We start from the raw sequence: 56217 nt of genomic DNA on the forward strand, positions 1-56217 counted from the left end.
AAGGCATCCACCGCGTCCAGGGTGCCCAGTACTGCCAGTACGCCGACACCGCCGGTGGCTACTGCCTGGCGGAGGGTTACCGCTTCTTCACCGACTCCGGGGAGGTCCTCGTCGGCCCGGACCTCGAGATGGTCGGCTTCGGCTGCCTCGCGTGCCGCCTCCTCGTCGAGCAGGGCCCGACTCAGGTCGGCGAAGTTGCGGCGGTCGCCCGACGCCTCGGCCATCAGTTGCTACAGGGTCACGGCGTCAGGTCTACGGCATCGCCCAGGGCAGCGAGCTCGCCGTCCTCATCGGCGTCGCCGTCGAACTGCACCAGCCGCAGGGTGTCGTTGCCGTTGTATTTGCCCGGTCCGAACGACAAGAACGGGATCTCGGGCAGCGACGCCTGGGTGAGCGATTCCAGCCCAGCCTGGAAGGAATCATTGGTGAGCTCCACGCTGGACGCAGCGGCGATCTGCACGAACAGCGACAGATCGCGACACGCCAACACGGTGTAGCTCCAGTAGTTGGGGTCTTCCTCGCTGTTCTCCACCCCCGGACCGGGCCGCTCGAAGCGGGCGTCGGGCAGCGCGGCGGAGACAATGTCGATGCACTCTTGGGTCTCGGCGTCCACCGGGTCGGTGGCCAGGTCGAGCCGCACGGCGGATGAAATGGTGCCGTCCAGCGCAACCGGGTCGATGCCCGAGGAGATCGCAGTGGTGAAGTTGGTGGAGTCCACCGCGGCCATTTGGATACCTAAGTCGCCGTAGGTGACGAGTCCAGTGGCCGCGGCCCCAAAGATCACCATGCGGTCGATGCCGGCGTCGGTCACCTGCTCCTGCATGATCTCGGTCTGGCTCTCAATGGCGTCATCGTCGAGCACCAGATCGTCGATGTTCATGGTGATGGCGATCTCCACTCCGGCGTCGGCGAAGGCTGCTTCCACCACATCGCCTAATAGTTCGGCAGTGCTGGTTCCGTCGTAATGGATGCCCACTGCGGTAGCGCCGTCGAACCATCCCCTGCGGTCCAGCTCCGCGATGAACGCCTCGTCCCTGGCCGTCCCCTCGATTCTGAAACTGGCCAGCGGAGCCCGGGCCCGCTCCAAGAGCTCTCCTTTGGCGTTCACCTGCGAGCCGATGTGGATGGTCTCGTGCTGCTCGGATACGCAGAAATTGGCGTCGCCCCGCAGTCCGCCGAGAACGGCGAACACCTGGTGATCCTCGGTGAGGGAGATGCAGGCGGCCAGCATCTCGTTGGGCAGGGCCGGGTTGAAGCCGGCGATGTGTGCCTCGAGCATGCGCCCGTGGATCCCGCCGTCAGCATTGACCGCGCCGACAAGGGCTTCCCACACCGGTTGGGGATCGCCGAAGAACCCGAACCCGAACAAGGAGGTGTCCCAGAACCCGATTCCGATTCGGATGGCGTCCTCGGTTACGCCTCGGAAGCTGGCGGTGAGAACGATTGGCGTCGGCTCGGGCGCGGCTTCGGGGGCTTCGGCCTGCTCGGTCTCATCGGGTGCAGGTTCGGCCGGTTCGGGCTCATCTTCGATGGCCGCCGGCTCGGCTGGCGTTTCTGGGGCCGGCTCGGGCTCGTCGCCGGTGCCTGCCGGTTCGGCCGGTTCGGCCGTGGGGGCTTCATCAGCGGCTGGTTCGTCCTCACCGCCCCCCGTAGTGCAGGCCGCCCCAACGACGGCCAATGCGAGTAGCAGACCCAAAAGTCCTCGCAACGAACGCAGACCTCTCATCTCGTTCCCCCTTGTCCCAGCGTCGTTGCGTCCCAAATGTACCACTGGTAGAAAAAGTGTCCAGTGCCCGCTTGGGGAGGGGTTCCATGGTTGATGTAGACACGCTTGTCGCCCAGATGAGGCTGGAGGAGAAGTGCCTGATGGTGTCGGGCGAGGGCGCCTGGGTCATTCCGGGCTGCGAGCGGCTGGGCATCCCCGACTGGTGCGTCAGCGATGGGCCGGTAGGGGTGCGGGGACGCCAGATGGGCCCGGGCCTGGTGGTGCCGGGGCCCTCCGCCCTGGCCGCCACCTGGGACACGGGCCTCATTCAAGATATCGGCCAGGCCTTGGGCACCGAGTGCGCCGACCGGAAGGTGGACATGATCTTGGCCCCGACGGTCAACCTCCACCGTTCTCCAAGGGGAGGTCGCCACTTCGAGAGCTACAGCGAGGACCCCGAGCTCAGCTCCCGAATTGCCGTGGCCTTCATCTCCGGGGTCCAGTCCCAGGGTGTGGGGGCCTGCGCCAAGCACTACGTGGCCAACGACCAGGAGTTCGAGCGCCACACCATCAACGTCGATGTCGACGAGCGGAGCCTGCGAGAGGTCTACCTTCCTCCGTTCGAGGCCGCGGTTACCGAAGCAGGCGTGCGTGCGGTGATGGGGGCCTACAACTTCGTCAACGGCCACCACGCTTGCGCGCAACCCGATCTGCTGGTGGGGGTGCTCAAGGATGAGTGGGGGTTCGACGGTCTGGTGGTGTCCGACTGGGGGGCGATCAAAGAGACCGTCGCTCCTGCTGTCCACGGGCTCGACTTGGAGATGCCCGGGCCAGGGCGATGGTGGGGCAATGGCCGGCTTCAAGATTCGGTCGAAGCGGGATTGGTAGACGAGGCGGTGATCGACGACAAGGTGCGCCGCATAGTCAGCTTCTTGGATTGGGCCGGGCGTCTGGGCACCCCAACTGACCATGACGAGGCCAGCGTCGAGCGTCTAGAGCACCGAACCCTGGCACGGCGGGCCGCAGCCTCGTCGATGGTGCTGGTTCGCAATGCCGATGACCTGCTGCCTCTGGCTGGCGATCAAACGGTGGCTGTGATCGGGCCTGGCGCAGCCGACACAGCAGTGCTGGGCGGCGGATCGGCCAGCCTGGTGCCCCATCGCACCACCACGGTGCTGGAATCGCTGGCCGAGCGCCTGGGCGAGCGGCTGATCGGCCACGCCCCCGGCATCGACATGCGGCGCAAGGCCGAAGCGGTGCCCGAGTCTTGGATCGACGACGGCGTGAGCTTCGAGCTCTATGACGGGTTCGGGTTCGACGGCGAGCCCTTCAAGACCGTCACCGGGCCGCGCCCGTTCAACGTTTGGTTCGGCGAGCTCTGGCCGAAGGGCCTCGACGCCATGTCCGTGCGGCTCGAATTCACCATGACGCCTAACCACACCGGGCGCCATCGGTTCTGCGCCCTGGGCTTCGCCCATGCCCGCCTGTTTGTGGACGGCGAACCGGTGGCCGACAACCAAGTCGAGACGTTCAGCGCCGGCCTGGGTTTGCACGGCGGCGACGGCTATCTCGACCTCGAAGGCGGCAAGCCCTACCGCCTACGGCTCGATCACGTCCCTCGAGAGGGGGGCCAGTGGGTGTGCATAGTCGACGTTGGGGTGGAGCTGGCCGACCTCGACCGTGAACAGGGCTTGGACGAGGCGGCGGCGCTGGCCGCCCGCGCTGACACCGCGGTGGTGGTGGTCGGCTCCAACGCCGAGTGGGAGTCCGAGGGCAGCGATCGGGATTCGATAGAGCTGCCCAACAACCAGGATGAACTGGTGGAGAGAGTGCTCGATGCCAACCCCAACACCGTGGTGGTGCTCAACTGCGGCGCGCCCATGGCACTGCCGTGGCTGGATCGGGCCAAGGCCGTGCTGTTGGCTTGGTACCCCGGCCAGGAGGCGGGCGGTGCCATCGCCGACGTGCTGCTGGGCGACGCCGACCCCGGAGGGCGGATGCCCACCAGTTGGGCATGGCGTGAACAGGAGACCCCCGCCTATTTGAACTACCCCGGCGAGGCCGGTGTGGTGCGCTACGGCGAGGGGGTCTTCGTCGGCTATCGCTGGTACGACGCCCGCGGTATCACCCCCATGATCCCGTTCGGCCACGGCGGCTCATTCACCACATTCGAATGGGGTCCGCCTGAGGTGAGCGGCAATGGCACCGAAGTCACTGTGTCGGTGCCGGTTACCAACACCGGCCACCGACCGGGCCGCGAGGTGGTGCAGATATACGTGTCCCCGCCCGATTGCGCCCCGCTTCGCCCCCCCAAAGAGCTGGCCGGCTTCGCCAAGCTCACCCTCGAACCAGCAGAGACCGCCACCGCGGAGATCGCCCTAAAAGAGCGCTCCTTCGCCCGCTGGGACCCCCAAGACCACCGCTGGACCGTAGACCCCGGCCAGTACCAACTTCTGGTGGCCGCATCAGCCACCGACATCCGCTCGGCGTTGCCCATAGAGGTCTGACCCAACCGGATAGCGGGTGAATCTGCATTAGCCCTGACAGTCCCACGCGTAGAGCCAGTTATTGCCTGGCCATCTCGGTGCGGGCTGCGGTTTGGGTATCGGCGGGTGTTAGTGCTCCGAGCTCGATGACTTCCTCATGGATCTCTCCTGTGGATGGGAATGAGCCCTCGTAGCGCTCCGACACCGGGGAAGCATGATCCAATATCTCGGCGCTGGCGCTCCCCGTGGCCCAGATAACTCCTTCGTCTCCGGCAGCCCTGGTGATTCGGGAGTACTCCATGGCGCTCGGCCTCCTCCCACCAGAGCCCGATGAGCTCTTCCAGTTTGTCGGGCTGGTCTTCGGCCAAGTCGCGGCACTCGGAGAAATCGACGGAAAGGTCGTACAGCTCCCACCGGTCGTCATCGAAGTCGTGGCCGCGGATATGCCGGGTGACGGCCTTGAACCAGCGGCCGTCCTGTTCGGCCACCAGCGCCCGCGAGCCGAACATCTCGTAGTACTGGCGGACGCTCGCTGCGTCAGCCATGGGCGCCATTCTGCCCTCTTTTGCCGTGGTCAAGACTTCATGCCGCCCAGAGCCGAATCAGAGGGATGCGTTGATACACCGAACCGGGCCATCCCAATTCAGCATGTCTTTGTCCAGGGTAAGCAGCGGGCACTCCTGGACGAGCGCGGTGGCCAAGATGAACCGATCGGCGGTATCACCAGTAGCCAGGCCCAAATCTCCTAGGCGGGCGGCTTTTTCGGCTTCGAATGATCCGATGGGCAAGTCTCTGATTCCCGCAGCGGCCAACCGCAACCGCAGAAGGGCTACGTTCAACTCTATGGCCAGCCGACGTTTGGCTTGCAAGAGAGCCAGTTCCCAATAGGTAATGGCGCTGACCACCGCCTCGCCCCTCCTAATGGCATGGTCGACCAACTCGATGCTCTGGGATCCGAGCTTGCCGTCAGCCAGGCCCCAACTGAAGCGGAGCACCACGTTGGTATCAAGTAGAAGCATCAGCCATCAGGCTCAGGCGGGCCAACAATTAGTTCTGGCTCTTGCTGATCCCAGCTGGTCAGAATCTCGTCTACCACCTCTTCGTTGGCAGAAAGCACATCCGCCTCGAGGAAATCGAACCCTTCGGGAAGCGAGATGGTGTCCCGGCAAAAGCCGAACAGCGACCCGGAGTTCTCGGCGAGGGGAGGGCGAGGGGGGCGGACCTCGGCCACCGGCCGCCCGTTCTTGGTTATGACTATCTCCTGACCATCCCGCACCGCCTCCAAGAGCGGACCGCAATTGGCCCGAAACTCGCTAACCGGCATGGTGATGGCCGAAATAGGGTTCTTGGCAAGCGGCATTAGGTTAGGCTAGCGGCCTTGACAATAATGTACAACAATGTACAAAAAGGCTCTACCGCGGAATCTGATGCTTGAAGTCCATGGCCACGGCTGACCATCTCGACCAAATCGACTCTGCGCTGCGCAACGACATCCGACGGCTGGGCAACCAACTCGGCGATGCCCTGGTGCGACAGCACGGCCCGGAATTGCTCGAGCGAGTAGAGCAGGTGCGGGCAATGGCCCGGGGCCTGCGGCGCGACGCGGAGTCGGGAGCGGCTCTGGCCGAGCTGCTCGACGACGTGGACGTGGTGGAGGCCATCCGCCTGGTGCGGGCGTTCACGGTGTATTTCCACCTGGCCAACACTGCTGAGCAGGTCCACCGGGTGGAGGATTTGAAGGCCGGAGGCCTGGTTGGCAGCCGTCGGTTCGCCGAGACGGTGGAGAAGCTTTTGGGGCTGGGCATCGAACGAGAAGAGATCGTGGCCGCCACCACCGCCGCCGACCTCCGACCGGTGTTCACCGCGCATCCTACCGAGGCCTCCCGCCGGTCGATCCTCGACAAGCTCACCGAGGTCGCTGTGCTCATCGAGCGACGAGGGGAGACCACCAGCAGCCCGGCTGATCGGGAACGCATTGACCGCCGGATCGACGAGCTTATCGACGCCATCTGGCAGACCGACGAGCTTCGCCGGGAGAGGCCCGATCCCGTGGACGAGGCCCGTTCCATCCTCTACTTCCTCACCGAGATAGCTGTCGCCGGCGTGCCCGAGCTCTTCGACGATGTCGACGCCGTGCTGCGGGCCATTGGAGGATCGCTCGACGGACCTCAAGTGCCGATTCGGTTCGGGTCGTGGGTGGGCGGAGACCGCGACGGCAATCCCAACGTGACTCCCGACATCACCCTGCAAGTCCTGGCCTTTCAGCGGAGCCGGGCGCTGCGCCTGCTGGTGGCCGAGGTGGAAGAGCTGTCGTCTGAGCTGTCGGTGAGCACCGCAGTTGCCGGCATCAGCCCAGAGCTGGAGAACCAGATCGAAGCCGACCGCGACGACTTTCCCGACGTGGTATCCCGGTTCACCAAGCTGAGCGCCGGTGAGCCATACCGCCAGCGCTGCTCGGTGATCCACCAACGGCTGTTGGAGGCCATGGACCAGCCGCCCGGACTAAGGGCCTATCAGTCGCCGGCTGAGGTGGAAGCCGATCTGGCCGCCATGGCCCGGTCGCTTGAGGCCAACGGGGGTTCGCTGTTGGCCCGAGGCCGCCTGGCCCGCGTCCGGCGAATCCTGGCCATGGCCGGATTCCACCTCGCCACTCTCGACATCCGCGAGAACGCCGCCGTCCACCATGAGGCACTAGGCGACCTCTTCGCCGAGCTGGGAACCGACTACGGCACGCTGTCGCGCTCCGAGCGCACAGCGCTGTTGGCCGCAGAGTTGGAGAGCCGCCGCCCACTGGCCCCTCCCGCGGGGTCCGATGCCCAGGGCACGCTGGCGCTGTTCGCCGCCTTGCGCCAAGCCCTCGACCAGCACGGCGAAGAGGCCATCGAAAGCTACATCGTCTCGATGACCAAGAGCGTCGACGATGTGCTTGCCCCCGCCGTGTTGGCCCGCGAGGTCGGGTTGGTGGACATCCCCGGGGGCGTTGCCCGGATCGGCTTTGTGCCCCTGTTTGAGACCATCGACGATCTCCGAAGAATCGGCACAATGCTCGAAGAGCTCTTCGCCGTTCCCGCCTATCGGCGGCTGGTGCAGCTCAGAGGCGATGGGCAAGAGGTGATGGTGGGATATTCCGACTCCAACAAAGACGGCGGCATCACCACCTCTCAGTGGGAAATCCACAAAGCGCTGCGCAAGATCGCCGAAGTCTCAGCAAAGACCGGCATCAAGGTGGTGGTTTTCCACGGTCGGGGAGGCACAGTGGGCCGAGGCGGCGGGCCCACCAACGCGGCCATCTTGTCTCAGCCGGCCGGAGTGGTGGCCGGGGGCCTCAAGGTCACCGAGCAGGGCGAGGTGATCGCCGACAAATACGGCCTTGCCGGCCTAGCCCAGCGCAACCTCGATCTCGCCTTGTCGGCCGTTGTCGAAGCCACTGTCGCCCACCGGCACCCGCGCCACGGCCACGGCGGCATCGAGGCTTGGAACGAGGTCATGGAGCTCATGTCGGATCGGGCCTACGGGGCGTACCGCGGCCTGCTCGACACCCCCGGGTTCGCGGAGTACTTCAAGACCTCCACCCCGGTAGAGGAGTTGGCGGCCATGAACATCGGATCGCGTCCCGCCCGCCGCTCGGGGTCGGCGGGCGGCATCGACGATCTTCGGGCTATCCCCTGGGTGTTCGGATGGACCCAGTCGCGCCAGATCATCCCCGGTTGGTTCGGGGTGGGCACCGCGTTGGAGGCAGCCCAGCAGGCCGGGTTCGGCGACCAACTCCAAACCATGTATCGGGATTGGCAGTTCTTCGGCACTTTCATATCCAACGTGGAGATGACCCTGGTCAAGACCGATCTGGCCATCGCCCGGCACTACGTCAATCGCCTGGTGGCCCCCGAGCTCCACCATTTCTTCGACACCATCGTCGAAGAGCACGACCGAGCCGCGGCCCACATTGCCGAGCTGACCGGGGGAGACCTGCTCGGCGACCTCCCGGTGCTCAAGCGGACCCTGGCGGTTCGCGATGCCTATCTCGACCCCATAAGCGTTTTACAGGCAGAGCTGCTTTCCCGGTCTCGGAGCCGGCTGGCATCGGCTGCCGACGAAGACAGCCGCCGCATCCAGCGTGCCCTGCTGCTCACGGTGAACGGCGTTGCCGCCGGACTTCGCAATACCGGATGAGGGGTTGTTTTGGAAGCTGAGAGGGGCCGGTCATGCCGCTAGTCGGCCTCGTCGCGCTCGGCGATCAGTGTCACAGCCTGCGATGGCCACTTCCATTTGCTGATGCGGCCGGGAATCTCAAGGGCGGTTTCGAGATCTTTGACTGCTTGGTCGTCGAGGGCGGCTAGGTCTTCGTAGGTGACGATTCCATGATCGGGCAGCGCCCGGGCCAGGGCGGGATCGGTGCCCTTGATGAGGGTGAAGTCGTCTGGTCTCCTGGCGGGGTCTGGCACGGGCTTGTCTTGAGAGGCCCGCGCCGGTGGCGGCTCGGTAGCGGCTTCTGGAGCCGCCGTTTCCTCCGGCTCGGCCTCGGCCACTTCGGCTGGCGGCTCGGGAACGGCTGCAGGCTCGGGAACAGCTGCTGGCTGAGGTTCTGCGGGCGGTGCCGCCTCGGTAACAACCGCAGCCTGTGGCTCGGCCGCTGCGATGGCAACGGGTTCTGGAGCCGCGGTGCGGATGGTGAGCAGTTCAGATTGCCGGGCGGCTTCCTCGTCGGCGTCTCGGTTCTCCAACGCCTCCAACAGGTGCATGGAGATGTCGCCCACGATCACGTCGTCGTCGGCGCCCTCGGCCTTGATGCCGTCGTCGATCATGATGTAGCAGAACGGGCAGGCGGTGGCGATTCGATCGGCTCCAGTCGCAATCAACTCCTGTGACCGCTCCACGTTGACCTGTTTGCCGATGGTCTCCTCCATCCACATGCGGGCTCCGCCGGCGCCGCAGCACATCCCTTTGGTTCCGTTGCGCTCGGCCTCCACCACTTCGACTCCGCCCAGCGAGCCCACCACCCGCCGGGGGGCCAGGTACACATCGTTGTGGCGGCCCAGGTAGCAGGAGTCGTGATACACCACCCGCTCGTCAAGGCGGGCGCCGGACATGTCAAGGCGTCCGTCGTCGATCAGCGCCTCCAGGAACTGGGTGTGGTGGACCACTTCGTAGTGCCCGCCGAGCTGGGGGTACTCGTTGGCCAAAGTGTTGAAGCAGTGGGGGCACTGGGTGACGATCTTCTTGACCCCCATTTCATTGAGTGTCTCGATGTTCTGCATGGCCAGCATTTGGAAGATGTACTCGTTGCCCGAACGCCGGGCCGGGTCGCCGGTGCAGTTCTCGGCCGGTCCCAGGATGGAGAAGCTAACTCCCGCCCTCTGAAGCAGCTTTGCCACCGCCCGAGTGACCTTGCGGTTCTTGTCGTCGAAAGAACCGGCGCAGCCCACCCAGTACAGGTACTCCGACTCCAGGGGGTCGCCCCCGTCGAGCACGGTGATACCCTCGAACTCGGTGGCCCACGCCCCCCGGTCGCCCTGGGACATGCCCCACGGGTTCCCCGAGTTCTCCATTGACCGGTAGGCCTGCCCCAACTCGGTGGGGAAGTCGGACTCCATCAGCGACAGGTAGCGCCGCATGTCGAGGATCTTGTCGAGGATCTCGATGTTCACCGGGCAGATCTCGTCGCACGCCTTACAAGAGGTACATGCCCAGATCTCCTCGCCGGTGATCCGCTCGAACAGCGAGTTGGCTTCAACCTTGATTTCCGGCACCGTGCCCAGAGGCGGAGTGGTGGCCGGTTCGCCGGTGGCGGCCATGACCTCCCCGGTCTTAAGAACGATCTCCCGTGGGTCGAGGGGTTTGCCGGTGGCATGGGCCGGGCACACCGATGTGCACCGGCCGCACATCGTGCAGGCGTCGGTGTCGAGCAGCTGCTTCCAGGTGAAGTCCTCCACCGTGGCCGCGCCGAAAGACTCTAGGTCGGTCTCCATCAGGTTGGGCATGGGCTTCATGGCGCCCTTGGGCCGGTCTTTGTCCCGCAGGTACATGTTCAGCGGGGAAGTGAACATATGGCGCAGCATGGTGATGGGCAACAGCACCAAGAAAGCAATAAAGGCAATCACGTGGCCGGCCCACCAGAACTGGTGCCAGTGGTCGAGGCCTTCGAGGCCCCTCATGTGAGTGGCCACCCAGTAGCCGATCACCGACCACTTCTCGAAGTCGGGCACGCCGTGGTCGGCAATGCGGAAAACTTCGGCGCCGAACCCGGTTATCCCGATGGCGAAAAACGTGCCCAAGATCACCGCGTGCTCGGGTCTTGACTTGATGCGGATGCGGTAGGGCCGCAGCCGGCGGGGGCCGTAGCGGCGCACTATGGCCCAGATCACCCCGGCCATGAAGACGACGCCGGCTATGTCGGCCACTGCCGAGTACACCTGATAAACCCGGCCGTGGAGGAACTTGGCCCCGTCAGGGAGCTGCTCGTCGATCTCCAGGGTGGTGGTGACCCCCAGCAGGATGATGAACCCGACATAGATCATGGTGTGCATGATCCCGGCGCCGGGCTCCCGCAAAAGGGTGCGCATGTACATGCCCCGCCGGAGGTCTTCGAGGCGGGTCTTGAAGTTGGCCGCGGTGGTGCGCCGGTTGTCGGGGCCGCCCCGCTCCCAGTTCTTCACTCGCTTGGCGAATTCCCAGGCCGCCCACACCAAGAAGATGGGAATGATGGTGTAGAAGGCGGCCTTCCACCCATTGGGGATGTTCTCCCACGGGTGGCGGGTGACCTCGGCCGGGTTCTTGAACTCTGTAATGGCCGAGGCGATGCCCGAGGCGACGGTGAAGGCGGCGAAGCCCAGCCCGAGGCCGAGGACGATGTGATAGGGACGCAGGCGCTTTTGGTCCATGGCGACCCCAAACTAGTAGTTGGCATCCCCCCGTTCCGTACTCAAGCGGGCAGCACGAAGCCACCACCGCCTGCTTGAAATTCACAGCGCAGAAACAATCGTGAAACTTGGCCTTCCTACGGTTTCCCTGATTGCGCCAGAGCCGAAGTGGCGAAGGCGCTAAGCGGCGAAGGAGGGCCGAAACCCATGAAAAGGAAATTTGGAGTAGGTGCGCTGATTGCTGGCGCAACAGTACTCATCGGTGTAGTGCCGGCGGCCGCCCAAGACGGCGGTGCCGAGGCGGTGCAGGCGGTGATGGACAACCTTTGGGTGTTCATCGCCGGCATCTTGGTGTTCTTGATGCAGGCCGGGTTCGGCATGGTCGAGGCCGGGATGACCCGGGCCAAGAACGTGGGCAACATCATGGCCAAGAACCTGGCGGACATGTGCATCGGCGCAATGGCCTTTTTCGCTTTCGGCTTTGGCATTGCCTACGGAACCGACGCGGGATCAATTTTCGGTACCGACGGCTTCTTCTTGAGCGGCATGTCGAATGCCATCGACGGCGGTTTGAGCGGCCCCACTGATTTCTTCTTCCAGGTGGTGTTCGCGGCCACTGCGGTAACCATCGCCTCGGGGGCCATGGCTGAGCGCACCAAGTTCTCCGCGTACTTGGTGTTCAGCTTCTTTATGACCGCGCTGATCTATCCGGTCGTAGTCCACTCATTCTGGAGTGGCGACGGACTCATCGCCGACTTGGAGATCGGCGACGCCAAGTTCGGCGACTTCGCCGGCTCCACCATCGTGCACAGCACAGGCGGATGGGCCGCGTTGATGGGTGCTATCTACCTCGGACCCCGCATCGGCAAATACGACGAAAATGGCAACTCCCGGGCCATGCCCGGCCACAACATCGCCTTTGTGGTACTGGGTGTGTTCATCTTGTGGTTCGGCTGGTTCGGGTTCAACCCCGGCTCCGAGCTGGCTGCGGACAATGTGGTAATGCATGCTGCTTTGACCACGCTGCTGGCTGCGGCCGCTGGCGGCTTGACGGCCGGGGCGGTCATCTGGCGCAAAGCCGGATCGCTCGACGTGGCCATGACTGGCAACGGTGTCTTGGCCGGACTCGTGGGCATCACCGCCGGCACCGCCACCATGAATCCGCTGGGTGCCGTTGTGACGGGGGCCATCGCCGGGGCCATCGTGGTGTACTCGGTGCTGTTCTTCGACCGCAAGGGAGTAGACGACCCTGTTGGCGCCATCTCTGTCCACGGTGTTTGCGGTGTCTGGGGCACGCTGGCGGTGGGCCTGTTCGCCCGCTACGCCGATGGGTTCGTAGCCACCGACAAGGCCGGCTTGTTCTACGGCGGCGGCATCGACCAGTTGGTGGTGCAGCTCATCGGTGTGGTGCTTGTGTTCGCATGGGTGACGGTTACTACCGGAATCCTGTTTGCGGTGATGAAGAAGACGATGGGTCTGCGGGTGTCTCGTGAGGAAGAGATTGGTGGTCTCGACCTTCACGAACACGGAGTGCCTGGGTACGGCCCGGACACCTCGGCTTCTGTGGGCTGAACTCCTACAGATCCACAGGCGCTCAGCCCGCTTGCTTGGCCACTGCCGCAGCCGCTTCGGCCGCTGCGGCGGGATCGAGTGAGCGGGCGAGCGTCGTTTTGGCCTCGATTGGCATCATGTCGGGGCCCAGTTCGTACACCAGCGGAATGCCCGTAGGGATGTTGAGGTCGGCGATGGCATCATCGTCGATCTGGTCGAGGTGCTTGGCCAGAGCCCTCAGGCTGTTTCCGTGGGCCGAGATCAGGACCACCCGCTCGGCCCGCAGGTCGGGGACCACGGCGTCGTGCCAGTAGGGCATCAACCGCTCCACCACATCGGCAAGGCACTCGCTTGTGGGCAGCAATTCGGGGGGAATGTGTGCGTAGCGGGGATCGCGATTGGGGTTCCACGGGTTGTCTTCGGCAATGTGCGGGGGCGGCGTGCGGTAGCCCCGGCGCCAGGCGTTGAGTTGCTCGTCGCCATAGCGCTTAAGGGTCTCGGACTTGTCCATCCCCGTGAGGTCGCCGTAGTGACGCTCGTTCAACCGCCAATCCTGCTTCACCGGCACCCCGGTCCGGTCCATCTCGGCTAGGGCTAGGTCCGCGGTGCGGATGGCCCGGGTCTGGAGTGAGGTGTGCACAACGTCGGGCAAAAGTCCAGCCTCGGCCAGCGCTCCTCCTCCGGCTCGAGCTTCAGCCTCTCCCTTCGGCGTCAGGTCGCAGTCGTACCATCCGGTGAATTGGTTGGAGGCGTTCCATTGGCTCTGCCCATGACGGAGCAGGATCAGGATTGTTGGGTTCACTCTTGGGAGCGTAGCGGCACATACCCTTAGTGGACGGCACTCAAGTTTTGGGATATGACAATTTGAAGGGTATCCTTGATGTGGAAAATAATTCTGACAAAACCCAAACAATCAAGGAGTCAATCAATATGGGAAAGGTTGTCGGCATCGATCTGGGCACCACCAACAGTGTGGTCGCATTGCTTGAGGGCGGTGAGCCCACGGTTATCGCCAATGCCGAGGGCTCTCGCACAACCCCGTCGGTAGTGGCCTTCTCCAAGGATGGAGAGGTACTGGTAGGTGAAGTGGCCAAGCGCCAGGCCATTACCAACCCCGATCGCACCATCCGCTCGGTCAAGCGCCACGTGGGCACCGACTGGTCGGTGGGTATCGACGGCAAGGCCTATAACAGCCAGGAGATATCGGCTCGGACCCTGCAAAAGCTCAAGCGGGATGCCGAGACCTATCTGGGCACCGAGGTGACCGAAGCGGTAATCACCGTGCCGGCCTACTTCGACGACGCCCAGCGCACCGCCACCAAAGAGGCCGGAACCGTTGCCGGGCTAGAGGTGTTGCGAATCATCAACGAGCCCACCGCCGCCGCCCTGGCCTATGGGCTCGAAAAGGGCGACACCGACCAGACCATCCTGGTGTTCGACTTGGGTGGGGGCACCTTCGACGTATCTGTGCTGGAGATCGGCGACGGGGTATTCGAGGTGAAGTCCACCAGCGGCGACACCGCCCTGGGCGGCGACGACTGGGACGACCGGGTGATCGGCTGGTTGGTGGACTCGTTCCGCAATGACCACGGCGTAGATCTGAGCAAGGACAACATGGCTATGCAGCGGCTCAAGGAGGGCGCGGAGCAGGCCAAGATCGAGTTGTCGCAAACCCAGAGCACCAATGTGAATCTGCCGTTCATCACCGCCACCGACGCCGGGCCGCTCCACATGGACTACGAACTGAGCCGGGCCAAGTTCCAAGACCTCACCAGCGACCTATTGGACCGCTGTCGCAAGCCCTTTGAGCAGGCCCTGTCCGACGCGGGTCTGTCGGCGGGCGACGTAGACCACGTGATCCTGGTGGGCGGCTCCACCCGGATGCCAGCAGTGGTCGACCTGGTTACCGGAATGACCGGCACCCAGCCTCATCAGGGAGTCAACCCCGACGAGGTAGTGGCCGTGGGCGCCGCGGTGCAGGCCGGCGTGCTCAAGGGCGAGGTCAAAGACGTGTTGCTTTTGGACGTGACCCCGCTTTCGTTGGGCATCGAGACCAAAGGCGGCGTGATGACCCGCCTTATCGAGCGCAACACCACCATCCCCACCCGCCGCACCGAGGTGTTCACCACTGCTGACGACAACCAGCCCACGGTGGAGATCCATGTACTCCAGGGCGAACGGGAGATGGCGTCTTACAACAAGACACTGGGCAAGTTCCAGCTGGTAGACCTTCCGCCCGCGCCCCGTGGGGTACCCCAGATTGAAGTCACTTTCGACATCGACGCCAATGGCATCGTGCACGTGTCGGCCAAAGACCGGGCCACCGGCAAAGAGCAGTCCATCACGATTACCGGACAGAGTTCGCTGGACAAGAGCACCATCGATCAGATGGTCGCCGATGCCGAGGCCCACGCCGCCGAGGATGCCCGTCGCCGGGAGGAGGCCGAGGCGCTCAACAACGCCGACAGCCTCGTGTACCAGGTGGAGAAGCTGTTGGCTGATGCTGGCGACTCGGTGGACCCCGACAGCCGTGCTGAGGTCGAGGCCAAGCTGGCTGACCTGAAAGCGGCTATTGATGAGAAGGATCTGGACCGAATCCGCTCGGCCACCGAGGAGCTCTCGGCCATCAGTCAGCGGATCGGTGCTGCCATGTACGAGCAGGCTGCTGCTGCGGCCGGTGATGCGCCGGGAGACTTTGATGCGGGGGACGGCACGGTTGACGACGATGGCATCGTTGACGCCGAGATCGTCGAGGACGAAGATGGCGAAGACGACAGGGCCTCCCAGTGAGCGAGTCGCCTGGGGCTGACGCTGAAGCTGAGGAATCGGCGAACGAGCAGCTAGCCAACTGTTCGGTTAGCGAAACTGACGAATCGGCGGTCGAAGGGCTCGAAGAGCAGCCGCCCGAGGCAGGTGCCGACGATGGCGCCGACTCGGAAGAGCCGCTGCCAACGATCGATGAACTGTTGGCCCAGCGAGACGGCTATCTCAGCGACCTCCAGCGGGTGACGGCCGAGTTTGCCAACTATCGCCGCAAGGCGGCTGAGCGTCAGCAGGAGACGGTTGCCTTAGCCGCGGTGGGCATCGTCGAGAAGATGCTGCCCGTTCTGGATGCCTGCGATGCCGCGGTGGCCCAGGGGGCCGAAGACGTCGTCCCTATCAGAGACGCTCTGTTCGGAGCTCTGGAGAAGGAGGGCCTGGCCAAACTGGACGATCCCGGCGCGCCGTTCGACCCCAACTGCCACGAAGCAGTGATTCACGAGCCGGGTGAAGGGGAGGCGGTGATCGCCGAGGTATTGCGGGCTGGCTACCAGTTGAACAGCCGGGTGTTGCGGCCCGCCATGGTGAAGGTCCGGGGGTAGGGGGTAGCTCGGAGTCATGGACGTAAAGCGGGAATGGCTGGAGACCGACTACTACAAGGTGCTCGGTGTCTCCCCGTCCGCGTCCGACAAGGAGATCACCAAGTCGTATCGCAAGCTGGCCCGCAAGCTGCACCCCGATGCCAACCCGGGCGACACCAAGGCCGAGGAGCAGTTTAAAGAAGTGTCGGCGGCCTACGACGTGCTGGGCGACGGCGAGCGCCGGGCTCAGTACGACCAAGTGCGCCACATGGGGCCCATGAACTTCCAGGCTGGGCCGGGCGGCTACACCATGGAAGGCGACATGGCCGACTTCGTCTCGGCATTCATGGGTGGCGGCCGCTTCGGCCGCGGCGGCCATCCATTCAGCGGTCAGACCCGCCCGGTGCGGGGGCGCGATCTCAGTGCCCATCTGACCCTGGACTTCGAAGAGGCCGTGCGAGGGGTGACCACCGACGTCCGGCTGAGCGGTGACACCGCCCAAGCAGGCCGCTCCATTTCAGTCCGGATTCCCGCCGGCGTGGCCAACGGCCAGAAAATCAAATTGGCCGGCAAGGGGGAGCCAGGGGCAAATGGCGGCCCCCCCGGTGACTTGTATGTGGTGGTCGATGTCAAGGCCCACCCCGTGTTCGGCCGTCAGGGCAAGAACCTCACCGTCACCGTGACGGTTTCGTTCGCCCAGGCCGCGCTGGGGGCAGAGATCTCCGTGCCCACTTTCGAGGGCGACCCGGTGAAGCTACGCCTGCCTTCCGGGAGCCAGCCCGACCAGGTTCTTCGGGTGCGAGGCCGGGGGGTGAAGACCGGCAAGGGCACCGGCGACCTTCTAGTGAGAGTAGCTCTGGAAGTGCCCACCGAATTGAACGACGAGCAGCGACGTGCTCTCGAAGCGTTCGACAAGTCGATGGAGGCGAGACCATGATCGACCCCCGAGGCCGCGATCGGGCGGTGTATGTCATTTCGGTCGCCGCCGAGCTGGCCGGAATCCACCCCCAGACCCTGCGAATCTACGACCGCCGGGGTCTGGTCCAGCCGGCCCGTACTGGCGGGGGGAGCCGGCGCTACAGCGACGCCGACATCGACAGGCTCCGCCGGGTGCACGAGCTCACCAGCGAGGGCATGAACCTCGACGGGGTGGAACGAGTGCTGGCCCTTGAGGCCGAGGTCGCTCGGCTCAAGGCCCAAGTGGCGAACCTTGCCCGGGAGCTTGAGTCGAAGCGGGCCGACATTGTCTTGTATCGCAGGAGTTAGGTCGAAGAAGTTGATCCGCGACTAGTACAGTCCGATTCTGGCACTTCTGTGCTTGCCGCTTCAGTGACTGTGACACCGACACTCGCCCCCGACCTCTCCGACCTCTTGGTGGCCTACCAAGCCGTAAGGTCCTACACCGACGCGCTTGCCGGCCCTTTGAGCAACGAGGATCAGTGCATCCAATCGATGCCCGATATCAGCCCCACCAAATGGCACCGGGCCCACGTCACCTGGTTCTTTGAGACTTTCCTGCTCAAGCCTCGCCTGGATGGCTATAGCGAGTACCACCCGGCGTTCGGTTATCTGTTCAACTCGTATTACGAGGCGGTCGGGCAGCGACACCCCCGGCCCGAGCGGGGCAATCTCTCCCGACCTTCATGCGAAGAGGTAGCTGCCTACCGGTCCCATGTGGATCGGGCCATGGCCGAATTGCTATCCCGTCCGCAGGATGGACCCACCGCTGATCTGGTCACCCTGGGTCTCCACCATGAACAGCAGCATCAGGAGTTGCTGCTCATGGATATCAAGCATGTGCTGTCGACCAACCAGGCGCTATGGCCCGCTTACCACAAACTCCCCTCTTCGCCCGCCGATGGGTCAGCCAACGGTCAGCAATCGGACGGTTGGGCCAATTTCGGAGGCGGGGAGGTGTGGGTAGGCCACGACGGCGACGATTTCGCTTTCGACAACGAGAGCCCCCGCCACCGGGTCATTTTGCCCTCGTATCAGCTAGCCGATCGGCTGGTGACCTGCGGCCAGTGGCTGGAGTTCATGGTTGACGGGGGCTATGACACCCCCACGCTGTGGCTGTCGGACGGCTGGTACCAGCGGCTGGAGAATCGATGGGAGGCGCCCTCCTACTGGGATCTCCACCCCGACGAAGGCTGGCGGGTGTTTGCTCTTCATGGGCTTCAACCACTGTCTCCCGAGGAGCCGGTGTGCCATCTGTCGTACTACGAGGCCGATGCCTTCGCCCGCTGGGCCGGTGCCCGGCTTCCCACCGAGGCTGAGTGGGAGCACGCCGCTGAGGGGGAGGAGCCGAAAGGCAATTTAGGAGAAGGGGGCCGGCTGCACCCCGCCCCCGCCCCACCGGGCGGCGGCACGCGCCAGCTCTACGGGGACGTGTGGGAGTGGACCTCTAGCCCCTATGGCCCCTATCCCGGTTTCCGCCCCGCGCCCGGCGCGGTGGGGGAGTACAACGGCAAATTCATGGTCAACCAGTTCGTGCTCCGGGGCGGGGCTTGTGTTACACCGCCCGGACATGTCCGGGCCACCTACCGCAACTTCTTCCACCCCCACACGCGCTGGCATTTCTCCGGGTTGCGCCTGGCCCGAGACGCATGATGATCGAACCGGTAGTCGACATCCATTTGGATCGCGCCTGGATCGACCAAGCGCTTCGGGAAGACGTGGCCCAGGGGCTCACAAACCAGCCCAAAGAGCTGCCTCCGAAGTGGTTCTACGACGACCGGGGCAGCGAGTTGTTCGATCAGATCACCCGCCTGCCCGACTACTACCCCACTCGGCGGGAGCGGGAGATCCTCGAGCGCGAGGTGGACGTTATCGCCGAGCGGTCGGGGGCCGACACCGTTGTGGAGTTGGGCTCGGGCACCTCGGAGAAGACCCGGATCGTTCTGGATGCCCTGGCTGCCACGGGATGGCTTCGCCGCTACGTGCCGTTCGACAACAGCGAGGCCACGCTCCGAACTGCGGCCGCCGAGTTGGCTGAGGCATATGAGGGACTGGCTGTCCACGGTGTGGTTGGCGACTTCGAGCACCACTTGAGCCACGTCCCCAAAGGTGGCTGCCGCCTCCTGATGCTGCTGGGCGGCACGATCGGGAACTTCCCCCCTGCAGCCCGTAAGGACTTTCTGGCCGCAGTGGCCGATGCCATGGTGCCAGGTGACACGTTCCTCTTGGGTTTCGACCTGGTGAAGGAGCACGATCGACTGATCGCCGCCTACGACGATCCCGATGGAGTGACTGCCGAGTTCAACCGAAACGTGTTATCGGTGATCAACCGTCGTCTCGACGCCGACTTCGATCTCGACCAGTTCGAGCACGAGGCCCGTTTCGATTCCGATGAGGAGTGGGTCGAGATGTGGCTTCGGTCGTGCCGCCCCCAGCGGGTGACCGTCGGAGGGCTGGGCATGACGGTTGACTTCGACCGGGATGAGCGGATGCGCACCGAGATTAGTGCCAAGTTCCGACCGGAGAATATCGGACCAGAGCTGGCTTCCGTCGGCTTGGCCATGGAGCGCCTGTGGACCGACGCCCGGGAGGACTACGCCCTGACCCTGTCTCGTATGGTGGGATGACGCTGCTACAGCTGAGTTGGATTTAGTGCTGGTCAACCACCAGCGTGTCGCGAGTAGGGTCTGCCTGTAAGCCACGCTGATGGAGTAGGCCTTTGCCAGCAACAGTGGTCGTTGGGACGCAATGGGGTGACGAGGGCAAGGGCAAGTTCACCGACCTCCTCTCCCGCGAAATGGACATGGTGGTGCGCTATCAGGGCGGCCACAACGCGGGCCACACCCTCGTGGTGGACGGCGAGACCTTCAAGCTCCAATTGGTTCCCAGCGGCGTCCTATATCCCCATGTGACCCCGGTAATCGGCAACGGCGTTGTGATCGATCCCAGAGTGCTGATCGAAGAGATGGACCGACTGGCCGAGGCGGGAGTCGATTGCGGGCGACTACAGGTCAGCGGCAACGCCCACCTCATCTTCCCCTACCACCAGGCGCTGGACGTGGTGGCCGAGCGGCACTTGGGGCGCAACAAGCTGGGTACCACCAAACGGGGTATCGGCCCGGCCTACTCCGACAAGGCGGCCCGGGTGGGGCTGCGGGTGCAGGATCTGCTCGATCCCAAGATATTCCGGGAGAAGCTCGGTGTGGTGCTGCACGAGAAGAACCCCCTGCTGGCCAAGGTGTACAACCGTCTGCCCTTCGATCTCGAAAGCCTGGCTGCCCAGTACCTGGAGGAGTGCCGCCCTCGCCTGGAGCCGCACATTGCCGACACGGTGGGATTGCTCCACGACGCCTTGGAGACCGGCAAGAACCTACTGTTCGAAGGGGCTCAGGCCATGTTCCTGGATCTCGACCACGGCACCTATCCTTTTGTCACGTCCTCCAACCCGGTAGCCGGCGGGGTATGCGTCGGGGCCGGCATCGGCCCCCGCCACGTCGACCGAGTCATCGGAGTGACCAAGGCATATATCAGCCGGGTGGGTTCGGGTCCGTTTCCCAGCGAGCTGACCGACGATATTGGCGATCACCTGGTGGATGTTGGTCGCGAGTACGGCACCAACACCAAGCGCCGCCGTCGTTGTGGCTGGCTCGACACGGTGATGCTCCGCCAGGCGGTGCGGGTGAACTCCCTGTCGGACCTGGCCATCACCAAGCTCGACGTGTTGGACGCTCTTGATCCGATCAAGGTGTGCGTGGCCTACGAGGTGGACGGGGAGCGTCGCAGCTCGATGCCCTATCACCAGTCGGAGATTCATCGGGCGGTGCCGATTTACGAGGAGTTGCCCGGTTGGGGCACCGACCTGAGCGGTGTCAGCGAACGTTCAGAACTGCCTCGTGAAGCTGAAGACTATCTGTGCTTCATCGAGGAGCAGGCCGGCGTGCCCGCGACACTGGTAGGCGTGGGTCCGGGACGGGATCAGTTCATCACCTTCAGCGCGGTCCCGTGAGGGTCTGCGTCGTCGGTAGCGGTGGGAGAGAGCATGCGCTCACCCATGTGCTCGCCCGGTCGTGCGATGTGGTGGTCACCCCCGGCAATCCCGGCATCCCCGGTTCGACCCCGGCCCCGGCTACCGAGATCAACGCCGATCTCTATGTGATCGGCCCGGAAGTCCCCCTGGTCGACGGGTTGGCTGACAAACTGCGGGCGGCGGGGCGCCTGGTGTTCGGCCCCGGTGCCGACGGAGCCCGTTTGGAGGGGTCCAAGGCATGGATGAAGGATCTGCTGTTGGCCGCAGAGGTGCCCACCGCGGGCCATGGCTCGTTCACCGACCTGGACGCGGCTCTCCGGTACTTGGCCACCATGAGCGACCTGTTCGTCATCAAGACCGATGGGCTGGCCGCGGGCAAGGGAGTGCTGGTCACCGAGGACCGGGCTGAGGCAGAGGACGCAGTACGGGCCTATCTGTCAGGGGAGGCCTTCGGGGACGCCGGTCGCCGGGTGGTGATAGAGGAGGGCCTCACCGGACCCGAGCTTTCGGTGCTGGCGGTATGCGATGGCCGCCATGCCGTGCCGTTGGCCCCGGCCCAGGATTTCAAGCGCATTGGCGAGGGCGACGTCGGCCCCAACACCGGTGGAATGGGGGCTTTTTCCCCGGTTCCGCTGGCCGGTACCGATGTTGTGGATGAGGTGATGGAGCGGGCAGTGCTGCCCACGCTGACCGCGCTTCAAGGGAGGGGCATCGACTATCGGGGCGTGCTGTATGCCGGGCTGATGCTCACCCCCCAGGGGCTGAAGGTTCTGGAGTACAACGTGCGCTTCGGCGACCCGGAGGCCCAGGTGGTGTTGCCCCGGCTGCGGTCGGATTTGGCCGACTTGCTGGCCGGAGCGGCGGCCGGTGCGCTGGCCGAAGCCCCGGAGTATGGCGACGACGCCGCGGTGACAGTGGTGTGCGCCTCCGAGGGGTATCCCGCGTCCCCCCGGACTGGCGATCTCATCACTGGCATAGAAGCAGCCAACGCGGAAGCGGGAGTCACCGTCTTCTGCGCCGGGGTCTCGTCGGCCCGTCCCGGCAGTGGCGGTGTTGTTTCCCCTGGTCAAAACGGCCAGGGCTTAGTGACCGCAGGAGGCCGGGTGTTGGACATAACTGGGCAGGGACCCGACTTGGCCACTGCCCGAGACCGGGCTTACGCCGGGGTCACCCACATTGTTTGGCCGGGCCGCTACGTTCGCTTTGACATCGCCGCCAAGGCAGTGGACAGCGTATCTACGGGGTAAGAGAGATGAGCCTAAGAGTCGCCGTAATCATGGGATCTTCCAGCGACGAGGACACCATGTCCCCGGCCCGCACCACGCTGGAGCAGTTCGGGGTGGAGTGCCATTGGGAGGTCATGTCGGCCCATCGCACGCCCGAGAAGGTGCGCCAGTTTGTGTCGGGTGCCCGCGATGCCGGGTTTGGGGCCATCATCTGCGGTGCGGGCATGGCTGCCCACTTGGCCGGTGCGGCCGCGGCCCAAACCACCTTGCCGGTGATCGGGGTGCCCCTAGCCGGCGGAGCGCTGAACGGGGTGGACTCTCTTTACTCCACCGTGCAGATGCCCAAGGGGATCCCGGTGGCTACCGTGGCCATCAATGGCGCCATGAATGCGGCGTTGTTGGCCATCCAGATATTGGCCGTGTCCGACCCAGAGTTGGCTGAACGCCTGGCCACTCATCGCGCTGAGATGGCCGGTGCCTGAGAAAGACCAGATTCCCGACGTTCTGGCTGATCGCTACGCCAGCTCTGCGATGGCGGCAATCTGGTCGCCTGAGGGCAAGGTCAAAGCCGAGCGCCGCCTGTGGGTGGCAGTGCTGGAGGCCCAGCGGGATCTTGGGATCGAAGTACCCGACGGAGTGGTGGAGGCCTATCGGGGTGCTATTGGACAGGTCGATTTGGACTCCATTCGAGAGCGGGAGCGAGTCACCCGCCACGATGTGAAGGCCCGGATCGAGGAGTTCTGCGCCCTGGCTGGCCACGAGCACATCCATAAGGGGATGACTTCGCGCGATCTCACCGAGAACATCGAACAGCTTCAGATTCGGGATTCTTTGCGCTTGGTGCGGGACAAGCTGGTGGCGGTGATCTGTGCTCTGGGCCGACAGGCCGACACCCACGCTGAACTGGTGATGGTGGGCCGCTCCCACAACGTGCCCGCCCAAGCCACCACCCTGGGCAAGCGCTTCGCCAACTACGGCGGGGAGGCGAGGGCTGGATTGGATCGGATCGAAGACTTACTGGCCCGCTACCAGTTGCGTGGTCTGAAAGGTCCGGTGGGCACTCAGCAAGACCAGCTAGATCTATTAGCCGGTGATACCGACAGGGTGGGCGAACTGGAGCAGCGCATGGCGGCGAGCCTTGGCTTTGACAGTGTGATGGACAGCGTGGGACAGGTGTACCCCCGATCGCTGGACTACGACGTGGTCTCCGCGCTGGTGCAGACATCGTCGGCGCCCGCCAACCTGGCCCGTACCATCCGGCTCATGGCCGGCCAGGACCTGATCTCAGAGGGGTTCCAGACCGGGCAGGTGGGTTCGTCGGCTATGCCCGGCAAGCGCAACGCCCGGACCTCCGAGCGCATTTGCGGTTTGTCCGCAGTGGTTCAGGGGTACGCCGGTATGGTTACTTCTCTGGTGGGCGACCAGTGGAACGAGGGCGACGTGAGCTGCTCGGTGGTGCGTCGGGTGGCCCTGCCCGGCGCGTTTTTTGCTCTTGACGGCCAGCTTGAAGCCGTGCTGGTAGTGCTCAATGAGCTCGTGGTATTCGATGACGCGATTGCCGCTGAACTGGCCGCCAACCTGCCGACGCTCACCGCGACCCGGGTGCTGATGGCCTCGGTGGCTGCCGGAGCAGGCCGGGAAGAAGCCCATCGCATCATCTCCGAGCATGCCTCCAAGGGAAACAAATTCTTCACGGCCATCGTCGATGACGAGAGGTTGCCGATAGACGAAGTCGATGTCGATCAGATCAAGAGCCAGCTTTTAGCCTTGACCGGAGCTGCCGCTGAACAAGCTCGAGGCTTTGCCTCCAACACGCGGCAGCTAGCAGCCCAATATCCCAACGCATCCGTCTACCAGTCGGAGTCGATCTTGTGAGTATCTCAATCATCAATTTGCCCCCCGTCCATTCCGGCAAGGTCCGCGACATTTTTGATGCGGGCGACGGCCGGCTTCTGATGATCACCTCCGATCGCATCTCGGCGTTCGACGTGGTTATGGATGAGCCCGTCCCCCACAAGGGGAGGGTGCTCACTGCCATGTCGGCCTACTGGTTCGAGACGCTGGCCGACGTGCTGCCCAGCCATCTCATCTCCACTGATTTGGCCGACTTGCCCCCAGAGGCCCAGGTGAATGGGGTGGCCGGTCGAGCCATGCTGTGCCATCGGGCCGAGATGCTTCCCATCGAATGTATCGTGCGGGGGTACATCAGCGGCTCAGCCTGGAAGGAGTACAAGAGCCAGGGCACCATGCACGGCCAAGTGCTCCTGGCCGGGCTCCAAGAATCCGACAAGCTCCCCGAGCCGGTGTTTACCCCCTCAACCAAAGCCGAATCCGGCCACGACGAGAACATCTCCTACGACCAGGCGGTGGAACTGGTGGGCTCAGATTTGGCCGAACAGGCCCGGTCGGCATCGCTGGAGTTGTACCGCCGAGCCTCGGAGGCTGCGGCCCAAAAGGGAATCATCATCGCTGACACCAAATTTGAGATGGGCATGGTGAACGGCACTCTGGTGGTGGCCGACGAGGTGCTCACCCCCGACTCATCACGCTTTTGGCCGGTGGACGGTTGGACACCGGGAGCCACGCCGCCGTCGTACGACAAGCAGCCGGTGAGGGATTATCTCAGCACGCTGGATTGGGACAAGCAGTACCCGCCTCCGCCGCTGCCTGATGAGGTGGTGGCGGCCAGCGCGGCCCGCTACGTGAGCGCTTATGAGATCATCACCGGCCGCGATTTCGCCGACTGGCCCGGGTGATGGTGAAGAAATGAGCCAGATGTTCAACGTGGTTGTAGAGGTGAGCCTTCGAGAAGGGATAGCCGATCCCGAGGGCCTGACCATTGAACAGGCGCTGCCCGCTTTGGGATTCAACAGCGTTAGCGGCGTCCGAGTGGGTAAGTCCCTGCGATTTGATTTGGAAGCTCCCAACGAAACTGAGGCTCGTCAACAGGTAGAGGCCATGTGCGAACGCATTCTGGCCAATCCGGTCATTGAAGACACGGAAATATCAATTGACGGAGCGTCATGATCAATCCAATTGGCATGCCAGCTGGTACGCGTTCGTGACTGCCAAGGTCGGCGTTGTAGTGTTTCCGGGCTCTAACTGCGAGCACGATGTAGTGGAGGCTGTGGACTCAATCGGAGGTTCTGGAAAGCTTCTTTGGCATAAGGACACTCACCTGAGCGATGTCGACGCCGTTGTGCTACCCGGTGGTTTCGCCCACGGCGATTACTTGCGCACCGGGGCAATGGCTCGATTCTCTCCAATAATGGAGGTAGTATGCCGCTTTGCCTACGACGGGGGACCCGTAGTGGGCATCTGCAATGGGTTCCAGATCCTTACCGAGGCACAACTGCTGCCCGGAGCCCTCTACAAAAACCGCGGACTCAAATTTCTCTGCCAAACCACCACGTTGCGAGTGGAATCAACAAGCTCAGTGCTTACTCGGGGCCTTGCCCAGGGCGATGAGCTCAATGTCCCCATCAATCATTTTGAGGGCAATTATGTCTGTTCCAAAGAGACACTTGAGGAATTGCGCGCCTCGAATCAGGTCGTGCTGACCTATCGCGACAATCCCAATGGGTCTACTGACGACATCGCAGGAATTTGCAACAAAAACGGCAACGTGGTGGGGCTAATGCCCCACCCTGAGCGTGCCGCTCATCCGTTGCTGGGAAGCACCGACGGTGCTCTATTGCTGAAAGGCTTGATCAGCGATGGTTAGTCAGTGGAGCGAGTACGGGCTACCCCAGCTGCTTTCAACACGCTGGCCGGCACTCCCACCTCACGCCATGCCGCATAGGAAATGCCCTTGCGGCTGCTGTATTCGGCGGCGATTGCGATGAACTCGCTCTCAACCGCGCTGATATCAACCGTTTCCTCTTCCTTCGCCAATTCGGTCTGCAAGTCCATGAGCTCTTGGATCAGATGAACCTTTTTCAGAGGCTTGGCCTGTGCGATTTCACCAGGGAGCTCGTCAACGCGAGCTTGCATTTTCTCGGTCGAACGTTGCCGACCACGCTTAGGCTTGGTCGAGTCCAGCGCAGTCAAGTAACGGCTGACCGCGCGTCCTTGAGCCTGTCCGGCAGCCCGTGCCGATTTTACTTCTTCAGATACCACTGTCGCTCCTCTTTGGGTTTGGTCGGATTGTTGTTCGCCAATATGAAACTATATTCGGCGGGCTTATTCAAACTAGGGACCCAGTCTCTAGGGCGTCTTCGGTTTTCGTCCCCTATCTGATTCGAGTGAATTGAGATGAACGAACCACTTCATAGGTCTCTAGGACTGACCGACGAAGAGGCCGAAGGCATTCATAGGATCTTGGATCGTGCACCCAATCATCTGGAATTAGCGATGTATGCGGTGATGTGGTCGGAGCACTGTTCGTACAAGTCATCGCGACTGCATCTGGCCCGACTGCCAACCGAGGCGCCGTGGGTTCTAGTCGGCCCGGGAGAAAATGCCGGGGTAATCGACGTCGGCGACGGCATTGCGGCCGCTATCCGTATCGAGAGCCACAATCATCCGTCCGCAATTGAGCCCTATCAGGGGGCTGCCACCGGAGTTGGCGGCATTCTTCGTGACATCTTCACCATGGGCGCCCGCCCTATTGCGCTGATGGATTCGCTGAGATTCGGTCGTTCCGATGATCCTCGCAGCCGCTGGATCGCCGAAGGGGTGGTGTCGGGCATCTCTGGATACGGCAACGCTGTAGGAGTGCCGACGGTGGGCGGAGAAACAGTCTTCGATGAGACCTATACCGGTAATCCGCTGGTGAATGTTCTGTGCCTTGGATTGATGCCAGCTGACCGGCTGGTGCTAGGCCGGGCCAGCGGCGAGGGCAACCTGGCAGTGCTGTTGGGCTCGTCGACCGGGCGCGACGGCATTGGAGGGGTGAGCGTGCTGGCGTCGGCTTCCTTTGGCGACGAGGAAGAGGAGGCCAAAAAGCGCCCCAGTGTGCAGGTTGGCGATCCGTTTGAGGAGAAGAGGCTCATCGAGGCCTGCCTGGCCTTGCTGGACGCTGGGCTGGTGGTGGGCATCCAAGATCTCGGAGGCGCTGGACTCACTTGCGCCACCAGCGAGACCGCTTCTCGGGGCGGAGTGGGTATGGATGTGGACGTTGCTGCCGTCCCCCGCCGAGAGCCGGGCATGGAGGCCTTTGAAGTGCTCACCAGCGAGTCCCAAGAGCGGATGCTGGCCATTGTGGCCCCCGACGGACTCGTCGAAGTACTGGCCATCTGCGATCGCTGGGATGTGCAGGCATCAGTGGTTGGCCGGGTTACCGAGGGCGGCCTGCTTCGAGTGCGAGACGGCATCGACGGACCGGTGTTGGGCGAGCTGCCGGCGGCCTCCTTGCACGAGGACGCACCGTTGTATGACCGTCCACGGCATCCACCAGCCGACTGGGAGGAGGCCAGAGCCGACATTGCCGACAATCTGCCGCCGCCGGACGATGTGGCCGCCGATCTGCTGGAGCTATTGGCCGACCCGTCATGGGTCTACCGCCAGTACGATCACATGCTGTTCTGCAACACCGTGGTCGGCCCTGGCGGCGATGCCACCGTGCTGCGACTCAAGCATCCTTCTACTGGCGCCGACACCGGCCGGGGTTTGGCCCTGACTGCCGACGGCAACCACCGCTGGTGCGCAGTCGACCCCCGAGCCGGAACCGCAATGACTGTGGCGGAGGCAGTGCTCAACCTGGCCTGCGTGGGTGCTCACCCGCTGGCCCTGGTCAACTGCTTGAACTTCGGCAATCCCGAGCATCCCGAGGTGATGTGGCAGTTCTCTGAGGCGGTGGATGGGATGGCCGAGGCGTGCGACGCCTTCGGCATTCCAGTGGTGGGTGGCAACGTGAGCCTCTACAACGAGTCGGTCGGCCACAACATCGATCCGACGCCGGTGATCGGCCTGCTGGGGGTGATCGACAGTTTGACCCGGATTCCTCCCGGCCTGGCCTGGGGCGACGGCGACCGGGTGATCGTTCTGGGCTCCGGAGGCGCTGAGCTGTCGGGGTCGCAGTGGGCTGCAACATCGGCTGGCCACAAGCGGGGTGTTCTGCCTGCTCTGGACTACGACCAGCATCGACGGGTGGCCGGCCTGGTGGCTGGCTTGGTGGCCAACGGCCTGCTCTCGGCGGTCCATGACGTGTCGAGCGGAGGGCTGGGAGTAGCTCTGGCCGAGATGGCCGCCGTTTCTGGGGTGGGCTTTCGGGGTGCCCGCATCCACAGCCATGCGGAACTCTTCAGCGAGGCCCCGTCCCGGGTGGTGGCGGCGGTGGACGCTGAGCTGCTTCCCGAGGTGGAAGCCGCAGCTACTGCGAACGGGGTGTCAGTCGCCCGCATCGGCTTGGCCACCGGCGATCGCCTCTCCATCAAGGGGTTGCTCGATTTGGATATGTGTGCGATAGCCGAACGATGGTGCTCAGCCATGCCAGACTTAAGCAGTGGCTGATCCCATGGATGACTCCCCCCGGGAGGCCTGCGGGGTTGTCGGCATCTATGCCCCCCATGATCCCGTCGCCCATCTGAATTATCTGGCCCTTTACGCCTTGCAGCACCGGGGCCAGGAGTCGGCCGGTATCGCGGTGAGCGATGGCGATAACATCACCGTGGTCAAAGACATGGGCCTGGTGGCCACTGTGTTCGACGACCGTACGCTGGTGACACTCGATGGTCATCTGGGCATCGGCCACACCCGCTATTCCACTGCGGGATCCAGCTCCTGGCATAACGCCCAGCCTGTCTTTCGCAGCACTGCCGACCACCAGTTCGTGTTGGGTCACAACGGCAACCTCACCAATACCGCGAAACTTGCTGAGGAGACCTCGATTCTGCCCGGGATGGTCGGTTCGGACAGCGACCTGATTGCCGAGCTGCTGGCCATCGAGATCTCGTCCATGTCCTCGTCAATCCGATCCCAGGACAAGGTCCTCGAGCGGGCATTGCAGGCGGTGTTGCCCCGGCTGGAGGGGGCTTTCTCGCTGGTGCTGGCCGACGAGGAGCGGGTGATAGGTGTCCGGGATCCCAACGGGTTCCGCCCCCTGTGTTTGGGCCGGCTGGAGCGGGGCTGGGTGCTGGCGTCGGAGACCCCGGCGCTCGACATCGTGGGCGCCCACTTCCTGCGGGAGTTGGCGCCTGGCGAGATGGTGGTCATCAACGGCGACGGAGTGCGGTCGTCCCGGCCGTTTCCGGAAGAACGAGTGGATCCCCGCCTGTGCATCTTCGAGTTCGTGTACTTCTCCCGCCCCGACTCGGTGATCTACGGCCAGAGCGTCCACCACGCCCGGGTGCGCATGGGCGAGAAACTGGCCGAGCAGTCCCCGGTGGAGGCCGACCTGGTGATGGGCGTGCCCGAGTCGGGGCTTCCGGCGGCTGAGGGTTTCTCAAGGGCCAGCGGCATTCCCTACGGCCAGGGCTTGGTCAAAAACCGCTACATCGGACGGACATTCATCGCCCCGAGCCAGCAGATGCGCTCTATGGGAGTGCGCATGAAGCTGAACCCCCTGCGCGACAGCATCGAGGGCAACCGATTGGTGGTGGTGGACGATTCCATAGTGCGAGGGACCACCACCAGGGCTTTGGTGGCCATGTTGCGGGAAGCGGGCGCCGCCGAGGTTCATCTTCGCATCAGTTCGCCGCCCTACCGCTGGCCCTGCTACTTCGGCATGGACACCGGCGACCGCACCGAGCTGGTGGCCGCACATCTCAGCGTGGCCGAGATGTGCGATTACGTGGGCGCCGACACGCTGGCGTTCATCGACATCGAGGGTCTGACCGAGGCCACCGGGGCGGTGGGCGCCGGCTTCTGCAACGCCTGCCTTACCGGCGACTACCCGGTGGAGGTGCCGGTCGCACCACCCGGTTCGATCGCCTACCGGCGCGGCGCGGCCCAGTTCGCCGACGCCCAAGACGAGCTCGCGCCGTCGCTTTGGGCCACAGGCGATGGGTGAGACTTACGGCTCCTCGGGGGTGGACATCGCCGCCGGCGAGGAGGCGGTGCGGCGCATCAAAGAGCATGTGCGCTCGACGTTTCGCCCTGAGGCCATCGGCGACATCGGCGGGTTCGGCGGGCTGTTCGACTTCAGCCGCCACGGCCACAAGAAGCCGGTGCTGGTGTCAACCACCGACGGGGTGGGCACCAAGGCTCATGTGGCCTCGGCGACTGGTCGATTCAACACCATTGGCATCGACCTGGTGGCCATGTGCGTGGACGATCTGGTGTGCCAGGGGGCCGAACCGCTGTTCTTCTTGGACTACATATCGGTGCAAAAGCTCGATCCCAGCCACATTGAGCAGCTTGTGGTGGGGGTGGTGGAGGGCTGCCGCCAAGCGGGCTGCGCGCTCATCGGCGGAGAGATGGCCGAGCATCCCGCGGAGGAACCCGATGAAGAATTCGAGCTAGTGGGATTCGCGGTGGGAGTGGTTGAGCGGGCGCGGCTCATAACCGGGGCCGGCGTGCGCCCCGGCGACACGCTGATCGGTCTGCCGTCTCCGGGGTTGCGGTGCAACGGCTACTCCCTGGCCCGGCGGCTCTATTTCGAAGTTGCGCAGCGGCGCCTAGACGACCCTTCTTGGGAAGGCAGCGCCCACTCTGTGGCCGACGAGTTGTTGCTGCCCTCGGTCATCTATGCCCCCGCGGTGCGAGACATGCTGGCCAAGGTGGAGGCTCAGGCCATCGCCCATATCACCGGCGGCGGCATTTCCGGCAACTTGTCAAGAGTGCTGCCCGAAAAGGTCGACGCGGTGGTAGACCGTGGCGGTTGGGAGCAGCCTCGGGTGTTCGCGGAATTGCAGCGGATCGGCGAGGTGGACGACGAGGAGATGGCCCGGGTATTCAATCTCGGTCTGGGCATGGTGGTTGTGGTGCGTGACAAAGATGCCACCAAGGCCATAGACCTGTTGCGGACCGGAGGGCATCGGGCCACGGTGGTGGGCGAGATCGAAAAAGGCGACGGCCAGGTACGACTCGTGGGCGAGCCTGGCTTGGCCGACTGAAACAGCGCTGAATCAGCGGGCCCTCAACACCACCCGACAAGGATCGGCGGCGCGGGCCACCCCGCCGATTTGGTCGGGGCGGGGCCTAGCCTCTTCGAACCGGGGTTCTAGGTCGTAGGCGTCGAACAGCCGCTCGATCACCCGTCCCATGGCCGTGACCGAGAAGGGCCGGGCCGGGCAGGCGTGAGGGCCGACGCCGAAGGTGATTACCAACTCGGAGGGCAAGCCCGGGGGCGACACCAGGCGGGGACCTCGCCATCGGTCGGGGTCGTAGCAGTCGAGGCCGGGACCGGCATCCATGTTGGTGAGCGGCAAAAACGTGGCCAAGGTGGCGCCGGGCGACACCTGGTAAGTATTCGCTCCGTCGTCGATGGCCACAGGCTCGAGCACCGTGCGCAACATGATGGACCGCTGGCCTATCCGGGTCGATTCCAGAGCGCAGCGGGAAACGAGGTCGTGGTCGGCGCCCTGCCGGGACCTCACTCGAGCCAGCACATCGGGATGCTCCACCAGATGGACCAGCGACCATCCCAGCGCCGCGAACAGGTTGGACATAGATCCGAGGTGTACCAAGATCACGTCTCGGGCTATTCCGGTCAGCCGCTCTGGTTCGGGGGCGTCAGCCCACCGCTCCAGGATCATGTCCAGCAAGTCGCCCACCGGGTTGCCGCGAGCTGCGATGGACTCCGCCATTATCTCCCCGGCCTTGGCCATGGCCTCCCTCTCGGCGGCCTTGCCCGTCTGGGCCACTTCCCGCATCCGGGTGGGGGCAACGAACGCCTCCGAACCGTCGAGCACGTCCAATGCCTCGATCAGCTCCTCGAAGCGGTCCGAGCCCAGCACCTCGCGCCCACCCCAACTAGCCAGGCCCATGCGGTGGCCGAGACGGCGGCTGAAGTCGAACAGGTCGATTTCCGCTCCATCGTGCAGCTCTGAGAACTGCAAGGTGATGGCCTCTTCCAGCGCATCGAGGTAGCCGGCCACGTTGGGCCGGGTGAACAGCTCGTGGGGAAGGGTGCGCCGTCCGTCGAACAGCTCGTCGGGCAGCTTGCGGACCAGCATCTTCCAGTCGGCTATGCCCTTGCTGGCCTGCTGCTCGGGGACCGCGTAGAAGTCGCGCAGCCCTGTCGGCGAGAACAGGAACAGATAGCGATCCTCGCCGCCTTCCACCACGAACGTGTCCCCGCAGGTGGCTCTGGCTGCGCCGATGGCGGCCACTGTGTCGCTGACCGGTCCATCCCAGGGCAGGACGCAGTCGGCCACTGTGGGCATCGGTGTGATCAGGGGCAGTTCGGTCATGGGCGTGTTTCCTATCGGATTCTCCCAAGCATCGCGCGCAAAGCCTATTGTCAACCCGATGCCGCTCACTCCCTCAGACGAATATCTCCATGCCCCGCCCCCCGATAGCGATGCCCTGTGGAGCGACAACTTCTGGTTCTCGGTGTGCGACCAGCAAGCCGACGTGTATGGCATCAACCACATCCACGCCAGCCAGTCGCACGGTTATCTGCGGGCCAGCGCGTTCTACGTGATCGACGGGGTGCCGGTGCAGTGGGCTTCCCGCCAGCCGCTCGGAGCTGAGCTTGAGTTCACGGTGCTGGGCGATGGCCGGGTGTCTTACTCTGTGGAAGAGCCGTTCGCCCGCTACCGCTGGCAGCTCGACGCCCCCCGCTTCGGCTTCGACCTGACCTTTGAGGATCGCTTCGGGGTGTTCGACTACAACGACTGCTTCGGCGGGAATCCGCTGGGGGCTTACGAGGGCTATGGCGGCCACTATGAGCAGGCGCTTGAGTGCCGGGGCGAGTTCGAGGCTCGGGGCGGGCCTCGGGCAGGGGAGCGCCGGGCAATCGAGTGCTGGTCGCACCGTGACCACTCCTGGACCCATCGATTTGAGCGGCCCGGCCCTTGGGACGTGCGCCATCGCCGCACCCAGGCCGAGTCGTGGGGCCACTTCTGGCCGTCGGTGCAGCTTCCCGACCGCCATCTGAACTCATTTGGCTGGATGAGCCCCACGCAGCCGTTGCCCGACGGCGCTCCACCGGTGGGCGGCTGGATCGGCGACGCTCAGGGCACTCGCGCGCTGGCGTCGGCTACTTGTGTGCCCCGCCTAGAGGAAGACCAGCGCACGGCCATGGCCTTCGACATGACCTTCGAGACGACCGACGGCGAGGTGCTCACCGTGCGCACCGGGCGAAAGCACGCCCACACCCGCAACGGGCTCATGCGGGATGAGAACGACGCCGAAGTGCGGCTGGACTGCCACGAGCCTTTCTTCGACTTCGAGGTGCTAGAGACCGGCGAGCGGGGCTACGGGGTGGTGGAGTACTCGATCCACCCGCCCTGGCCCCGATATCGGTACTGAGCTAGCCATGAGTGCCGCCCTCATTGGAATGGCTTTGCGCTCATGAAGTGGGGCATCCACCTGCCCCAGCTTGGCCGGGCTGCCTCTTTAGATCTGCTGATTGAGATAGCCAAGCGGGCCGAGGCCGCCGGCTTCAGCGATGTGTGGACCGCTGACCACGTGGCCGTGCCGGTCGATCTGGAGGGGATGCCTTCGTTCTTCCCCGAGCCGGTGCCGCTGCTCTCCGCGGTGGCCGCCCACACCCAGCGGGTAGGACTCGGGACATCTGTGCTGATCCCCGCCTATCGCAACCCCATGCAGTTCGCCAAGCAATGGGCCACCCTCGACTGGCTTGCACCAGGCCGCACCCTTCTGGGCGTGGGGGCCGGGTGGCTGGAGCCCGAGTTCGAGGCCTGCGGCGTGCCCATGGTCAATCGAGCCCAACGGCTCGACGACTACCTCGACGGTTGGCAAGCCGCTTGGTCGGGGGCCACCGAATACGAGAGCGAGCACTTCAGCTTCACCGGCGTGCGAGTCAACCCCCAGCCCGCAGCGCCCATCCCGATTTGGATCGGCGGCTCGTCGCCCGGCGCCCTCCGCCGGGCCGCCCGCTGCGACGGCTGGATGGGCACATGGGCCCCACCGGAGGTATTCGCCGACCGCCTGGCTGTATTGAGAGCTGAGCAAGATCGACCAGGTCGTGCTCCCGAAGAAACCACCATCTCCATCCACATGGAACTCCGCCTCGGCGACCCGCTAGACAGCGCCGGCCGCTGGTCCGTAGTGGGCGACGGCTACGGCGACCGGGAAATGGTGATCGGCGACGTCGACTACGTTGCCGAAACTCTGGCCCCCTACATCGAAGCCGGCCTAGAGCACGTGCTGCTCGTCCCCCTGGCCCTCTCCACCGAAGAGTGGCACCATCATGTCGAAGAGCTGGCTGGTTTGATCGGCTAGTTCTCTGTCAGGACGACTGAATGTCTCGGCATCGAACGGTCCAGCGCTTGTTAAATGATACTAATAATGATATCATTTTTTTTTGTGGATGTGGAAGGTCTGGTTGATGCGTTCCGCAAGAATCCAAAGGGGGTGCGATTTGCTGATCTGGTCAAAGTGTGTGACCGGTATTTCGGCCAACCCCGCCAGTCGGGCGGCAGTCACCGGGTGTATCGCATGCCATGGGCAGGGGACCCGAGGGTGGACATTCAGAATCGCAAAGGAATGGTCAAGCCATATCAGGTAAGGCAAGTTCTCAAGGCCATAGAGAAATTGGAGGCAGGCGATGAGTGATCGCTACACGTATCGCGTGACGTGGTCGGCTGAGGACGAAGAGCATGTGGGGCTGTGCTTGGAATTCCCCTCGTTGAGCTGGCTGGCACCGGTACCGGAAGAAGCATTCTCTGGAATCCGTGAGCTTGTGCACGATGCTCTGACGGACATATTGGCCAATGACGAGACGCCGCCAGAACCACTGGCTGATCGGGCGTATAGCGGCAAGTTCGTGGTGCGCATCCCACCAGATATCCATCGAGATCTGGTGATCCGCGCTGCGGAGAACGGCGTCAGCCTCAACCGCTTAGTGAGTTCACTGCTAGCTGACTAAGCGCTCTAGACGCTTCGGGTTTGCGCCTGGGCGGTGACGAGGTCGAACAAGGTGAACAGCCGCCACATGCCGTCTTCTCGTTCGGTGAAGCTGGCCTTGCGGGCCCGTAGCTCCCGAAGCTGCTGGAGCAGTTGTACCAATTGCCGAAGCTCGCCATAATTGGGCGCGGCCATTGGGCCACAGGGGGCAGCGGTAGATGTCAATTGACGATTTTCTCGTAGACCGGGACCCCACTACTTGGTCGGCGCCAGCCGGGTTTCCTTTGTCACTGATACCTGCGGGGGTATTCGTTCAGCAAGCTCCCAGCGGGCTGGAGGTGACGCTGGTCCGGGCGTCAAGCAAGCCCCGGACTGCCGACCTTAGCGAGGCGTGGTCGAAGCGGCGGGCGGGGCGGGCCAGTCCGGTGCTTCTTGTGGCGTTCTATCCCACTTCCGAGGGCCAGCGCGTGTCGCTGTGCGGGCCGGTGGGGGAGCCTCCGGTGGTTCACCACGACATCGAGGTGTCGCAGGCCGAGCGTCTGGCTGATGTTGCCCTTGGGGAGCCCAGCCACCATGCCGCCACTCGATTCTTACTGGCGACGATGCCTGAGTTGGAATCCCCCTTCCCGGGGTTGCGCAACGTAGGCCTTTTGGCCACCCAGGAGCTCAAAGCCGGGGTGCCCGAGCGGAGTGACTGGGCGGAAGCCACCCGCCATGCCTTGCCTCTGTTGGGCCGCCGGGGCCGCCGGCTGGTGGAGGGGCTGGGCTTTCACATCCAATCGCTGGCCACCAATGCCTCCATGCTCACCATCGGGGGCCGCAATCACGCCGTGGCCGTGTTCTGCGACGAAGACGAGCCCTTCGAAGCGCCGTCGAGTCGGTTCGACAGCACGTCGCCGGTGTCTCGGGCGCTGGCTCTGGCCTATGAGCACCGGGTGGATTGGGTGATCCTCACCCGGTCGTCCGAGATCCGGCTCTACGCCGCCCGCCCCGACACCGGTGTCGGGCGGAAGGGTCGGGCCGAGACCTTCGTGGAGCTGAACCTGTCACTGGTACCCGACCACCTGGCCGGCTACCTCCACTTGCTGTTCTCAGCCGAGGCACTGGCCGACAACGGCACAATTGAGCAGATTCTCGAGCGGTCGAACGACTTTGTCGCCGAATTGGCCGTGCGGCTGCGAGAGCGGGTGTATCACCAAACAGTGCCGGCCCTGGCCCGAGCGGTGGCTGCCCGGCTTCGCGGCTTTGGGTCAGCTGATTATGCCGCGGGGGGGGGGGGGGTTCCCAGCCTGGCAGTGATCTGAGCGAAGTCCATCTGGCCGATGCCTACGAGCAGGTCATGGTGATCTTGTTCCGGCTGTTGTTTGTGGCCTACGCCGAAGACAAAGACCTGCTGCCCTACCGCACCAACGGCCGCTACGCCGACCATTCCCTGTCGCGTGTTGCCCGGCAGCTCGCTGAAGACCGCCGGCGAGGCCGAGACAGCTATGACGAGCGGGCCAGCGACTTGTGGGACGACGTGAACCAGCTTTGGGATGCTGTGAACCTCGGCAACCGCGACTGGGGCGTGCCCGCCTACAACGGCGGGTTGTTTTCCGCTGATTCCGAGGTGAGCCTGTCGGGGGCGGCTATTGGCGACATAAAGCTCACCAACGCCGAGTTCGGTCCCGCGCTTTCGGCCGTGTTGGTGGACGAGGGGCCGGAGGGATTGGGTCCGGTGGACTTCCGGTCGCTGTCGGTGCGGGAGTTCGGCACCATCTACGAGGGCTTGTTGGAGTCGAAGCTGTCGGTGGCCCAAGACGACCTGGCCGTCAAAGTTGTCAAGGGCAAAGAGCAGTACGTGCCTGCGGCAGACGACGACGACGTGGAGGTAGAGGCCGGAGCGGTGTACTTCCACAACCGCTCCGGGGTGCGCAAGGCCACCGGCTCTTATTTCACCAAGCCCTTCGCCGTCGAGCACCTGCTGGACAACGCCCTTGAGCCTGCGCTCGACGACCACATCGCCCGGTTGGACGAACTACGGGAACGCGGCGACGACGCCGCACTGGCCGAGACATTCTTCGACTTCCGCTGTGCCGACATCGCCATGGGATCAGCACACTTCCTGGTGGCAGCAGTCGACCGCATCGAAGCCCGCCTGTCGGCTTGGCTCACTCTGCACCCTGTACCTGCCGTAACCGCAGAGCTCAACCGCCTGCGTGAAACCGCCCTTGAGGCATTGGGGGAGCTGGCCAACGGCGTCGAGATCGAATCCAGCTCCCTGCTGCGCCGCCAAGTAGCCCGCCACTGTGTCTACGGCGTGGACAAAAACCGCGTCGCCGTCGAACTGGCCCGCCTCGCCATCTGGGTCCACACCTTCGTCCCTGGCCTCCCCCTGTCGTTCCTTGACCACAACCTGGTCCAAGGCGACAGCCTGACGGGAGTGGGCACCCTCGACGAGGTGGTCGCCGCGTTCGAACCTGATGCCGACCCTTATGCCCCGAGCCTATTCCGAAGCCAGATTACTGCCATGCTCGACGATGCTGCTTCGGCGCTGAGTCGCTTGGCCCACACTTCTGATGCCACGAAACGCGAGATCGACGAGGCTCGCGACGCACATCACGAGGCACAAGACGCGGTTAAAGGGGCGAGAGCCCTGTTCGACGTGGTAACCGCTCACCGCGCAGAGAAGTGCGCGCTGCCCGAGAACTTCGATCCTGCTGTGTTTGAGAGGTTGGCTGCAACAGCTGCGGTTGCTGAAACAGTCAAAATCCTTGAACCCGTTCACTTTCCCGCTGCGTTCCCCGAGGTGTTTCTGCGAGAGCGTCCCGGTTTTGACTGCTTGATGGGCAATCCTCCTTGGGAGCAAGTGGTAGTCCAGGAGCACGTTTGGTGGGGAACGCATTTGCCTGGCATCCGCAGCTTGCCCATCAACCGTATGAATGATGCGATTGAGCGGTTTCGGCGAACCCGACCTGACTTGGAGTCGGAATTCGAGTTGGAGTTGGCGCTAGCAGAGGAGATGCGAACGGTCTTGCGGAATGCCTTTCCAGGGCTTGGGTCAGGCCGGACGGACTACTACCAGGTGTTCGCTTGGGCGAACTTGAACCTGGCCTCTGAGGGTGGGCGCATTGGGTTAGTCCTTCCCCACACAGCAGTGAACGCCGACGGAATGGCAGCCTGGCGGAACCGCGCCATCGGATTGGGGGGGGGGGGTGTCCAGCCTGTTGCGGCTCTCGGTGGCAACGGTCCTCAATCACAAGGGCTGGGTGTTCGAGGGGGTCCACAATTCCTACACGGTGGCGCTGGTGGGGGTCACGAAGTGTTCTCCACAGCAACTTGCCTCAACACAAGGCAATGGGCCTTCGACGGCGTGGACGGACGCTACACAGTCACCCTCATCGCTGCCCGCAAGCTCAACCCTCGAACCGGGCCAAGGGGGTGGCTTTGAGGGAGACCCAGACGAACCGTATGTAGCCATATACCCAGGTCCGGCCAGTTCGCTGGCCCAGTTCCGCGATCTGGTAGACGGCAAGCCCGAATTAGTGCGGGTCTCCGAGTTCGCCCGTTGGTCCACCACTGCATCGTTTCCCCAGCTTCCCAACCGGTCGGCAATTCGAGTGTGGCGCAAGATGAAGCAGCACACTCGGCTTGATGGTGCCGACATGCCAGATTCCTCTTTCTCTCTCTCGGAGAAAGAGGCAGTGGCGGGCCAGACCGATACAGGGCGACCTCAACGCCACGACCGACAAGCACCGCCTCATTCTCGACAGTGGAGAGTCCGCCCACATCGGGAACTCGACGCCACGACCGACAAGCACAGGTTCGTCCTCGACGGTGGAGAGTCCGCCCGTTCGCCGAACTCCACGCCACCGCCGACAAGGCAAAACTCATCCTCGACGAGGGCAGGGTAGCCATGAGCAGTGAGGGCAACCGGTGGCTGGTCTACAAAGGCGCCTCGTTCGACCTGTGGAACCCCGACACCGGCGTCTACTACGCCTCAGTCGACGCCGAGGAGATCACTCACCACCTCCAACAGAAGCGACAGCGCCAGCACAGAACATCCAAGTCGCCGTTTACAGAGTTCGCCACAGAGCACATCGATGCCTCCGCTTGAGCATCCCCCCTTTGGCCGGTCACCTCGATTAGGAGGTATCCATGTCATTGATGGAAAAGGAGAGGCCGCCGGGCAGGTCCAGGCGGCGTTTCACCAAGGAGTTCAAGGCTGACGCGGTGGCGTTGGTGTTGGACGGGGAAAGGCCGGTCGCCCATGTGGCCCATGATCTGGGTATCGGGGCGACGAGTTTGGGGAACTGGGTTCGCCAGGCCCGCGTCGACCGTGGGGAGAAGCCGGGTTTGACGACCGAGGAGCGCTCTGAGCTGGTGCGGTTGCGCCGGGAGAACTCGAAGCTGCGGATGGAGCGTGAGTTGCTCAAACGAGCGACGGCCTTCTGGGTGCAGGAGTCGGGCCAGTGACCCGCTATTTGTGGGTCGCTGCCCGGAGGGCCGAGGGGTTCCCGACCACAGCCGCGTGCCAGACAGCCGGCGTGAGCCGCCAGGCGTTCTATGACTGGTCCGCCCGCCACAAGGCGGGGCCCTCACCAGCCGAGCTGGCCGAGGCCGAGCTGGTCGCCGCGATACGCCGTGTCCACGTGGACTCCGGCGGGGCGTACGGGTCGCCGAGGGTGACCGCGGAGCTGCGCCGCCAGGGCCGGCGGGTGAACCCCAAGCGCGTCTGCCGGCTCATGCGGCTCCACGGGATCTGCGGCATCCACAAACGCCGCAAGCCCCGCTGGAACGGAACTGGAGGCACCCGCCCGGCGCCGGCCGATCTGGTGCGCCGCGACTTCCGGCCCGGCCCCCCGGATCGTGTGTGGGCCGGCGACATCACCTACATCCCCACCGGCCAGGGGTGGCTCTATCTGGCCGTCGTGTTGGACCTCGGGTCCAGACGGGCGGTCGGATACTCCATGGCCCCGCACATGTCCGCCCAACTGGTCATCGACGCGCTGGACACAGCCGCCGCCTCCAGAAGCGGCCGCACCGCAGGGGTGATATTCCACTCCGACAGGGGCCCGCAATATCTCAGCGGCGATTTCGCCTCGGCGCTGGCCCGCCACGGCATGAGCCAATCCGCAGGCCGGGTGGCAACTTGCTGGGACAACAGCGTCGCCGAGTCGTTCTTCTCATCCCTCAAAAGAGAACTCGTCACACAGACCCGGTTCTCCAGCCGAGACCAGGCCCGCCGAGAGATCTTCGCCTGGATCGGCCGCTACAACACACACCGGATCCACTCCACCCTCGACTACCGAACACCGACAGAATGGGAGAAACACCACCGGCAACGACTAGACCAAGCCGCATAAAACAAGTGTCCAGCCAACAGGGGGAAGCTCAGCTACCTTGCCCTGCCTTAGGCCGCGTATTGCCTTCCGCGACATAACCAATAGCACCAATACCCGCTCCGTGGTCACCGCCTTTGTGCCAGGCGAGGTCGTCATAACCAATCAAGCCCCATATTTGTTGTGGCCAAAAGGCAACGAGGTTGACCAGGCGTTTCTACTTGGTGTGCTCTCATCAATGATCTTGGATTGGTATGACCGCCGGGTTGTTGAACTCCATCTGAATTTCCATATTTTCAATAGCTTCCCTATTCCCGACCCAGGCGAAAGCCATCCAGTCCGGGAACGCGTCGTCGAGATCGCCGGGCGGCTTGCGGCGGTGGATGAGCGGTTTGCGGAGTGGGCGGTAGAGGTGGGGGTGCCGGTTGGGTCGGCCAATGATGAGGCTGTCAAGCAAGATCTCATCTGCGAGCTCGACGCCTGCGTCGCCAACCTCTACGGCCTCGACGAGGACGACTTGGCCGTGGTCTACGAGACCTTCAGCGAAACCGTCGACTACTCCGACCGACTCGCCGCCGTCCTCACCCACTTCAGGAATCTGCATGACGGGGCTTGAGAAGCCTGAGCTGGCCGTCAACAGGGGGCAGCAGACGGTGGCGGTGGCGCTGAACGGGTTCATCTCCCATGCCGCGACCGGGTTTGTGGGCGGGGCCTGTTTGGACATCGCCACTGCCTATTTCAACGTGGGCGGCTATTCGCTCTTGGCCGATGCGCTGGATCAAGCCACTGGTGTGCGCTTGCTATTGGGGGCAGAGCCGACCCCGCCGGAGAGCCGTCGGCGGGCGCTGCGGTCCGAGTCGGCCAATCCCCAGCGGGCGGCCCGCACCCGATTGCGCCAGGCTTTGGAAGGCCACGAGCACAACCTGTTGGTGGAGCGGGATCATCTCGGCTTCACATTTGAGGTCGATGCCGCCACCCGCCGGCTGGTTAGGTGGCTGCGCTCGGAGAATGTTCAGGTGCGCCGCCTGGAAGGGCGGTTCTTGCACGGCAAGGCCTTCCTGGTGAGCGATCGCTCCCACGGGGTGGTGGCCGGGTCGTCCAACTTCACCTATGCCGGGCTGGCCACCAACCTGGAGCTGAATCTGGGCAACTACTCCCCCCATGTGGTGGGCCAGGTGCAGGAGTGGTTCGAGGAGCTGTGGTCTGAGGCCGAGGAGTACGACTTGGCCTCGCTTTTTGAAGCCCGCTTTGAGCCCCACGCTCCCCAGCTCGCGTATCTGCGGATGCTGTGGGAGTTCTACGGCGAAGAACTGGAGGCCGAAGCCGCTGCCGAGGGTGCGCCGCAGATCCATCTCACTTCTTTCCAGTCAGACGGTCTATGGCGAGCCCGGCGCATCTTGGAGGAGCGCAACGGCGTCCTCGTTGCCGACGAGGTCGGGTTGGGCAAGACATTTCTGGCCGGGGAGTTGATCCGGGAGGCGGCGCTGGACCGCCGACAGCGAGTGCTGGTGATCGCACCGGCCACGCTGCGCGACGGGCCATGGAAGGCGTTCATTTCTGAGCACCTGTTGCCCGTGGAACTGGTGTCTTACGAAGACCTCATGGCCGACCGCCGCCTGAACCCCGAGCACGCTGACGCCATCAAGCTGAGAGCCGAAATCAACGACTACGCGATGGTGGTGATCGACGAGGCCCACAACCTGCGCAACCCCGGCACCCAGCGGGCCTACGCGCTGCGCTGGCTATTGGCCGGTTCGCCGCCCAAGAAGCTGGTGATGCTCACCGCCACCCCGGTCAACAACAGCCTTTGGGACTTGTTCCACCTGCTGGGCTACTTCCTGCGCAACGATGCTGCCTTTGCCGACGCCGGCATCCGCTCGCTGCGCGACCACTTCGCCATGGCAATGGCCCTCAACCCCGACGACCTCACCCCCGAGCACCTGTTCGATGTGCTCGACGCCGTGGCGGTTCGCCGCACACGGGCTTTCGTAAAGCGCTTCTACCCCAACGACACCATCAAGGTCGGTGGGCAGGACCGGCAGATCGTCTTTCCCACTCCCCGGGTCCACAGGGTGGACTACAACCTCGACGATGTTATGCCCGGCTTCTTCGACCGGTTTGCCCATGCGCTCGACTCCGACACAGGCGTCGAAGACCCCAGCGTCCTCACCATGGCCCGGTACTCACCGTCACAGTTCCGCCTGGACCAAGCAGAAGAAGCCTACGAGAAGCAACTCGCCGGGCTGCTGCGATCAGGGCTGTTGAAGCGATTCGAGTCGTCCCCGTATGCCTTCGCCGAGACCTGCGAGCGGATGGCCAACAGCCACGATGCCTTCTTGTCGCTGCTTGACAACGGACGGGTGGCTACCGGCGAAGCGCTAGCAGACTGGATCGCCACCGACTCCGACGAGATGGACGAAGAGCAGGTGGACACCTTCTTAGACGGCATAGTCGGGGTAAGCGATGACGCCGCCCAATACGACGTTGACCGCCTGCGGGAGTACGCAGGCCGGGACCGGAGCCTGTTGAGGTCGTTCGCGGCTGAGGCCCGGACTGTGGCCCGGCAAGACGACCCCAATCTGGCTGTTCTGGTGGAGGAACTGGCCGCCATCGCCGCCGAGGCGGCCGTCGAGGGAATCGGCGACCACGACATGCGCAACCGCCGAAAGGTGCTCATCTTCAGCTACTACGCCGACACCGTGGATTGGGTGTACGAGCACCTGGTAGAGATGGCCAAATCGGACGAGCGGCTGGCGCCCTATCGGGGGCGCATTGCCTCTCTGGCCGGCGCTTCCGGCACCGAGAGCAAGGAGAGCGCGCTGTGGGGGTTCGCTCCGCTCACCACCGACGCGCCCGCAGATGCCGAAGACCGCTTCGACATCGTGGTCACCACCGACGTGCTGGCCGAAGGGGTCAACCTCCAGCAAGCCCGCCACATCATCAACTACGACCTGCCCTGGAATCCGATGCGGCTGGTCCAGCGCCACGGCCGTATCGACCGGATCGGCTCTCACCACGCCGAGGTATTCCTGCGCTGCGTGTTCCCCGACGACCGCCTAGACGACCTGCTCGGCCTCGAAGAGCGTCTGCACCGCAAGATCGCCCAAGCCGCCGCCAGCATGGGCGTGGGCGAGGTGCTGCCCGACCAGGCTGCCCAGGCAGAGATCAACTTCACCGAGACCCGAGAGGAGATCGAGCGACTCCGTAACGAGAACCCTGAGCTCTTCGAGCGAGGGGGCACTGCCCGGGGAGTGCTTTCCGGTGAGCAGTTCCGTCAAGAGTTGCGCCAAGCGTTGGAAGATGGCGACCTAGCCGAACAGATCAAGTCCCTCCCCTGGGGCTCCGGCTCAGGCATGGCCGTAGCCACTCCAGATGGCAAACCGGGCTACGTGTTCTGCGCCCGAGTCGGGGATCACTCCAGACCGATATTCCGCTTCGTGGAGACCGGCGCCGATGCCGATGCCGCCGTAATCGACGAAACCCTGGCTTGCCTCGACAAAGCCCGCCCCCCAGCCGGTTTCGACACTCCCCGCCAACTAGACGACGCCACCATCCAGGGTGCCTTTCCCGCATGGGAGACCGCCCGAGCCCACATTGTCGAGGGGTGGAACGCCATGTCCGACCCGGCCAACCTCCAACCCAAGGTCGCTCCCCGGCTCCGCCGCGCCGCCGAGATTCTCCGCGAGCGCCCACCCTCCGAACTCAACCAAGACGAGGTCGACCGCGCCATCGACACCATCGACGCTCCCTACCCCGAACGCACCATCCGCACTTTCCAAGCCGCCATCACCAGCACCGAAGACCCAACCGAGCAAGCCGAGAAGATCCTTGAAGTAATCCGTTCTCTCGGCCTAGAGCCCTACATCCCCCCCGACCCCCTCCCCGAAATCCGCCCCGAAGACGTCCACCTAGTCACCTGGCTGGCCCTCATCTGATGGGCGAGGCAAGGTGCCGAGATCATTGTTCTGTGTGGGGGTTATGGTCTGGATGTGACTAGGCCAGACGGGGGATATTCGGTGGGGGGCTCTGCGGATGGTCGTGGGCGATCGAGGGTGAAGAAGGTCAAGGGCGCGGCAACGAAGGTCGGTCGGCGGGGGTTGGCGAATGTGGCGGGGGTTGGGATGGTGACGGCTTGGCGGGTTCGGGCTGGAGGAAGGGCTGCTCTGGATGGCACCAAAGAGCGGGCTGGGCAGGTGTTGACGGCTGCGCAGGCGTTGGTGGCGAGCGACTTGTCTGGTGGCCTCAACAAGCTGGTTGCTGCCGGGGTGAAGGGGGCACCGACGGTCTACGACAAGGCGATGGATGCCAACTATCTCGATCCGGCGCTGCGACCGGGCCTGGGCGGCAGTTATCACCGTCTGTTCGACGGGGGCCATACCATTGCTGGGGCGGCCAGGGCCGCGAGAGGGGTTTCTGCCGACGACACGGTGGTGCAGGAGGCGTTGGGAACGGTCAAGGCGCTGCTTCGAGATGCGTCCACTCCCCGAGGGCTGCCGCTGGCCACTTGGGACAAGTCCACCTTCGATTCGGTGTCGGGCGCTTTGGAGTCGAAGTTCGGGATCCCTAAGGCCTGGTTCTACGAGCTGAACACCTACGACACAGCCGACCTTTTCGGAGCGGCCATCGGAGTCGTGTCGGTGATCTATCGGTGGAACAGCGCCGACACCGAGGAGTTCGCCGGGCTCGCTTCGGCTATCGGGACATCGGCCGCAGTGAGCGCGAACCCCTTGCTGATGGTGGTCTCGGTGGTGGCCATGGCCCGGGCCTATAACAAGGCCAGCAGCGCTGAGGAGTTCGCCGAGTTGGTCGACGGAAGCTTCAAGGGTGCGGCGACGTCGGGTGCGAGCCTGGCTGCCGTCGCGGTGGCTGGCTCAGCCGGTGCCTCCGCTGGGCTAGCGCTGTTGGTCGGCGTGACCGTCGGTGTTCTCGCCTACAAGGTCAGTGACAAAGTGAGCTTGGTCGCCGTCGTCCGCTTCACCAAAGGCCAAGCAGCCGCAATCTTGGACACCACCAAAGGGGCAGTCCAACGCTCCTGAGGGATGGACGCTGCCCAGGATTGCCCGTTGCGACGCTACGCACTACTAGCGGGAGGCTGTGCGGCGTTAATGTAGGGCTTGCTCTACTTGGGGCTCGGCTCTTGTTCCAGCAGTTCTGCGACAGCGGCTTCTACGCTTTCGGGGCATCCAGGTACTGCTGTTTGGGCCAGCAGGGCGTCTAGGGGCAGACAGCGGAGGGCCCAGCGTCGGGCGTCGAAGTCCAATAGGCGCCCGTTCAACAGCCGGTTGGCCACCAGCAGGGAATCGCGGGGCAGGCGGATGTCGGCGGGATCGGGACCAGACCAGAACAGATGCCACAAGTCAGCAGGCAGGGTCTCGGGGCAAGCAGCCCTGGTGCTCCGGCGAAGCATGGGCAGATACCCGCGTAGCTTGTCGAATGGGCCGAACTGCACAAGCTTCCAGCGCAAGACGCGCCGGTTCCGATGCTTCCAGGGGACATCGACGATGGCGGAGTCGACGTAACCGTCGTCCTCCAAGCACCGCAGAGCTCTTTGTGCGCTGCGACGGGTGATTCCCCCGGCGTCGGCCACCACCGCCGAGTCGGCGCCCCCCAGATATGAGCGCAGCGCGGTGAGCACCAGCACCTCCGACTCGGTGATCTCTGGCCGCGGATGGGGTGGCAACTCGACGGCCAACTCCTCGGGCGGGGTAGGGGGCGTAAGCCAGCGGTCGACTCCCTCAGGAACGGTTGAGTCGTGTTCCGACAGCCCAGAAATCCAGTCCAGCTCAGGGCATCGGTTGGATTCGCGGCGGCGAGTCGGGCGGGGATCGCCGGGCGATTCGGTTATGCGGGCCGCGACCAGCTCAGGTCGGTCATAGGGGCTGACCCGGCTGCCGCAAACCGAGCGAATCCCGTCCGCAACCGACTTGGCCGCTCCTGAGGAGACCCCTCCTAGCCGGCTGAGCTCTCCCGGCCCTACCGTGAACGGGCCATTGGAGGTAAGGACCGCGCCGACTGCCCATGCCCTCAGCGGCGCATGGCCCTTAGCCAGCATCGTCCCGGTGCGTACGCTGTAGCGGCGCCGGCACCGCCCGCACCATCTCCTCATGGCGGCATCGGGAGATCGACTCTGCGCCTCGGCCCCGCACCGGGGGCAGACCGGGCCATCGGGCCAACGTGCCCTCTCCAAGAACTCGGTTGCCGCCCCTTCGTCCCGATAGGCGCGGTGGGCAGCGTCAACCGGAACCGCATACCGGTAGCGCAACGACGATCCTGCCACTGCCAAAACACTACCCTCGACCAGCGACACTTGCGCCGCTAACTAAAGGTCGTGTCGCTAACTCGACACTAACTGGGGCACAGCGGCCCAGCCTCCGTCCTCGGGGGGAGGGATTAGGTGGTGGGGGGTGGTGGCTTGGGCGGCGTGGCTGTCGGTTATGGCGATGCTGATGGAGGCGGCGTCTAGTAGCTCTAGGTCGTTTATGCCGTCGCCGACGGCGGCGAAGTGGAATAGGTGGCCTGTCCACCGGCAGAAGGCCTCGACGCCGGACACTTTGGACACACCGGGGGGCGACACCGTCAGCCGGCTTCCCCTGTAGAGAGGGTCGGGCTCGTCGACACGGGCGACCCCCAGCGCCTGGGCATGGACCGCCTTAGCCGCCCGGTGTGCCAAATCCGAGGACAGACCGGTCAGCACCAGCTCCAGCACATCGGCCTCCACGTCAGCGGGGCCGAGGGCATGGGCGGCGTCTTCTTCGAGGAACTCCAAGTGGGCCTGAGCCGAGGTTGGGTTCTCGGGGATAACCACGTCGCCTCCGGGGTTGCCGCGGTCATCGATGTAGAGGCAAGGTCGGACGCCGTGGGCATCGAGGATGCCCAGCAGCTCCCATAGCCCAGCAGGGTCGAAGGCGACACGGTGGAAGCGCTCTTTGGTGGCAAAGTCCATCCCTATCGATCCATCGAGGGCCACCGCGGGCAGCTCGAGGCTGTTCATGGCGAACAACCGGGCAATGTTGCGCAACCGGCGCCCAGTGGCCGCCAACACGACATGACCCGCCGACTCCAGCTCGGCGAGTGCCTCCAGATGGGCCGGAGGAGCGACGCAGTCCAAGCCCCAGAACGTCCGGTCGAGGTCGGTAACAACCAGCATTGTCCGCAGCCGCCGGCAGGGAGTTCAGTCGCCCGGTTTGAAGCGACGCAAAATGTCGGAGCGGACCCGCCACCGGGATAGTTGGCGGACCAGAGCCGGTGGAGTTACGGGTTGGTTGCTGGGATCGGGGGCCACAGTGATGACGTCGGTGCGGCCGCGGTAGGGCTGGTCGTCTTCGCCGCGGCCCGACCACACCACCATCTGCGGAAAGGCGATGGTGATGCCCGCGGCGGCAAAGCTCTGGTGTACCGACAGAATCACGTCGTGGCGGGCAGCCAGCTCGGTGGGCACATCGCTGCCGTGCCAGTAGTACAGCGTGAAGTCGATGCTGGACGACCCGAAACGGGTCAAAAGCGCTTGCGCCGGCGGCTCGGCGTTTACCCGCTCTACCTGCCCGAGTGCTTCCGTCAGGCACTCGGTGGCCGCTTGGAGGTTGGTGTCGTAGGCCACGCCAACCTCCAGCTCGCTGCGCCGCAAATCCTCGTTGGTGAGGTTGATTATGGGCCCGGCGGCCACCTCGCTGTTGGGAACCCGCACCGCCGCCCCGTCGAGCCCCCGCAGCACGGTGGTGCGGGAGTCGATGTCGGTGGCGACGCCCAGGTGATCTCCCAAAAGCACTGTGTCGCCCACTCGGAAGGGACGACGGGCCTGAAGGATCAGCCCGGAGAAGAAGTTCTCCACCAGCTTCTGCAACGCCAGGGCCAGAACCAACCCGCCCAGCCCGATGGCGCCGATCAGCGGCCCTACCTGCACCCCCAGGCTGGTGAGCGCGTAGAACAGCCCGATCAGGAAAAGGAGGTAGGCGGCCAGCCTCGCGGTCACGATGGCGGCGAAGCCCGGCCCCACCACGTGGGTCAGCACCCTCCGCACCAGTCGGGCGACCACCACCGCCACAACAATCGTGGCTGCAACGATGATCCCGGCCTGCACCCAGTCGGACAACGTCAGGGATTCGTCGATGATCGAGTCGTCAGACGACTGCGCCAGCAGGTCGGCTGTGGCCAAGACGGTCATCGGAGGGCCGTTCGCACGAGGGGGTCAGTGGTCACCGGCCCCTCATGTTAGTGGTGCGGGCGATTCAGCAGCAGGCTGGCGGCTTGGGCGCAGGGCATGCCGATCTCCACGCCGGCGGCTGTAGCGGCGGCGTTGGCCGCGGAGATGATGCCGTCGTGGTAGTGGGACAGCCCACTGCCCATGCGGGCCCGGCGGGCGTCCACGGTGGCGCCGGCTAAGCCGTCGGCCTCCACGATGTAGAGCCCGGCCATGCCGGAGTCGTCCATGCCCCGGCCGCCGTCTGAGCAAATGAAGCCGAACGGGCGGCAGCGGCGTAGGTAGGGCACAGCAGAGCGGCCGGTGTGGCCGGCGGTGACCAGCACGTTGCGGTCGGTGTCGTCTGTGATGCCAAAGGCGATGGAGTCGGCCGCCACCACACAGCGACCGTCGGGGGCAGTCTCCATCACCGTGCGGTTGGTTATCTCCGACGCCACCGCAGCCGCTGGGTCGTTGTCCAACAGAACCGCTGAGGCGTCTCGCACCGACATGCCCGCAGTCACCCCGCAGTCCAAAGCCAGCTGGTTGACAAAGCTGATCACCCCGTGGTTGTAGAGATGCACCCCGTCGCCCAGATGGGCGGTCATCACATCGGCCACCGCTGCGGGGATGCCCAGCGCTTCCAGGTACCACAGCCCGGCGATGGCCGATCCCTCCGGCCCCACCCCGCAGTCCATGCCGATGGCGGCACGGGGACGGTGTTCGGCGATGAACCGGGCGGGCAGCACGCCGCAATACGACGAGTTGACGCACACGTCGCGCCCCCGGTTGGCCTCGTCCACGTCGTAGGCCGAGTCCATGCACATAACCCGGTCCCGAGCCGAGGCCAGCACCTCGGTCTGCTTGTCGGCCTCAGGGCTCATCGGGCGGTCCTCGGTGGGAACTGCGGTCGGCGCTTCTCCATGAACGCGGTGGCCCCCTCGATCATGTCGGGCGACCCAATGGCCTGGGCCAGCATCCCCAGCCCCGAGGCCATGTTGTCCCGCAGCTGGTTCCAATACACGTTGGAGCTGATCTTGGCCGCCTCCAGGTAACGGGGGCTCATCTTCAACAGCTCGTCGCACCAGCGCCCCACCTCGTCTTCCAGCTCCTCGTCGGGCACCACCGCGTTGATCCACCCCATGTCGCAAGCCTGCTCAGCGGTGTATTTGCGGCACAGAAAGGCCACCTCTTTGGCCTTCTTCTCCCCGATGGTCATGGCCAAAAGGTTGGTGCCCCCAAGCACCGGGGCGCTGCCCACCTTCACGCCGGTCTGGCCCAGCTCAGCCGAGGCCGCGGCGATGGCGAAGTCGCACGCCACCACCAGCTCGTTGCCGCCCCCGAATGCCGGGCCGTTGACAGCCGCGATAACCGGCATGGGGGCGTTGCGAATGGCGTCGAACAGCTCGAGGGAGCCGTAGAACATCGTCCGCAGCTCATAGAAATTCGCCTCGGCCAGGTTGGCCAGATAACCCCCGGCGCAGAACGCCCGGCCCTGGCCGGTGATAACCACCACCCCGGCATCGACGTGCTCCCGGAAAGCGGCGATGATCTCGTCGATGGTGTTGCGGTCATAGGAGTTCAACCGCTCCGGCCGGTTCAGACGCAGCCACAAGATTCGGTCATGTCGCTCCACGATGATGTCGCTCACGGTGGTCCCCCTGTCTTAGAACGCGTACTGTCCAGCATCGTATGGCGTTCGAGCTTGGCCCTGACATCCTGGCCATCCAACAAGAGGCCCAGGCCGTGGCCCGGCAGGTGGCGTCGTTCGCCGCTGAGGCCGACGAGTGCAGCCACGTCCATCAGCCCACCCTCGATGTGCTGCGGGCCAGCGACCTCTGCTCGCTGATGGTGCCCGCCGCCTTTGGGGGTCGCCACGAGCGGGTGGATCCGCTAGCAGTGTGCGTGGTCCGAGAGGCGCTCATGCGGGCCTCTTCGCACCTCGACTCGCTGTTCGCGCTCCAGGGCATCGGCAGCTACGCCATCGCGGTGGCGGGCACCGATGAGCAGCGGGAAGAGTGGCTGCCCAAGGTGGCCTCTGCCGAGGTGCTGGCCGCCCTGGCCCTCACCGAGCCGGTAGCCGGGTCGGACTTGCGGGGGATCGAGACCACGCTCACCGACCACGGCAACGAGGTGGAGTTGAACGGGGTCAAGTCGTTCATCTCCAACGGGGGAGCGGCCGGCTTCTATACCACCATGGCCCGAGAGGACAACCGCTTCTCGCTGGTGCTGGTGCCCGCTGATGCCCCGGGTGTCTCCATCGAGCCCTCCCCAGAGATCATCGCCCCCCATGTGCTGGGCGAGGTGAACTTCGACCGGGTGCGCCTGCCCGCCTCGGCCCGCTTGGGCGAGCCCGGCGCCGGGTTCCGCCATGTGCTGGCCACCTTGTCGGTGTTTCGCATCTCGGTGGCCGGAGCCGCCGTCGGGCTCATGGACGGGGCTCTTTCGTGCGCGGCCAGACACGCCGCCACCCGAGAGCAGTTCGGCCGCCCGCTGGTGCGGTTGGGACCGGTGGCAGGGCTGCTGGCCGACTCCTGGGCTGAGCTGGAGTCCACCCGCCTGCTGGCCTACGCCACCGCCGAGGCCGCTCGGAAGGATCCTTCGGCCCATCTCGACCGGTCGTCGCTGGCCAAGCTGGCCGCCACCGAGGCCGCCAGCCGGGTGGTGGACCGCTGCGTGCAGGTGATGGGCCGATGGGGTCTAATCCGGGGCTCCGACATCGAGCGCTACTACCGCCAGGCCCGGCCCATGCGGATCTACGAGGGGGCATCCGAGGTGCTCCGGCTGGGCATCGCCACCCGACTGTGCGACGAGGTGGCCGACAAGCAGGGGGACCGATAGTGGACCTGGGGCTCAACGGCCATGTGACGGTGGTGACCGGGGCCAGCCGGGGCTTGGGGGAGGCCGCGGTGCGGGCCTTGGTGGCCGAGGGAGCCAAAGTGGTGGCCGCGGCCCGCTCGGCAGCCGCCCTGGCCGCGCTGGCCGAGGAGTTGGGCGATGCGGTGGCCGCAGTGCCCTGCGACATGTTGGACCGGGCTGCGGTAGCCAACCTGGTCGACACAGCGATAGCCCGCTTTGGGCGCCTCGACTCGGTGGTCAACAACGCTGGTATAGCCCCGGCGTCCAAGTTCGTCGACCAGACCGACGAGGCATTCGACGAGGTTCTGGCAGTGAACCTGGCCGCGCCTGCCGCCCTGGCCCGTCGCGCCGCGAGCCATTGGATCGACGCTGGCCAACCCGGCTCGGTCATCAACGTGGCCTCCACCTCGGCGCTCAAAGGCAAGGCGTTGCTGGCCGCCTACTCGGCATCCAAAGGCGGTCTGTTGCGACTGACCGAGGCATTGGCCAGCGAATGGGCCCGCTATGGCATCCGGGTGAACGTGATCGCCCCCGGTGCATTCGAGACCGAAGCCCAGGCCGCGGTCATGGCCGATCCCGACACGCTGGCCGCCCGGCTGCGCAAGATCCCCGCTCGCCGCATGGGCCGGCCCGAGGAGCTCGGCCCATTGGTGTGCTATCTGGCATCGGCGGCATCGGAGTTCGTCACCGGATCCTGCTTTGTGGTCGACGGCGGCGAGGTATCCAAACTCTGACTTCTGGCCTTGTAAGTTTCACAGTCCATACGGAGGTAGCAACCGATGACCATGCAAGCCACGTCCAACAATGCAGTTCACAGCGAGTTGGCCAGCCCCGCGCTGGCCGGCGGCGAACTAGCTGCAATATCGACCAAGTTCGCCGAGGGCTACGCCCGCATTCGCGACGTGACCGACCGGGATGGCGCGTGCCCGGCGTGGGCCAAGGCGCTGTACATGGCCTGCGCCGCCTCCGTGCGGGGCCAACGGGAACTGGCCATCCGGGAGATGGCCCGGTCGCGTGAACTAGGGCTGAGCCTGAGCGACGCCCGGGGAGCCTCTCTGGCTGTGCTCATCTCGCGGGGTGAGGCCACCTACAACGCCTTCGCCCGAGCCATCGACCAGGCATTCGAAATTTCCGCCGATCAATCCTCCGAGCCGATTCCCGACTTCTCCCTGGATCGCCAGGCTGCGCTGGACTACTTCGAGAGCTACTTCGGCTTCGTGCCCGACTACGTGGAGGTCATGGCCGACAATGCTCCCCGGGCCTTAGAGGGCTATGTGCTCATGCGGCAGTGGTCGCTGGCCGAGAACAACCTCGACGCCAAGCATGTGGAGTTGCTGCTGTGCACCATCAACGCCGCTGAGTTCTCCAGTCGGTTCGTGAACATCCACGCCAACGGCGCCCGCAACGCCGGGGCCACCGAGGCCGAGATCACCGAGGCGGTGGTGTGCGCCATCCCCATCTCCGGGGTGGCCTCCTGGCTGCCTGGCGCCGACGGGATCATGGAAGGCCGTTGAGGCTGTGATTCCCGGCCTTACGGCCGACCGACGTGAGGGACGCGGGCTGACATGGCAGGGCTAATAGACGTCCACGCCCACATCGTGCTGGAGGGCACGATGGGCGCGGCCGGCCCGTGCGGCCCCGAGATCGGCGCCCACGGCGACGGCACCCCGTGGTTCCGAGTAGGCGGCTATCAGCTCGACGGTGTGGCCTATCGGGGGTCGCTGTTCATCGAGCTGGACATGCGCCTCGAGGCCATGGACGCCCAGGGCATCTCGGTGCAGGCCCTGTCGCCCAACCCGCTCACCTACCTCCATTTCATCGAGCCGCAGCTGGCCACCGACTTCTGCCGCCGCCACAACGACGATCTGGCTGCCGCGGTGGCCGCTTATCCCGACCGGTTTATCGGCCTGGCCGCGTTGCCCATGCAAGATGTCGACGCCGCCTGTGAGGAACTGCAAAGGGCAGTTAAAGAACTGCGCCTTTCCGGCGGCTACACCGGAACCGATTTCGGCACTCCGTTGGATGATCCGGCCCTCGATCAACTCTGGTCGCTGTGCACCGAGCTAGATGTGCCCCACTTCTTGCACCCCACCCAGTCGGGCATCGACGGCCCGCTTCTCGATCCCCGTATACGCCGCTGGGACCTCGATCTGGTGCTGGAGTACTCCTACGAAGAGACGGTGGCGGTGGCCACCCTGGTGTTCGGCGGGGTCACCGAGCGCCACCCCGACCTGGACCTGTGCCTGTCCCACGGCGGCGGCACCACGCCGGTCATCCTGTCGAAGCTGCGCAAGCTGGCCGAGCGCCGCCCCGCCGCCCCCGAGTGGATCAAAGAGCCGAGCGCCTTCGACCGAGCCCTCAGCCGCCTGTGGTTCGACTGCCACATCACCGGTGCCGCCGAGCTCACCCTGGCCCTAGAGCAATACGGCACCGACCGCTTGGTCTACGGCACCAACTTTGGCGGCTGGGACCGGGGCACCGGCCCCGCCGTCGCCCACCTGGCCGAAACCCTCAACGCCAACGCCACCCGCCTGCTGAGGCTCTGACAAGCGAAATCGGCCCCTAGCCGGAGCGGCCTAGCCCCGGCGCTCGGGGCTCTGGTGTGCGTATATCTACTGCTATAATATACGTATGCCTAATCGGACGATATATCTGCCAGAGGACCTCGACGAGGTCAGCCGTCGTGTCGGGATCAATCTTTCTCGGCTGGCCCAGCAAGCGATCCGAGACTTCATCGCCGAGCACCATGAATCGGCGCTTGAGGCTCGCATAGAAGCAGTCATGGACCGGTCCCGCGGGCTGGGAATCGTCTGGCCCAAAGACCATCTGGGCGCTCAGCGGTCAGAGGCCGGGGAGCGATGACCATCGCGGTCGACGCCAACATCGCTATAGCCGTCCTTGACCCTCAAGACCAGTTCCATCGAACGGCGATACGACTCTGCCTAGAGGCAGAAGGGGTCTCCATCTTGAACATCACCTACGCCGAGGCGCTGATCCATCCGACCAGGCTGGGCAGGTTTGAAGAGGCGGCCGCGGCGCTAGATCAGATTGGGTTCAACATCGAAGTGCTCGACGACGGAGTCGCCGACCGGGCCCGTCAGCTGCGAGCCCGATACGGCAATCGGAACTTCCCTATGGTGGACGCGGCGGTAGTCGCCCTGGGGATTGAAAGGGGTTGGACAGTTGTGACCTGCGACTCCAAATGGCCGGTGATCGCAGAAGCAGACATCAAGAACCTCTCCACCCCATTGCACGAGTAGAAAGAGCACGGCGAGCGCCTGGCCTGAATCGAGGCGAAACTCGAAATCGGCCCCCAGCCGGAGACGCTCAGCGTGCGGCCCAGCGGGCTTGGGCGACGGTCTCGACTTCGGGGTTGCCGTCAAGGAAGGTGGGCTCAAGAAGGCGGTGGGCGATGCGCCAGCCGTCGGGGGTGCGGACCATCTGGTCGATGTACTTGCCGCCGACGATGAAGGTGTCGCCGCCGGGAGTGTCGGCGATGTACTTGGTGGCGATGAAGTAGCAGCCGGCGATGGCCTTGTCGCCGTCTACTTGAGCCCAGTGGCAGCCGTTGATGTGCTGGCTGGCGTCGGCCGGCTCCAGCGACGAGGCGCACTTGGCCACGATGGCCTCGAGCCCCTCGAACCGCTCGCCCCGATAGTCGGCTACCGCATCGGCCAAGAAGATCTCCTTGAGCGCCTCCCAGCGATGATTGTCCAGGCTCCAGGCGTAGCGGATCTGGATGTGGCGGATAGCGTCACGGTCCAACAAGTCTTGGAGCCGGTCAATATCAAGCGCCGGGGGGTCATCTGATCTGGTGCTCATAGACTGGTCAGATTACGGTGCCGGGCGCACAACATTTCATTGGAGGGGCAAATGAGCGGACGACTGGCAGGCCGGGTGGCGGCCATAACCGGAGCATCCAGCGGTATCGGGCGGGCTGCGGCCGAGCTCTTTGCCGCCGAGGGGGCCAAGGTGGCCCTGGGCGACATCCAAGACGACGCCGGTCAGGCTCTGGCCGAGGCCCTGGGCGACGGTGCGGTGTTTGTCCACTGTGACGTGACCTCCGAAGGCGAAGTGGCCGCGCTGGTAGATGCCGCGGTGGCCGAATTCGGACAGCTCGACGTGATGTACAACAACGCCGGCATCGTCGGAGCGGTCGGGCCCATCGACACCACCCCGGCCGACGAGTGGCACGCCAGCATCGACATCTTGCTCCACGGTGTGTTCTACGGGATCAAGCACGCTGCCCGAGCAATGAAGCCCCGCACCCGCGGCTCGATCATCTCCATGTCGAGCACCGCCGGGGTGATGGGGGGCCTCGGACCCCACGCCTACGCCGCCGCCAAGCACGCTGTGGTCGGTCTGACCAAGAACGCGGCCGCCGAGCTGTGCCGCTTCGGCATCCGGGTGAACTGCATCGCCCCCGCCTCGGTGCTGACTCCGATGGTGGCCTACGCCCACACCGGCGACCACACCAACATGGATGGCGCCCGGGCCGAGCTCACCGCCAGCTCCCCGCTGATCGGCCGTCCCGGTCTCGCCTCCGACGTGGCCAGCGCCGCGCTGTGGCTGGCCTCCGACGACTCGGGATACACCAGCGGCCACACTCTGGCCGTCGACGCCGGTTTCACCACCGGTGCTCGCCCCGATGCTCCCGGCTTCGCCGACTATGCCCCCATGATCCGCGAAGCGGGTCGCACCGGGCTCTAAGAGGCTCGGCTGAACGGACAGGGGCTATCTTCGAGTCGTGCCTGAAGAAGCCCCATTGCTCGCCAACGAAGAAGACCACCCCC

General features: G+C 64.6%; 55 protein-coding genes (2 of these 55 cut by a window edge). 39 read left to right on the forward strand and 16 right to left on the reverse strand.

Annotation, left to right across the window (positions count from 1 at the left end; translation table 11 throughout):
* On the reverse strand, positions 1–224 hold the beginning of the coding sequence (locus tag ACOOGG_RS10735) for an MFS transporter (RefSeq protein WP_420435074.1). Its footprint begins 1993 nt before the window's first position; 224 of the gene's 2217 nt are visible here — the first part of the coding sequence; it begins with the start codon at positions 222–224; its stop codon lies off the left edge, out of view.
* A 14-nt stretch (positions 225–238) separates the two neighbouring features.
* Positions 239–1726 carry a hypothetical protein gene (locus ACOOGG_RS10740; protein ID WP_420435076.1) on the reverse strand — a complete coding sequence of 496 codons (1488 nt, stop codon included), beginning with the start codon at positions 1724–1726 and terminating at the stop codon, positions 239–241.
* An 86-nt stretch (positions 1727–1812) separates the two neighbouring features.
* On the opposite strand from ACOOGG_RS10740, the gene ACOOGG_RS10745 reads away from it, so the two are divergent.
* Entirely contained in the window at positions 1813–4212 is a 2400-nt protein-coding gene (locus ACOOGG_RS10745) for a glycoside hydrolase family 3 C-terminal domain-containing protein (RefSeq protein WP_420435078.1), read from the forward strand.
* Between the two features lie 134 nt (positions 4213–4346).
* Here the strand turns inward: ACOOGG_RS10745 and ACOOGG_RS10750 are convergent, their stop codons facing one another.
* The 3 genes from ACOOGG_RS10750 to ACOOGG_RS10760 are packed head-to-tail and all read right to left on the reverse strand — an operon-like array spanning position 4347 to position 5551.
* Positions 4347–4736 (reverse strand): hypothetical protein, encoded by a 390-nt coding sequence (locus ACOOGG_RS10750; protein WP_420435080.1) that lies wholly within the window; start codon positions 4734–4736, stop codon positions 4347–4349.
* Between the two features lie 57 nt (positions 4737–4793).
* Entirely contained in the window at positions 4794–5210 is a 417-nt protein-coding gene (locus ACOOGG_RS10755) for a PIN domain-containing protein (protein WP_420435082.1), read from the reverse strand.
* Positions 5210–5551, reverse strand: coding sequence for a type II toxin-antitoxin system Phd/YefM family antitoxin (locus tag ACOOGG_RS10760; protein WP_420435084.1), 342 nt, complete (start codon positions 5549–5551; stop codon positions 5210–5212). The genes ACOOGG_RS10755 and ACOOGG_RS10760 overlap by 1 nt, the downstream gene beginning before the upstream one ends.
* An 80-nt stretch (positions 5552–5631) precedes the next feature.
* Between ACOOGG_RS10760 and ppc the strand changes: the two genes are divergently transcribed.
* Positions 5632–8361, forward strand: coding sequence for a phosphoenolpyruvate carboxylase (gene ppc, locus ACOOGG_RS10765; protein ID WP_420435086.1), 2730 nt, complete (start codon positions 5632–5634; stop codon positions 8359–8361).
* 38 nt (positions 8362–8399) lie between these two features.
* Here the strand turns inward: ppc and ACOOGG_RS10770 are convergent, their stop codons facing one another.
* Positions 8400–11069: a heterodisulfide reductase-related iron-sulfur binding cluster gene (locus ACOOGG_RS10770; RefSeq protein WP_420435088.1), complete on the reverse strand. Its 2670-nt coding sequence runs from the start codon at positions 11067–11069 to the stop codon at positions 8400–8402.
* Positions 11070–11255: 186 nt separating this feature from the next.
* Here ACOOGG_RS10770 and ACOOGG_RS10775 point away from each other — a divergent pair, with 186 nt between their 5' ends.
* On the forward strand, positions 11256–12620 hold the full coding sequence (locus ACOOGG_RS10775) for an ammonium transporter (RefSeq protein WP_420435090.1): 1365 nt from the start codon (positions 11256–11258) through the stop codon (positions 12618–12620).
* Between the two features lie 22 nt (positions 12621–12642).
* On the opposite strand, the gene gpmA is transcribed toward ACOOGG_RS10775, so the two are convergent.
* Positions 12643–13401 (reverse strand): 2,3-diphosphoglycerate-dependent phosphoglycerate mutase, encoded by a 759-nt coding sequence (gene gpmA, locus ACOOGG_RS10780; RefSeq protein WP_420435092.1) that lies wholly within the window; start codon positions 13399–13401, stop codon positions 12643–12645.
* Between the two features lie 128 nt (positions 13402–13529).
* Here gpmA and dnaK point away from each other — a divergent pair, with 128 nt between their 5' ends.
* The 13 genes from dnaK to purQ all read left to right on the forward strand — a co-directional run bounded on the left by dnaK (position 13530) and on the right by purQ (position 25874).
* Complete coding sequence (gene dnaK, locus ACOOGG_RS10785) at positions 13530–15389, forward strand: molecular chaperone DnaK (protein WP_420435093.1); 1860 nt, start codon at positions 13530–13532, stop codon at positions 15387–15389.
* Positions 15386–15961 carry a nucleotide exchange factor GrpE gene (locus ACOOGG_RS10790; protein WP_420435094.1) on the forward strand — a complete coding sequence of 192 codons (576 nt, stop codon included), beginning with the start codon at positions 15386–15388 and terminating at the stop codon, positions 15959–15961. Before dnaK ends, ACOOGG_RS10790 begins: the two co-directional genes overlap by 4 nt.
* A gap of 16 nt (positions 15962–15977) precedes the next feature.
* Entirely contained in the window at positions 15978–16877 is a 900-nt protein-coding gene (locus ACOOGG_RS10795) for a DnaJ C-terminal domain-containing protein (RefSeq protein ID WP_420435095.1), read from the forward strand.
* The gene (locus ACOOGG_RS10800; protein WP_420435096.1) at positions 16874–17206 is read left to right on the forward strand and encodes a heat shock protein transcriptional repressor HspR; all 333 of its coding nucleotides are present in this window, start codon (positions 16874–16876) and stop codon (positions 17204–17206) included. The genes ACOOGG_RS10795 and ACOOGG_RS10800 overlap by 4 nt, the downstream gene beginning before the upstream one ends.
* Positions 17207–17269: 63 nt before the next feature.
* Positions 17270–18550: an ergothioneine biosynthesis protein EgtB gene (egtB, locus tag ACOOGG_RS10805; protein ID WP_420435097.1), complete on the forward strand. Its 1281-nt coding sequence runs from the start codon at positions 17270–17272 to the stop codon at positions 18548–18550.
* Entirely contained in the window at positions 18550–19524 is a 975-nt protein-coding gene (gene egtD, locus ACOOGG_RS10810) for an L-histidine N(alpha)-methyltransferase (RefSeq protein ID WP_420435195.1), read from the forward strand. The genes egtB and egtD overlap by 1 nt, the downstream gene beginning before the upstream one ends.
* Before the next feature lie 92 nt (positions 19525–19616).
* Positions 19617–20903 (forward strand): adenylosuccinate synthase, encoded by a 1287-nt coding sequence (locus tag ACOOGG_RS10815; RefSeq protein WP_420435098.1) that lies wholly within the window; start codon positions 19617–19619, stop codon positions 20901–20903.
* Positions 20900–22171, forward strand: a complete 1272-nt coding sequence (gene purD, locus ACOOGG_RS10820; RefSeq protein ID WP_420435099.1) for a phosphoribosylamine--glycine ligase — start codon at positions 20900–20902, stop codon at positions 22169–22171. The genes ACOOGG_RS10815 and purD overlap by 4 nt, the downstream gene beginning before the upstream one ends.
* Positions 22172–22176: 5 nt before the next feature.
* Positions 22177–22632 (forward strand): 5-(carboxyamino)imidazole ribonucleotide mutase, encoded by a 456-nt coding sequence (gene purE, locus ACOOGG_RS10825; RefSeq protein WP_420435100.1) that lies wholly within the window; start codon positions 22177–22179, stop codon positions 22630–22632.
* A complete protein-coding gene (gene purB / locus ACOOGG_RS10830; protein ID WP_420435101.1) occupies positions 22625–24025 on the forward strand; it encodes an adenylosuccinate lyase in 1401 nt (466 codons plus the stop codon). Before purE ends, purB begins: the two co-directional genes overlap by 8 nt.
* Positions 24022–24906, forward strand: coding sequence for a phosphoribosylaminoimidazolesuccinocarboxamide synthase (locus ACOOGG_RS10835; RefSeq protein ID WP_420435102.1), 885 nt, complete (start codon positions 24022–24024; stop codon positions 24904–24906). Before purB ends, ACOOGG_RS10835 begins: the two co-directional genes overlap by 4 nt.
* A 10-nt stretch (positions 24907–24916) precedes the next feature.
* Positions 24917–25177, forward strand: coding sequence for a phosphoribosylformylglycinamidine synthase subunit PurS (gene purS, locus ACOOGG_RS10840; RefSeq protein WP_420435103.1), 261 nt, complete (start codon positions 24917–24919; stop codon positions 25175–25177).
* Between the two features lie 34 nt (positions 25178–25211).
* Positions 25212–25874: a phosphoribosylformylglycinamidine synthase subunit PurQ gene (gene purQ, locus ACOOGG_RS10845; protein ID WP_420435104.1), complete on the forward strand. Its 663-nt coding sequence runs from the start codon at positions 25212–25214 to the stop codon at positions 25872–25874.
* Here the strand turns inward: purQ and ACOOGG_RS10850 are convergent.
* Positions 25871–26269, reverse strand: a complete 399-nt coding sequence (locus tag ACOOGG_RS10850; RefSeq protein ID WP_420435105.1) for a hypothetical protein — start codon at positions 26267–26269, stop codon at positions 25871–25873. The two genes, purQ and ACOOGG_RS10850, sit on opposite strands and share 4 nt — an antisense overlap.
* 135 nt (positions 26270–26404) lie before the next feature.
* On the opposite strand from ACOOGG_RS10850, the gene purL reads away from it, so the two are divergent.
* The 3 genes from purL to purM are packed head-to-tail and all read left to right on the forward strand — an operon-like array spanning position 26405 to position 31146.
* A complete protein-coding gene (gene purL, locus ACOOGG_RS10855) occupies positions 26405–28603 on the forward strand; it encodes a phosphoribosylformylglycinamidine synthase subunit PurL (RefSeq protein ID WP_420435106.1) in 2199 nt (732 codons plus the stop codon).
* Positions 28596–30101, forward strand: coding sequence for an amidophosphoribosyltransferase (gene purF, locus ACOOGG_RS10860; protein ID WP_420435107.1), 1506 nt, complete (start codon positions 28596–28598; stop codon positions 30099–30101). The genes purL and purF overlap by 8 nt, the downstream gene beginning before the upstream one ends.
* Positions 30094–31146, forward strand: a complete 1053-nt coding sequence (gene purM, locus ACOOGG_RS10865) for a phosphoribosylformylglycinamidine cyclo-ligase (protein WP_420435108.1) — start codon at positions 30094–30096, stop codon at positions 31144–31146. Before purF ends, purM begins: the two co-directional genes overlap by 8 nt.
* Before the next feature lie 12 nt (positions 31147–31158).
* On the opposite strand, the gene ACOOGG_RS10870 is transcribed toward purM, so the two are convergent.
* Positions 31159–32445 carry a cytochrome P450 gene (locus ACOOGG_RS10870; protein WP_420435109.1) on the reverse strand — a complete coding sequence of 429 codons (1287 nt, stop codon included), beginning with the start codon at positions 32443–32445 and terminating at the stop codon, positions 31159–31161.
* Between the two features lie 58 nt (positions 32446–32503).
* Between ACOOGG_RS10870 and ACOOGG_RS10875 the strand changes: the two genes are divergently transcribed.
* From ACOOGG_RS10875 to ACOOGG_RS10890, 4 genes are all read left to right on the forward strand, one after another.
* The gene (locus ACOOGG_RS10875) at positions 32504–33508 is read left to right on the forward strand and encodes a hypothetical protein (RefSeq protein WP_420435110.1); all 1005 of its coding nucleotides are present in this window, start codon (positions 32504–32506) and stop codon (positions 33506–33508) included.
* 42 nt (positions 33509–33550) lie between these two features.
* The gene (locus ACOOGG_RS10880; RefSeq protein WP_420435111.1) at positions 33551–34444 is read left to right on the forward strand and encodes a TIGR03619 family F420-dependent LLM class oxidoreductase; all 894 of its coding nucleotides are present in this window, start codon (positions 33551–33553) and stop codon (positions 34442–34444) included.
* Positions 34445–34510: 66 nt separating this feature from the next.
* Positions 34511–34777, forward strand: a complete 267-nt coding sequence (locus ACOOGG_RS10885) for a toxin HicA (protein WP_420435112.1) — start codon at positions 34511–34513, stop codon at positions 34775–34777.
* Entirely contained in the window at positions 34770–35090 is a 321-nt protein-coding gene (locus ACOOGG_RS10890; RefSeq protein WP_420435113.1) for a type II toxin-antitoxin system HicB family antitoxin, read from the forward strand. Before ACOOGG_RS10885 ends, ACOOGG_RS10890 begins: the two co-directional genes overlap by 8 nt.
* Positions 35091–35095: 5 nt before the next feature.
* Here the strand turns inward: ACOOGG_RS10890 and ACOOGG_RS10895 are convergent, their stop codons facing one another.
* Positions 35096–35263 (reverse strand): hypothetical protein, encoded by a 168-nt coding sequence (locus tag ACOOGG_RS10895; protein ID WP_420435114.1) that lies wholly within the window; start codon positions 35261–35263, stop codon positions 35096–35098.
* Positions 35264–35286: 23 nt separating this feature from the next.
* Here ACOOGG_RS10895 and ACOOGG_RS10900 point away from each other — a divergent pair, with 23 nt between their 5' ends.
* From ACOOGG_RS10900 to ACOOGG_RS10935, 8 genes are all read left to right on the forward strand, one after another.
* On the forward strand, positions 35287–36372 hold the full coding sequence (locus tag ACOOGG_RS10900; protein WP_420435115.1) for a hypothetical protein: 1086 nt from the start codon (positions 35287–35289) through the stop codon (positions 36370–36372).
* Positions 36373–36407: 35 nt separating this feature from the next.
* Positions 36408–38498 carry an Eco57I restriction-modification methylase domain-containing protein gene (locus tag ACOOGG_RS10905; RefSeq protein WP_420435116.1) on the forward strand — a complete coding sequence of 697 codons (2091 nt, stop codon included), beginning with the start codon at positions 36408–36410 and terminating at the stop codon, positions 38496–38498.
* A 321-nt stretch (positions 38499–38819) separates the two neighbouring features.
* Positions 38820–39164, forward strand: a complete 345-nt coding sequence (locus tag ACOOGG_RS10910) for a hypothetical protein (protein ID WP_420435117.1) — start codon at positions 38820–38822, stop codon at positions 39162–39164.
* Between the two features lie 41 nt (positions 39165–39205).
* The gene (locus ACOOGG_RS10915) at positions 39206–39523 is read left to right on the forward strand and encodes a transposase (protein WP_420433439.1); all 318 of its coding nucleotides are present in this window, start codon (positions 39206–39208) and stop codon (positions 39521–39523) included.
* Positions 39520–40413, forward strand: coding sequence for an IS3 family transposase (locus ACOOGG_RS10920; protein ID WP_420433441.1), 894 nt, complete (start codon positions 39520–39522; stop codon positions 40411–40413). The genes ACOOGG_RS10915 and ACOOGG_RS10920 overlap by 4 nt, the downstream gene beginning before the upstream one ends.
* Positions 40414–40627: 214 nt before the next feature.
* Complete coding sequence (locus ACOOGG_RS10925; protein WP_420435118.1) at positions 40628–41005, forward strand: hypothetical protein; 378 nt, start codon at positions 40628–40630, stop codon at positions 41003–41005.
* Positions 40992–44324 carry a helicase-related protein gene (locus tag ACOOGG_RS10930; RefSeq protein ID WP_420435119.1) on the forward strand — a complete coding sequence of 1111 codons (3333 nt, stop codon included), beginning with the start codon at positions 40992–40994 and terminating at the stop codon, positions 44322–44324. The genes ACOOGG_RS10925 and ACOOGG_RS10930 overlap by 14 nt, the downstream gene beginning before the upstream one ends.
* A gap of 117 nt (positions 44325–44441) precedes the next feature.
* Entirely contained in the window at positions 44442–45425 is a 984-nt protein-coding gene (locus ACOOGG_RS10935; protein ID WP_420435120.1) for a hypothetical protein, read from the forward strand.
* Between the two features lie 83 nt (positions 45426–45508).
* Here ACOOGG_RS10935 and ACOOGG_RS10940 read toward each other — a convergent pair whose 3' ends face one another.
* The 5 genes from ACOOGG_RS10940 to ACOOGG_RS10960 are packed head-to-tail and all read right to left on the reverse strand — an operon-like array spanning position 45509 to position 50207.
* Positions 45509–46666 (reverse strand): transposase, encoded by a 1158-nt coding sequence (locus tag ACOOGG_RS10940; protein WP_420435121.1) that lies wholly within the window; start codon positions 46664–46666, stop codon positions 45509–45511.
* Between the two features lie 57 nt (positions 46667–46723).
* Positions 46724–47536 carry an HAD hydrolase family protein gene (locus tag ACOOGG_RS10945; RefSeq protein ID WP_420435122.1) on the reverse strand — a complete coding sequence of 271 codons (813 nt, stop codon included), beginning with the start codon at positions 47534–47536 and terminating at the stop codon, positions 46724–46726.
* Between the two features lie 24 nt (positions 47537–47560).
* Entirely contained in the window at positions 47561–48550 is a 990-nt protein-coding gene (locus tag ACOOGG_RS10950) for a mechanosensitive ion channel family protein (RefSeq protein WP_420435123.1), read from the reverse strand.
* 47 nt (positions 48551–48597) lie between these two features.
* Positions 48598–49449 (reverse strand): hypothetical protein, encoded by an 852-nt coding sequence (locus ACOOGG_RS10955; RefSeq protein WP_420435124.1) that lies wholly within the window; start codon positions 49447–49449, stop codon positions 48598–48600.
* Positions 49446–50207 carry an enoyl-CoA hydratase/isomerase family protein gene (locus tag ACOOGG_RS10960; RefSeq protein WP_420435196.1) on the reverse strand — a complete coding sequence of 254 codons (762 nt, stop codon included), beginning with the start codon at positions 50205–50207 and terminating at the stop codon, positions 49446–49448. Before ACOOGG_RS10960 ends, ACOOGG_RS10955 begins: the two co-directional genes overlap by 4 nt.
* Before the next feature lie 50 nt (positions 50208–50257).
* On the opposite strand from ACOOGG_RS10960, the gene ACOOGG_RS10965 reads away from it, so the two are divergent.
* The 6 genes from ACOOGG_RS10965 to ACOOGG_RS10990 all read left to right on the forward strand — a co-directional run bounded on the left by ACOOGG_RS10965 (position 50258) and on the right by ACOOGG_RS10990 (position 54684).
* On the forward strand, positions 50258–51406 hold the full coding sequence (locus ACOOGG_RS10965) for an acyl-CoA dehydrogenase family protein (protein WP_420435125.1): 1149 nt from the start codon (positions 50258–50260) through the stop codon (positions 51404–51406).
* Positions 51406–52158: an SDR family NAD(P)-dependent oxidoreductase gene (locus tag ACOOGG_RS10970; RefSeq protein WP_420435126.1), complete on the forward strand. Its 753-nt coding sequence runs from the start codon at positions 51406–51408 to the stop codon at positions 52156–52158. Before ACOOGG_RS10965 ends, ACOOGG_RS10970 begins: the two co-directional genes overlap by 1 nt.
* Before the next feature lie 45 nt (positions 52159–52203).
* Positions 52204–52938 carry a carboxymuconolactone decarboxylase family protein gene (locus ACOOGG_RS10975; RefSeq protein WP_420435127.1) on the forward strand — a complete coding sequence of 245 codons (735 nt, stop codon included), beginning with the start codon at positions 52204–52206 and terminating at the stop codon, positions 52936–52938.
* A 51-nt stretch (positions 52939–52989) separates the two neighbouring features.
* Positions 52990–53970: an amidohydrolase family protein gene (locus tag ACOOGG_RS10980; RefSeq protein WP_420435128.1), complete on the forward strand. Its 981-nt coding sequence runs from the start codon at positions 52990–52992 to the stop codon at positions 53968–53970.
* An 85-nt stretch (positions 53971–54055) separates the two neighbouring features.
* Positions 54056–54286 (forward strand): ribbon-helix-helix domain-containing protein, encoded by a 231-nt coding sequence (locus ACOOGG_RS10985; protein WP_420435129.1) that lies wholly within the window; start codon positions 54056–54058, stop codon positions 54284–54286.
* Positions 54283–54684 (forward strand): PIN domain-containing protein, encoded by a 402-nt coding sequence (locus tag ACOOGG_RS10990; protein ID WP_420435130.1) that lies wholly within the window; start codon positions 54283–54285, stop codon positions 54682–54684. The genes ACOOGG_RS10985 and ACOOGG_RS10990 overlap by 4 nt, the downstream gene beginning before the upstream one ends.
* A gap of 67 nt (positions 54685–54751) precedes the next feature.
* Here the strand turns inward: ACOOGG_RS10990 and ACOOGG_RS10995 are convergent, their stop codons facing one another.
* Entirely contained in the window at positions 54752–55246 is a 495-nt protein-coding gene (locus ACOOGG_RS10995; protein ID WP_420435131.1) for a nuclear transport factor 2 family protein, read from the reverse strand.
* A gap of 51 nt (positions 55247–55297) precedes the next feature.
* Between ACOOGG_RS10995 and ACOOGG_RS11000 the strand changes: the two genes are divergently transcribed.
* Together ACOOGG_RS11000 and ACOOGG_RS11005 are read left to right on the forward strand one after the other, a co-directional pair.
* Positions 55298–56134 (forward strand): SDR family oxidoreductase, encoded by an 837-nt coding sequence (locus ACOOGG_RS11000; RefSeq protein WP_420435132.1) that lies wholly within the window; start codon positions 55298–55300, stop codon positions 56132–56134.
* A gap of 37 nt (positions 56135–56171) precedes the next feature.
* On the forward strand, positions 56172–56217 hold the 5' portion of the coding sequence (locus tag ACOOGG_RS11005) for a hypothetical protein (RefSeq protein WP_420435133.1). It continues 827 nt past the right edge of the window; 46 of the gene's 873 nt are visible here — the first part of the coding sequence; it begins with the start codon at positions 56172–56174; its stop codon lies beyond the right edge, outside the window.

The organism is Candidatus Poriferisocius sp. (assembly GCF_965214065.1).
Classification (GTDB): domain Bacteria; phylum Actinomycetota; class Acidimicrobiia; order Acidimicrobiales; family Bin134; genus Poriferisocius.

What these genes read in the sequence shown, in the direction of transcription:
- ACOOGG_RS10740 (WP_420435076.1), bottom strand. Translation starts at nt 1,726, where the DNA reads ATGAGAGGTCTGCGTTCGTTGCGAGGACTTTTGGGTCTGCTACTCGCA.
- ACOOGG_RS10745 (WP_420435078.1), top strand. Translation starts at nt 1,813, where the DNA reads ATGGTTGATGTAGACACGCTTGTCGCCCAGATGAGGCTGGAGGAGAAG.
- ACOOGG_RS10750 (WP_420435080.1), bottom strand. Translation starts at nt 4,736, where the DNA reads ATGGCTGACGCAGCGAGCGTCCGCCAGTACTACGAGATGTTCGGCTCG.
- ACOOGG_RS10755 (WP_420435082.1), bottom strand. Translation starts at nt 5,210, where the DNA reads ATGCTTCTACTTGATACCAACGTGGTGCTCCGCTTCAGTTGGGGCCTG.
- ACOOGG_RS10760 (WP_420435084.1), bottom strand. Translation starts at nt 5,551, where the DNA reads ATGCCGCTTGCCAAGAACCCTATTTCGGCCATCACCATGCCGGTTAGC.
- ppc (WP_420435086.1), top strand. Translation starts at nt 5,632, where the DNA reads ATGGCCACGGCTGACCATCTCGACCAAATCGACTCTGCGCTGCGCAAC.
- ACOOGG_RS10770 (WP_420435088.1), bottom strand. Translation starts at nt 11,069, where the DNA reads ATGGACCAAAAGCGCCTGCGTCCCTATCACATCGTCCTCGGCCTCGGG.
- ACOOGG_RS10775 (WP_420435090.1), top strand. Translation starts at nt 11,256, where the DNA reads ATGAAAAGGAAATTTGGAGTAGGTGCGCTGATTGCTGGCGCAACAGTA.
- dnaK (WP_420435093.1), top strand. Translation starts at nt 13,530, where the DNA reads ATGGGAAAGGTTGTCGGCATCGATCTGGGCACCACCAACAGTGTGGTC.
- ACOOGG_RS10795 (WP_420435095.1), top strand. Translation starts at nt 15,978, where the DNA reads ATGGACGTAAAGCGGGAATGGCTGGAGACCGACTACTACAAGGTGCTC.
- ACOOGG_RS10800 (WP_420435096.1), top strand. Translation starts at nt 16,874, where the DNA reads ATGATCGACCCCCGAGGCCGCGATCGGGCGGTGTATGTCATTTCGGTC.
- egtD (WP_420435195.1), top strand. Translation starts at nt 18,550, where the DNA reads ATGATCGAACCGGTAGTCGACATCCATTTGGATCGCGCCTGGATCGAC.
- purE (WP_420435100.1), top strand. Translation starts at nt 22,177, where the DNA reads ATGAGCCTAAGAGTCGCCGTAATCATGGGATCTTCCAGCGACGAGGAC.
- purS (WP_420435103.1), top strand. Translation starts at nt 24,917, where the DNA reads ATGAGCCAGATGTTCAACGTGGTTGTAGAGGTGAGCCTTCGAGAAGGG.
- purL (WP_420435106.1), top strand. Translation starts at nt 26,405, where the DNA reads ATGAACGAACCACTTCATAGGTCTCTAGGACTGACCGACGAAGAGGCC.
- purM (WP_420435108.1), top strand. Translation starts at nt 30,094, where the DNA reads ATGGGTGAGACTTACGGCTCCTCGGGGGTGGACATCGCCGCCGGCGAG.
- ACOOGG_RS10870 (WP_420435109.1), bottom strand. Translation starts at nt 32,445, where the DNA reads ATGACCGAACTGCCCCTGATCACACCGATGCCCACAGTGGCCGACTGC.
- ACOOGG_RS10875 (WP_420435110.1), top strand. Translation starts at nt 32,504, where the DNA reads ATGCCGCTCACTCCCTCAGACGAATATCTCCATGCCCCGCCCCCCGAT.
- ACOOGG_RS10880 (WP_420435111.1), top strand. Translation starts at nt 33,551, where the DNA reads ATGAAGTGGGGCATCCACCTGCCCCAGCTTGGCCGGGCTGCCTCTTTA.
- ACOOGG_RS10885 (WP_420435112.1), top strand. Translation starts at nt 34,511, where the DNA reads ATGATATCATTTTTTTTTGTGGATGTGGAAGGTCTGGTTGATGCGTTC.
- ACOOGG_RS10890 (WP_420435113.1), top strand. Translation starts at nt 34,770, where the DNA reads ATGAGTGATCGCTACACGTATCGCGTGACGTGGTCGGCTGAGGACGAA.
- ACOOGG_RS10895 (WP_420435114.1), bottom strand. Translation starts at nt 35,263, where the DNA reads ATGGCCGCGCCCAATTATGGCGAGCTTCGGCAATTGGTACAACTGCTC.
- ACOOGG_RS10900 (WP_420435115.1), top strand. Translation starts at nt 35,287, where the DNA reads ATGTCAATTGACGATTTTCTCGTAGACCGGGACCCCACTACTTGGTCG.
- ACOOGG_RS10905 (WP_420435116.1), top strand. Translation starts at nt 36,408, where the DNA reads ATGGTGATCTTGTTCCGGCTGTTGTTTGTGGCCTACGCCGAAGACAAA.
- ACOOGG_RS10915 (WP_420433439.1), top strand. Translation starts at nt 39,206, where the DNA reads ATGTCATTGATGGAAAAGGAGAGGCCGCCGGGCAGGTCCAGGCGGCGT.
- ACOOGG_RS10925 (WP_420435118.1), top strand. Translation starts at nt 40,628, where the DNA reads ATGATCTTGGATTGGTATGACCGCCGGGTTGTTGAACTCCATCTGAAT.
- ACOOGG_RS10930 (WP_420435119.1), top strand. Translation starts at nt 40,992, where the DNA reads ATGACGGGGCTTGAGAAGCCTGAGCTGGCCGTCAACAGGGGGCAGCAG.
- ACOOGG_RS10945 (WP_420435122.1), bottom strand. Translation starts at nt 47,536, where the DNA reads ATGCTGGTTGTTACCGACCTCGACCGGACGTTCTGGGGCTTGGACTGC.
- ACOOGG_RS10950 (WP_420435123.1), bottom strand. Translation starts at nt 48,550, where the DNA reads ATGACCGTCTTGGCCACAGCCGACCTGCTGGCGCAGTCGTCTGACGAC.
- ACOOGG_RS10955 (WP_420435124.1), bottom strand. Translation starts at nt 49,449, where the DNA reads ATGAGCCCTGAGGCCGACAAGCAGACCGAGGTGCTGGCCTCGGCTCGG.
- ACOOGG_RS10965 (WP_420435125.1), top strand. Translation starts at nt 50,258, where the DNA reads ATGGCGTTCGAGCTTGGCCCTGACATCCTGGCCATCCAACAAGAGGCC.
- ACOOGG_RS10975 (WP_420435127.1), top strand. Translation starts at nt 52,204, where the DNA reads ATGACCATGCAAGCCACGTCCAACAATGCAGTTCACAGCGAGTTGGCC.
- ACOOGG_RS10980 (WP_420435128.1), top strand. Translation starts at nt 52,990, where the DNA reads ATGGCAGGGCTAATAGACGTCCACGCCCACATCGTGCTGGAGGGCACG.
- ACOOGG_RS10985 (WP_420435129.1), top strand. Translation starts at nt 54,056, where the DNA reads ATGCCTAATCGGACGATATATCTGCCAGAGGACCTCGACGAGGTCAGC.
- ACOOGG_RS10990 (WP_420435130.1), top strand. Translation starts at nt 54,283, where the DNA reads ATGACCATCGCGGTCGACGCCAACATCGCTATAGCCGTCCTTGACCCT.
- ACOOGG_RS10995 (WP_420435131.1), bottom strand. Translation starts at nt 55,246, where the DNA reads ATGAGCACCAGATCAGATGACCCCCCGGCGCTTGATATTGACCGGCTC.
- ACOOGG_RS11000 (WP_420435132.1), top strand. Translation starts at nt 55,298, where the DNA reads ATGAGCGGACGACTGGCAGGCCGGGTGGCGGCCATAACCGGAGCATCC.